The organism is Actinoplanes sp. NPDC051388, assembly GCF_055586225.1.
Window position 1 is genome coordinate 363866 of sequence record NZ_JBVJIP010000007.1, and the last position, 54889, is coordinate 418754.

Genomic DNA, 54889 nt, shown 5'->3' on the forward strand with positions numbered 1-54889 from the left:
TCGCGCTGACCGAGCACGCCAACCGCAAGCTGCGCGGTTTCTCCGGCGGCATGCGGCAGCGGGTCGGCATCGCCCAGGCGCTGCTCGCCGATCCGCAGTTGCTGATCGTGGACGAGCCGACCGCCGGTCTCGACCCGGAGGAGCGGATCCGCTTCCGCACGCTGCTGTCCCAGTTCGCCGGCCGCCGCACGGTGCTGCTGAGCACGCACATCGTCGACGACATCGCGCAGACCTGCCGCGAGGTGGCGGTGCTGGCCAAGGGCCGGCTGATCTTCCGCGGCACGGTCGACGAGCTGACCAGCCGGGCCGAGGGCCGGGTCTGGACGGTGGTCACCGACGGACCTCCGCCGACCGAGGGCACGGTCGTCTCCGCGCTGCCGCACGAGCAGGGCATGCGCTATCGGATCGTGGCCCCGTCGGCGCCGAGCACGCAGGCCAGCCCGGTGGAGCCCGGCCTGGAGGACGGCTATCTGGCGGTGACCGCGCGGTGAACCTCGGCGCGCAGGCGCTTGCGGTCGAGCTTGCCGACCGAGGTCAGCGGGATCTCCGGGAGGACGGTGATCGTGCGCGGATATTTGTGCGCCGCCAGCCGGCCCTTGCCGAACTCGATCAGCTCGGCCTCGGTGACCCGCGCGCCCTCGGTCAGCGCCACGAACGCGACGACCTCCTCGCCCAGCCGCTCGTCCGGCCGGCCCACGACGGCGGCCATCCGCACGTCCGGGTGTTCGAGCAGCGCGTCCTCGACGTCGCGCGGATAGACGTTGAAGCCGCCACGGATGACCAGGTCCTTCATCCGGTCGATGATGGTGAGGTAGCCCTCGCCGTCGAGCCGGCCCACGTCGCCGGTGTGGAACCAGCCGTCGGCCAGCGGCTCGCCACCCCAGTAGCCGGTCATCACGTTCGGCCCGCGCACCACGATCTCGCCGTCCGCGCCGACCGGCGCCTCGGCGCCGTCGAGGTCCAGGATGCGCAGCTCGACGCCCTCGACGACCCGGCCGATGGTGCCCGGCCGCGGCTCCGAAGGCGGCATCCCGCTGATGATCGCGGCGGTCTCGGTACAGCCGTAGCCCTCGAGCACCGTGGCCGACGGGACGCGCCGCTGGAACTCCTCGCGGACGGCCGGCGGCAGCGGCGCCGCACCGGAGAAGACGAACCGCAGCTCGCCGAGATCCATCTCCTCGAGCGGGAAGGCCAGCATCATGGCCAGCATCGAGGGCACCACGGCCCAGGTCTGGGTGCGGTGCTCGACGGCGAGCTCGAGGAACGACTTCGGCTCGAAGAACCGTTGCAGCACCGAGGATGACGCCTCCGGCACGTGCATCGAGCCGACCGTGACCAGCAGCCCGAACGAGTGCGACAGCGGCAGCGAGGACTGGCCGCGGGTCAGGCCCGGCACGTGGCTGCGGGCGCGCGAGGACTTCCCGGCGAAGGACAGGTTGCGGTGCGACAGCGCGACGCCCTTGCTGCGGCCGGTGGTGCCGCCGGTGTAGAGCAGCGCGGCCAGGTCGTCCGGTGACCGGTCGACGATCGGCAGCGGCTCGGTCTCCGCGGCGAGCTCGGCGAAGCTCGTGTCACCGAGCACCACGACCGGCAGCGTGCGCTCGCCCCGCGCCTGAAGCACCTTGGGCAGGAACTCCGGCGTGGTGAACACCGCCGAGGCGCCGGAGTCGTCCAGGACGTGCCGCACCTCCGGCGCCGTCAGCAGGAACACCACCGGCGTCACGACCGCGCCGGCCCGCCACGCCGCGTGGTAGATCTGGATCACCTCGGGGCAGTTGGCCATCATCACCACCACCCGGTCGCCCGGCCGCACCCCGAGCCGCACCAGGCCGGAGGCCAGCCGGCGGGAGCGTGCGAGCTGCTCCCCCGAGCTGACCCAGGCCCCGTCGAAGAAGAGCGACGGATGATCACCGAGCCGGTCGAGCGCGGCTTCGGCCAGTCGGGCGAGGTTCGTTTCCATCCGGCGCCTCCTCGTGCGGGTGTCCACACCGCTTATGCCCATGGCACCGCGGTGTCAATGCCCCCGGGGGTCCGGACCGTACTGGTTGGCGCCCGGGTTGCCCGGCAGGATCGTCATGACCAGGATCACGACGCCGAGCAGCGGGATGATGCCGATCAGCTGCCACCAGCCGCTCAGGCCGGCGTCGTGCAGCCGCCGGCAGGTGATCGCGAGGCTCGGCAGGAGCACGCCGACCAGATAGACGAAGATCAGCACGCCGGGGATCACCTCGTTGTCGGCGACGTTGCCGATCGTGAAGCCGACCGCGACCACCGCGGCATAGAGCAGCACGTTGAAGAGGGTGAACCACCAGTATTCGGCGCGCCGGGCCCGGCCGGAGAAGGTGGCGTACTTGCGGAAGCCGCCCACCCAGTAGCCCAGCGGTCCGACCCGGGGCCGGTAGTCAACGGACACAGTGTCCTCCTTGGACAGACATCGACAACGTCCGATCCTAGGGAGTGCCGGGCTCGATCGGCAGTGGCTGGCCGGTTAGGGACAGGCCGGCTCGCCCAGCGTCCGCACCGCGCCCATCAGCAGCCGCCAGAAGGCGTCCACGTCGAGGCCGGTGGCGACGTCGGCGTTCACCGCGTGACCGGTGCGGTGGTGCAGGTCGACGCTGGTCGCGCCGCGGGTGTGGGTGCCGGTCAGCTCGACCGCGACCGGCGCCGCGACGGTCCGCACGATCGCCGGATCGAGGACCCGGGCGACCGCCACCGGGTCGTGCACCGGCGGATGATCGAAACCGAAATTCCGGCGGTACGCGCCCGCGAAGAACGTCATCAGCTCCGCGCAGATCGTGCCCAGCCGGGTGCCCAGTCCCCGGAACTCGGCGATGATCTCGTCGGTCGCCGGCGCCTGATGCGTGACGTTGAGCCCGACCATGGTGAGCGGCAGCCCGGAGCGCAGCACCACGTCGGCCGCCTCCGGATCCGTGACGATGTTGAACTCGCCGTACGGCGTGGTGTTGCCCCGCTCGGTCGAGCCGCCCATGAAGACGATCCGCCGCAGTCCCGCGGCCGTCTCGGGATGGGTGCGCAGGAGCAGCGCGACGTTGGTCAGCGGCCCGGTCGCGATCAGCGTGACCGGCTCGGCGGACTCCGCGATCAGCCGCCGGATCAGCTCGACCGCGTGCACCCCGGCCAGGTCGGCGACCGGCACGTCGAGGTCCGGGCCGTCGAGCCCGGTCACGCCGTGGATGTCCGCGGCGACGGTGAGCTCGCCGACCAGCGGCCGGTCGCAGCCGGCCGCGACCGGCACCTCCGAGGCGCCCGCCAGGGCGAGGATCCGCTGCGCGTTGCGGGTGGTCTTGTCGAGCGTCTGATTGCCCGCGACGGTGGTGACGCCGAGCAGCCGCAGCCGCGCGTCCCCGGCGGCCAGCAGCAGGGCGAGGGCATCGTCGTGCCCGGGGTCGCAGTCGACGATCACCGGTTCGGCCATTCCCCGAATCTAGGTCACGTTTACCCGGACCGGGGTGGCGGGAATGGGTCGAGCGTCACGGGGAGGTGGGATGAGCGTCCCGACGCGGACCGATCGCACCTCGCCGCCCGCGCCCACCACCACGCTGATCGCGGCGCGCCGGGTCGTGCGCGCCGCGCCCAGCCCGAGCGGCGTCGCCGTCGCCGTCCTGTTCCTCTGCGTCTCGCAGACCCCGTCGTTGCTCCCGCGCGGCTGGCTGCTGCAGGGCGTGGTGGGTGGCGTCACGGCGGCTTTCGGGTACGGCCTGGGCGCGCTCGTCCCGCGCCGCGCCTGGTCCCGGCGGGGCACCCGGATCGCCTGGTGGACGATGGCCGTGCTGGTGCCACCGGCCGTGTTCGGGATGATCGTGCTCGGCCTGCAGTGGCAGGACCAGCTGCGCCGGCTGGTCGACATGCCGCCGATCGACACCACGTACCGGTTCCGGATGCTGGTGGTGACCGGCCTGACCTTCGCCGTGCTGGTGCTGATCGCCCGCGGCCTCCGGCTGGCCGCACGCAGCCTGGCCCGCTTCGCGTCGCGCTGGATGCCGCGCCCGGTGGCCTATACCGCGGGGTTCGTCGTGGTGGCGTTCCTGGCCGTCACGCTGACCAACAACGTCGTGCTGGGCGGCCTGTCCCGGGCGGTGGACGGCGTCGCCGCGCGGGACAACATCGGCACCGACGCGAACATCGCCCGCACCACCTCGGCCCTGCGGTCCGGCGGTCCGCGATCGCTGATCGGCTGGGACACCCTGGGCCGCCAGGGCCGCGACTTCATCGGCACCGGACCGGCGGTGGCCGAGCTCGAGCGGTTCGCCGGCGGCCCGGCGACCGAGCCGATCCGGGTGTACGCCGGGCTGCAGTCCGCCGGCACCGTGCGGGACCGTGCCGACCTGGTGGTGCGCGAGATGGACCGGACCGGCGCCTTCGACCGTGCCGTGCTGGCGGTGATCATCCCGACCGGCACCGGCTGGGTGGACGCCTCGCTGGCGGCGTCGCTGGAATATCTGTACGCCGGGGACACCGCCGAGGTCGCCATGCAGTACTCGTACCTGCCGAGCTGGGCGTCGTTCCTGACCGACCGGGAAACCGTGGTGGCGGCGGCCCGGGTGCTGATCGGCGCGGTCCGGCAGCGGTGGGCGGCGCTGCCCGCGAACGATCGGCCGAAGCTGCTGATCTTCGGGGAGAGCCTGGGCACGCTGGGCATCGAGCGCACCTTCGGCACGGTGCCCGGACTGGTCGCCGGCGCCGACGGGATCCTGCTGGCGGGCCCGACGTTCGCCAACCCGCTGCACCGCGAGCTCACCGCCGCCCGGCAGCCGGGCAGCCCGGTCTGGAACCCGGTCGCCGCCGACCCGGCCGTACGCTCCGCGGTGCGCCCGGCCGAGCTCCGCGCCCGCACCGGCGCACCGGCCCGGGTGGTCTATCTGCAGAACGCCACCGACCCGATCGTCTACTGGAACCCGAGCCTGCTCTGGCGGCAGCCGGAGTGGCTGCGCGGGCGGCGCGGCCCGGACGTGACGCCGGACATGCACTGGTACCCGCTGATCACGTTCTGGCAGACCTCGGTCGACCTGGCCTTCGCCAACGACGTGCCGCGCGGCCACGGGCATCAATACAAGTCGGGGGTGGTGGACGGCTGGGCGGCGCTGGCCCCGCCGCCGGGTTGGACCGACGCGGACACGCTCCGCCTGCGCGCTGAGCTCGACCACTGAGCGCGCGCCGACATTTCCAACGGGCACGCAGATTGTTACAAGACTTGGTTCAAGTATTGCGAATAGATGACGTTCACTGTCACGATGGCGCGCATGGTCGCTCGACGTACCGTCCTCAGCGCCGCGGCCCTCGGCCCGGCCGCCACCGTCCTCACCGGCCTCTCCCCCGCTCACGCCGCCTCCCCGCCCGGCGATGTCGTCGGCAAGATCAGCGTCGGCTACCAGGGCTGGTTCGCCTGCCCCGGTGACGGCGCGCCGATCGGCGGCTGGTGGCACTGGAGCCGCGATCGCTTCCAGCCGCCGTCGCCCGCCAACACCACGATCGTGTCCTGGCCGGACACCCGCGACTACGCGCACGTCTATCCGACGGCCTATCCGAATCTCGGCGACGGCCGGCCCGCGACGCTGTTCTCGTCCTATGACCAGCAGACCGTGGACACGCACTTCGGCTGGATGCAGACCCACGGCATCGACACCGCGGCGCTGCAGCGCTTCAACCCGGTCGGCGACGAGGGGCCGACCCGCGACGCCATGGCGGTCAAGGTGCGTGCGGCGGCCGAGGCCACCGGCCGCAAGTTCTATGTCATGTACGACGTGACGGGCTGGACGAACATGCGGTCCGAGCTGGTCACCGACTGGGTCACCAAGATGTCCGCGCACGCGGCCTCCCCGGCCTATGCCCGGCAGAACGGCAAGCCGGTCGTCTGCGTGTGGGGCTTCGGTTTCGCCGACGACGGCCGCCCGTTCGCCCCGGACGCCTGCCTCGACGTGATCGAGCGGCTCAAGGCGCAGGGCTGTTACGTGATCGGCGGCGTGCCGACCTATTGGCGCGAGGGGAAGAACGACAGCCGGCCCGGCTTCCTCGACGTCTATCACGCCTTCCACATGATCTCGCCGTGGATGGTCGGGCGCACCGGCACGCTCGACGGGCTGGACTGGTTCTACGCCAACGTGAACACCGCCGACCAGGCCGACTGCAATGCGCACGGCATCGACTACCAGCCCTGCGTGCTGCCCGGCGACCTCTCGTCCGGGCACCGCCGGCACGGCGACTTCTACTGGCGCAGCATCTACAACATGGTCCGGCTCGGCGCGCAGGGGCTCTATGTGTCCATGTTCGACGAGTTCAACGAGGGAAATCAGATCGCGAAGACGGCCGAGACGGGTGCTTCAGTGCCGGCCGGCAGCGGGATCCGGGCGCTGGACGAGGACGGCACGTTCTGCTCGGCCGACTACTACCTGCGGATCACCACGGACGGTGGGCGGATGCTCAAGGGGCAGATCCCGCTCACCCCCGTACGGCCGACCTCGCCGACGACAGGCACCCAGCCGCCGCCGATCACCGACCTGGCCCGCGGTCGGGCGACGTCGGCGAGCGGCCACACCCAGGGCTATGTCGCGGGCAACGCGGTGGACGGCAACGACGGCAGCTATTGGGAGAGCGTCAACCACGCGTTCCCGCAATGGATCCAGATCGACCTGGGCGCGGCGGCGACGGTCGGGCGCTTCGTGCTCAAGCTGCCGCCCTCGTGGGGCGCGCGCACCCAGACGCTGGCGATCTCCGGCAGCGCGGACGGATCGGCGTTCACCACCCTCGCCGGATCCGCGGGCCACACCTTCGATCCGGCATCGGGCAACGCGGTGACGGTGACCTGCACGCCGGCCCAGGCCCGGCACGTGCGGATCACCGTCACCGCGAACACCGGCTGGCCGGCGGGCCAGGCCTCCACAGTGGAGGTCTATGCCCGCTGAGTCATTCGGTGCTGAGGCGGTCGCTGTGCTTGTCGAAGCCGATGTAGAGCCGGGCCGCGCCGTTCGCGCCGAGGGCGCCCAGCGTCTCGAGCTCCCGCAGGCGCAGCAGGGCCGGGTGCTCCGCATAGGCCTCCGCGGCCGCGGCCAGCCGGCGCAGCGCGTCCACCTCGGCGTCGGCCCGGATGCGCTTGGCCTCCGCGTCGGCCTCCGCGGCCAGCCGGGTCGACTCGACCCGGGTCTGCGCGGCGATCCGCTCGGCGTCCGCCTTCGAGCCGGCCTCCAGCGCGTCCCGCTCGGCCCGGGTGCGGGCCTCGACCATCTGCGCCTCCGCCATCCGCTGCGCGGTGAGGACGCGGTTCATGATCTCCTGCAGGTTGCCCGGGAAGACCAGGTCCTTCACGTCGGCCCGGATGATCTGCACGCCGTAACCCGCGGAGACGCCCTCGACGTCGCGCAGGATGTCCTCGCTGAGCTGGTTGCGGTTGGTGAGGATGGCCTCGAGCGTCATCGACGCCAGCGAGCGCCGGGCCGCGAGCTGGACGTCGCTGTAGATGCGGTCGCTGTAGTCGGCGACCTGCTCGACGGCGGCCCGCGGGTCGACCACCCGGAAGTGCGTGACGATGTTGACCCGCACGGCGACCTTGTCGGCCGTGAGGATCTCCTGGCCCTTGATGTTCAGCTCGCGCTCGCGCACGTCGATCGGGACGATCGAGACGCGCGGCACCCGCTGACCCGGGAAGCGGCGCTTGGGCAGCTCGTGGCGGCCGGGCTCGAGCACCTGATCGAATCGGCCGTCGGAGTAGCGAAGACCACGGAATCCGCTGTGGACGATCACCTCGTGACGATCGGACATGTTTCACCTCTGACAAAAGAATGGGATGGCCCCGGAGCGGATCCGATGTGAAGGATCGGTCGCCAGGAGGACAACGGATCAGCGTGGTTGGATCGCCAATGCATCCGCTGCGTAAGCGCGTACTTCTGAAGCCGCCGGGGCCGTGATCAGGATGGCGCAGGGGCCGCGGCGGCCACAACGCAATATCGGCGGCCGGATGTTCTTCGGCCCTCTTTCGGTGCCGTTTGGTGTCCTGGGATCAACCTGCCGGGCGCGCCGCGTCCGGTGCACGATCCCCTTCTCGGCAAGGAAGTGATCACATGCGCCTCAAGACCACTGTCGGACTGGCCGTGGCGGGCGTCGCCGTCGCGGGTGCCGCCGCGATCGGCGGAACCGCCGCCTTTGCGTCCGGCGACACCGGCGGCACCGCGCCCGCGCTGGTCATCACCGACCAGGGCACCACGAGTTCGGGCACCACGGGTTCGGACGCCACTGGTTCGGACGCCACGGGTTCGGGCAAGACGGGTTCGGGCGCCACGGGTTGGGGCGCCACGGTTTCGGGCGCCACGGACCAGGGCGTCGCCGACCGGGACTGCCCGGAGAGGTCCGGCTCGCAGCCTTCGGAGCCCGGCACGCAGCCTTCGGAGCCCGGCACGCAGCCTTCGGAGCCCGGCGCGCCGGCCGACGGGACGACCCTCTGACCCAGCGGGAGGGGCTACGCACAACTTGTGCGTAGCCACACCCCCGCGTCAGCATTGCGGGATGACCGAGGCATGCGGGCAGCTGCCCGCCGAGCACGGCGACTTCGTCCGCGAGGTGCTGGACCGGATCGGCGACAAGTGGACCCTGCTGGTGGTCGCCAACCTGAGCGACGGCCCGCGCCGCTACTCCGAACCGCAGCGGATCGTCCCCGGCATCTCCCAGCGCATGCTCACCCTGACGCTGCGCCAGCTCGGCGAGGACGGGCTGGTCACCCGCACGGCCCATGCCGAGGTGCAACCCCGCGTCGAATACGCCCTGACCGCGCTCGGCAAGAGCCTGCTGGAGACGGCCGCCCCGCTGGTGCGCTGGGCCTCCGCTCATCACGGTGCGATCCGCGAGCACCGGGAGCTGCGCGCCGGCCATGGCTGACCTCGAATATGACGCCGAGTTGCGCCGGCACGACGAGGTTCTGCGCCGGGCCTGCGACATCCGGGCGGGTGACCAGGTGCTGGACATCGGCTGCGGTTCGGGGCACACCACCCGGCAGGCCGCGCGCGCCGCGTCGGCGGGCAGCGCGCTCGGCGTCGACGTCTCCGCCCCCGCCATCGAGCGGGCGCGCGAGCGGGCTGCCCGCGACGGGCTGCGCAACGTCACCTTCGCGTGCGCCGACGCGCAGACCCACCGCTTCCGGCCGGCGGGCTTCGACCTGGCGATCAGCCGGTTCGGCACGATGTTCTTCGCCGACCCGGCGGCCGCGTTCGCCAACATCGGGCGGGCGCTGCGGCCGGGCGGGCGGCTGACGATGATGGTCTGGCAGGCCGGCGAGCTCAACGAATGGGACGTCGCCATCCGCGGGGCGCTCGGCGCGGCGCCCGGCCCGGACGCGTTCTCGCTCGCCGATCCGGCGGCCGTGACCGAGCTCCTGGCCGCGGCCGGGTTCACCGATGCGGCGTTCACCGACGTCCGCGAGCCGGTCCACTACGGCCCGGACGTGGCCACGGCCCTGGATTTCGTCCGCCGCTTCGCCTGCACCAGACACGTGCTCGAGGGAACCGATCGGGCCGCCGCGGCGCGGGCGGAAGACCGCCTGCGCGAAGTGTTCGCCGCGCACCTGGGCGACGACGGCGTCCAGTTCGACTCGCGGTCCTGGGTCGTCACCGCGCACCGCTAGGGAGTCTGTCTCGTGGATCAACCAGGGCTGGCCCGCGCCTCGCACATGGCTGATCCACGAGACAGACCATCAGGGCCAGGCCGATGCCCTGGCTGATCCGCGAGACAGCCCTTATCGGGCCAGGGCGGTGACCAGCCGCTCGATCTCGTCGGGCGTGGTGCCCAGGCCGAAGCTGGCCCGCAGCAGCCCGGTGCTCGCACAGTCGTCGGCCGCGCTGCCGCCGGCCGCGCCGCCGCCGGTCAGCCGGCGCACCAGCGGGTGCGCGCAGAACTGACCGGCCCGCACGCCGATGCCGTGGTCGCGGCTCAGCCGGTCGGCCACCGCGGCCGGGTCGGGCACGGCGAACGAGACGATGCCGACCCGGGGCGCCCGGCCGCCGAAGAGCGTGACGCCGTTCAGGCCGGCGAGCAGGCTCTGCTCGTATTCGTGGAGAGCCACCCGGTCGGCCCGCAGCAGGGCGGAGCAGACCGCGCCGAGCGCCACCGCGCCCAGCAGGTTGGGAGTGCCACCCTCGTGCCGGGCCGGCCCGGTGGCCCACCCGACGTCGCCCGCGGCGTCGCCGACCGTCGCGCTCGCGCCGCCGCCGCGCAGGTACGGCTCGGCGGCGTCCAGCCAGTCCCGCCGCCCGGCCAGCACCCCGGCGCCGAACGGCGCGTACAGCTTGTGGCCGGACAGCGCGAGATAGTCGGCGCCCAGCTCGTCCAGGTCGATCGGGACGTGCGGGGCGAGCTGGGCGGCATCGACGATCACCCGGGCGCCGTGCCGGTGGGCCACGTCGGCCAGGCGGCGCACCGGCCAGATCTCCCCGGTCACGTTGCTCGCGCCGGTCACCGTGACCACGACCGGACCGCGGACCGTCTCCAGCGCGGCGGCCAGCGCCGCGACCGCCGCGTCCGGGTCGGCCGGGGCCGGCAGCCGCAGCGGCGACGGCCAGGGCAGCAGATTGGCGTGGTGCTCGCCGTCGAACACGATCGTGGTGGTGCCGGCCGGCAGCGCGCGGGCCAGCAGGTTGAGCGCGTCGGTGGTGTTGCGGGTGAAGATCACCTCGTCGCCGGGGCGGGCGCCGACGAACTCGGCCACCGAGTCGCGGGCGCGCTCGTATTCCAGCGTCGAGGTCTGCGACCGCAGGCCGGTGCCCCGATGCACGCTGCCGTAGAACGGCAGGAGGTCGCGGACGGCGTCGGCGGCGGCCCGCACGCACGGCGCCGAAGCGGCGTGATCCAGATGGGCGAACCGAACCATCCGGCCGCTGGACACCTCGACGGTGAGGTCGTTGCCGACGACATCGAGCTCGAGGGACTGCAGGGTGACGGACATGACGTGCTCCTCCGCGAGGGTCGGGACCCGCACGGGTCCGCGCTTGCCCACGTCGTGCTCGACGCGAGCCTGGTCCTCACCCGGGGCACCCCATCGCGAACGCAAGGGTTGCCGGCCAGCAAGCCGGGGCTGTGCGCTGGCACTCATGACCTGTCCCCGACGTTAGCAGAACCCGGTCCCGGGCCACCGCCCTGTACCTTGTGTTCGGCGAATCGACGGGCGTGGTGAGGGCAGGGTGTCGTGACGGATCGACCGGGGGCCGACGTCGCGGCGTTGCTGCCGCGGGATCCGTCCGGCATCGGGCCCTACCAGCTGGTCGGGCGGCTCGGCGAGGGCGGCATGGGCACCGTCTATCTGGCCACCGATCCGCGCGGGCGCCGGGTCGCGGTCAAGGTGGTGCGCCGTCATCTCGCCGCCGATCCCGAGTTCGCCCAGCGGTTCCGCCGCGAGATCGACGGCGCCCGGCAGGTGCCGCCGTTCTGCACCGCCGAGGTGCTGGACGCGGATCCGGACCACGAGACGCCCTACCTGGTGGTGGAGTACGTGGACGGTCCGAGCCTGGCCGAGGTGATCGAGCGGGACGGCCCGCTGTCCGCGTCGAACCTGCACGCCCTGGCGATCGGCGTGGCGACCGCCCTGACCGCCATCCACGGCGCCGGGGTGGTGCACCGCGATCTGAAGCCACGCAACGTCCTGCTGCCGCCGGGCAGCCCCAAGGTGATCGACTTCGGCATCGCCCACGCGCTGCGGTCGAGCCGGCTGACCGCCGAGAACCAGCTGGTCGGCACGGTCGGCTACATGGCGCCGGAGCGCTTCAACCCGCAGGCCGGGGCGCCGGTCGAGCCGTCCGCCGACGTCTTCTCGTGGGGCGCGGTCGTCACCCTGGCCGGCACCGGGCACGAGCCGTTCCACGCCGCCACGCCGATGGCCACGGCGACCCGCATCGTCACCGCGGAGCCGAACCTCGACGGCCTGCACGGTGCCCTGCGCGACCTGGTGGCGGAATCCCTCGCCAAGGATCCAGCCCGGCGCCCGTCGGCCCGTGAGCTGCTGGACCGCCTGCTCAGCCCGGGTGCGTCGGACGACACCACGGTGCTGATCGACCAGCCCGCTCTGCGCGCCGCGGTCGAAGGCGTGACGCTGCGGCAAACCGCCCCGCATGTGGTGCGCCGCCGGCGGCGCTGGATCGTGGCGGCGGTCGCGGCGGTCGTCCTGCTCGGTGGCGGGGCTGCCGCGGCCGTACCGAAGATCGCGGATCGTCTCTCGGCGGGCGAGATCGCCGCACCCGGGCCGAGCCCCTCCGGGCCGGCGTCCGCCACCGCGGCCGGGACCGAAGAGGCCGAGTGGGTCGGCGAGTTGCAGCAGAGCTTCGGCAGCGCCGAGCCGGTGCGTCTGCGGTTCGCCCTCGACGCCGAGCAGGGCACCATCCGCTACCCGCGGCTCGGCTGCTCCGGGACGATCACCGTGACCGAGCGGACCGACGAGAAGATCGAGCTGGTCGAGCGCATCGACAAGGGCAGGTGCAGCACGCGGGGCGACATCGTGCTGTGGCCGACCGGGCCGGACACGATGTTGCTCGACTACCGACCCGCGAACGGCCGATATACCGCACGCGCCTCAATGACCCGGAGCTGACTCCTCCAGGAACGGGGTCAGCAGGCCGGGCACCGCGGCGTCGGCCGCGTCCAGGCCGGCGCCCGTGCCCACGTCGCGGATCGCATAGGCGCCCGCGCCCGCGGCGGTGGCCGCCAGCACGGTGGCCAGCCCGGCCCGGCGCTGGAACACCGACTGGCGCACGGTCCAGCCGATGATCCCGCCGCGCCGCAACGCGACGGTCGAGCGGCGCACCGTGCCGCTGCGCGCCACCAGATAATCGCCGGCCAGGCCGTGGCCGAGGTTGCGGTAGGCGTCGAACGCGAGGGCCAGGGCGATGGGCGCGGCGATCAGCGCGGTGATCCAGGCCAGGTGCAGCAGCACGTCGGTGAGCAGCAGGCCGAGCACCAGCAGCGGCAGCTCACCGGCCAGTACGCCGGCGAGCGCCCAGCGCACGCGGCGGCCGCGGGCGGCGATCGGGTGCGGCGACAGGTGCACCGACTCGGTCGGCGAAACCGGCTCGCGCAGCACCTCGGCGGCGACCCGGGCCGCGACCGCCTTGGGCGCGGCCGGCAGCAGGGTGCCGTGGTGGGCCTTGTCCTCCTTGGCGCCGGTCGCCAGGCCGGTGGACACCGCGTCCACCCGGGCGGCTCCGGCCAGCCGGGTGCCCAGCGGCTCGACCAGGTCGACGCCGCGCAGCCGCTCCTCCTCGACCGAGATGGACCGCGTGGTGAGCAGCCCGCGGCGCACCCGCAGCGTGCCGCCCGGCTCCCGGTCGAGCCGGTAGTTCCACCACATCTCCACCCACAGCCCGAGCGCCCCGAGCACGCCGGTGCACAGCAGGACCGCGGACAGCACCGCGATCGCGCCGAGCAGGCCGAGCCCGGTCAGCAGATCGATCGCCCAGCCGACGGCGCCGTCGGCCATGCCGAACCAGTCGGCCACGTTGAGCACGCCGCCGATCGCGGACGCGCCCAGCACCGGGGCGATGAAGGACAGTGGCGCATAACGGATCCAGGCCGGGTCGAGCACGGCCAGCGAGCCGTCGGCGGACCCGTCACCCGCCCGGGTGAGCAGGGTGCGGCGCAACTCGTCGCCGGTCTCCTGGGCGACCGGGCGCAGCCGGAGCGTGCCCTCGTCGTTGTGCTCTCCGGTGCCGATCCGCACCGCGACCAGTCCGAACACACGCAGCAGCGGGTTCGCCGTGACGTCGACCGTGCGTATCCGGTCGCGCTGCAGGGATCGCCGGGTGCGGATCAGCGCGCCGGTGTGCAGCTCGACCCGGTCCGGCCCGACGCGGTATCGCGTGAACCGCAGCCGCAGCCACTCGGCGACCACCCCGGCGAGCACCACGAACGCCGCGCCGGGCAGCGTCCAGCCCAGCGCGACCGCCAGGGAGATGTCCGACAGCCCGATCGCCGACGGGACGCCGGCCAGCACCGCGACGCCGAGCATGAACATCGCCGAGACCGGCATGGCCCGCCGGTCGAGCCGCTGCCACTCGTCCGGCCGCGACTCGGCGCTCATGTGGCATCGCCCGGCACGGCCTGGGTAGCCACCGTGAGCTGCTCGGCGATGTCCTCGGCGACGGTCCGGTCGAGGCCGGGCATGGTCACCGCGCCCTTGGCCGACGCCGTCGTGACCACCACGGTGGCCAGGCCGAACCGCTGCTCCAGCGGGCCGCGACGGGTGTCGACGGTCTGGATGCGGGACAGCGGCGCCACCCGCCACTCCTGCCAGAAGGCGCCGGTGCGGGTGTAGACCGCGGTGTCGGTGACCTCCCACCGGTGCACCCGGAACCACCAGCGCGGCAGCACGGCCACCGCGATCAGGCCGGCCGACGCGATCAGCACGGCCGGGGTCAGCAGCCAGGCCCGCGCGGGCGAGATCAGCAGGCCGAGCAGGACCAGCAGCGCCACCGGCGCGGCGGTGGCGAGCAGCAGGTTGACCGTCCACCAGCCGACGGCACGGCGGTCAACCTGATGGTGCGGCGGCCGCAGCCGGGTGCCACTTGTCATGTCACTCCCCCGAGAGGGGGAATCTTCCCGCGTTTACGTGATGGTCACCAGCCCCCGGATCGGCGGGCGCGGTAGGACGGGCGGCGTCTCTTGAGGTCGCGCCAGATCAGGAAGAACCCGCCGGCCAGGACGAGGGCCAGGATGCCTGCGACGAGCGGGATGCTCACCGTCGACTGCTGGTTCTGCGCGACCGGGTTCAGGGCCGCGGGCGCGGTGGCGGCGTTCGGGTCGGGCGCGGCCGGCAACGTCTCGTAGTCGACCAGGCTGCTGCTCTCCAGCAGCGTCAGGTGCGTCATGACGAACTGGTTCGCCTGCTGGGCCAGCTTGCGGACGATGTCGTTGCGGGTGCTGGTGCGGACCGTGGCGATCGCCGGGAAGATCTTGCCGTGCGCGGCCCGCAACCGGTCGATGTAGATCTGGTCGAACTCCTGGCCGTCCGCGGCGTCGCGCATCTCGCCGAGCCACTTCTGCTGGTCCGCGTTGGGCTTGTCGGGCAGCTTGATCTTCAGCTTCTTGGCCGCCGCGCGGGCGAACTCGTCCAGCTTCTCGTGCTGCTGGGCGATGTCGCGGCCGATCTTCTGGATGCGCTCGTTCTTCGACTTCTCCACCGCCATGTCACCGGCCGGGATCTCCCACAGCCCGGCGAGCCGCACCTTGACGACGAGATCGCGGTCGGCCGCGGACAACTCGCCCACACCGCGGTCCTTCAGCAACTCGCCGGGCGGAACGGGGACGCCGGGCTCGGCCATCGCGGGCCGCGCCGGGCTGAACAGAGTCAGCACCACGGTCGCGAGCACCGGACCCCACAGACGACCGCCACGCATGCGAACCTCCACGACACTCAGGCTTGGGACACGCCTAACCGCCGGGTGATACGGCCCCCGACCAGGAAAGGATCAAACGTTCTCCCGCGCGGCCCGTTCGATCATCGCCACGGCCCGGCCCGGCTGGGAGACGAAGACCAGGTGGGAGGCGCCCTGGACGACCTGCACCGTGGCGCCGGCCCGCTTGGCCATGAACTCCTGGGCGGCCGGCGGGATGATCCGGTCGGCGCCGCTGATCAGGTTGTAGTTCGGGATGGCCCGCCAGGCCTGTGGCCCGCTCGCCGGCTCGCCGAGCGCGGCTCCGGTGGCCGGTCGCTGGGCGATCGCGAAGAGCGCCGCGTCCTTGGCCGGCACGTCGGCCGCGAAGTTGGCGCGGAACACCGCCGGGTTGATGTAAAGGTCGACCTGCCCGTCCGGCAGCGGCACCGGCTTCAGCGACTCGCCGACGGTGCTGCCCGGGAATTGGTTGGCCAGCTGCTCCACCGACTCCCCCGCCTCGGGCACGAACGCCGCCAGGTAGACCAGCGCCTTCACCTCGGCGTTGCCGGTGGCGGCCGCGGAGATCACCGCGCCGCCGTACGAGTGCCCGACCAGCACGATCGGCCCCTGAATGCTGGCCAGCAGCGCGCGCACCTGCGCCGCGTCGGAGGTCAGCCCCCGCAGCGGGTTGGGCGCCGCCACCACCGGATATCCGTCGGCGAGCAGCCGGTGGGCGACCGCGTTGAAGCCGCTGCTGTCCGCGAACGCGCCGTGCACCAGCACGACCGTCGGCTTCTTCTTCTGGTTCCCGCCCGGCTGGGTTCCACCCGGATGGGCGTCCGCCGCCGTCATGGCGAACATGCTCAGTCCCGCGGCCACGACGACCGCCACGCTGGTTCTTCCGATCCGCAACACCGCTCGTTCCCTCCATCGGTTGATCAGGGATTGCACGCTAGGAGCCGGCTGTGGACAGCGAGTGGAAGCGCGTCCACTCGCTGTCCAGTGCGCTGCGGCAGGGTGCTGGTGTGGGCGACGACGAGGTGCCGAGCGGTCCGGTCCTGGACGACGAGCAGTTCCGCCGGCTCGCCGCGTACGGCGACCCGGAGCACGTGCCGGCCGGCCACCACCTGTTCGTGTCCGGCGACCGTTCCTACGACTTCTTCCTGCTCGGCACCGCGACCGTGGAGATCGTCCTGGACGCGACCGCGATCCAGCCCGAGCGGCAGATCTACCGTGGCCATCCCGGCGACTTCCTCGGTGAGCTCGGCCTGCTGACCGGCCAGCACGTCTACCTGACCGCCCGGGTGGCCACCGCCGGGACGGTCGTCCGGGTCGGCGGCGCGATGCTGCGCCGGGTGCTCGCCGAGCAGGTGGACATCGCGGACGTGCTGCTCGAGGCCTTCCGGGTGCGGCGGGAGGTGATCCGTGCGGCGGCCGGGGACGCCCTGGAGATCGTCGGCCGGTCGGACGCCGCGGCGACGATGGGGCTGCGCACGTACGTCAACCAGCTCCTGCTCCCGCACTCCTGGCTGGACGCGGCGTCGGAGTCCGGGGACGCGCTGATGAGGTCGGCCGGGCTCGGCGAGGACGACCTGCCGGCCGCGGTGGTCAACGGCTCGTTGCTGCGCCGCGCGACGCCCGGGACGGTCGCGGAGAAGCTCGGGCTGTCCTATCGCCCGGACGGTCGCGCGGTCGATCTCGTCGTGGTGGGCGCCGGCCCGGCCGGTCTGGGCGCCGCCGTCTACGGCGCCTCCGAGGGCCTGGAGACCGTGCTGCTGGATCGCACCGGGCTGGGCGGGCAGGCCGCCAAGAGCGCGCGCATCGAGAACTATCTGGGCTTCCCGCAGGGCATCAGCGGCGAGGAACTGACCCGGCTGGCGATGGCGCAGGCGCTCAAGTTCGGGGTGCGGATCTTCGCGCCGTGCCAGGTCTCGGCCCTCGACCTCGCCGACGAGCGGCGGCCGGTCGTGCTGCTCAGCGACGGCACGCGGATCGAGTCCCGGGCGGTGATCGCCGCCACCGGCGCGCACTACCGGCGCCTCGAGATCCCCGGCTGGGCGGCCTTCGAACGGCAGGGCTGCATCCGGTACGCGGCCACCGAACTCGACGTCCGCGGCTATGCGGACCAGCCGGTCACCGTGGTCGGCGGCGCCAACTCGGCCGGACAGGCGGCGTTGTCGCTGGCCGCCCGCGGCGCAGAAGTGGATCTGATCCTGCGCGGCGCCGACCTGCGGGCCGGGATGTCGTCCTATCTGACCGACCGGATCCGGGCGCACCCGCGGATCCGGGCACACACCGGCGCCACGGTCCACGAGCTGGCCGGCGACGACCGGCTCACCTCGGTCGTGGTCGAGCGGGCCGCCGGGCGCCGCGACCGGCTGGAGTCCCGGGCGCTGTTCTGCTTCATCGGCGCCGACCCGGTGTCGGCGTGGCTGACCGGCGTGGCCAAGGACGGGCAGGGCTTCGTCCGCACCGGCGGCGCGCTGCCCTTCCAGACCAGCGCGCCGCGGGTGTTCGCGGTCGGTGACGTGCGCTCCGGCTCGACGAAGCGGGTGGCCACCGCCGTGGGCGAGGGCGCGAGCGCGGTCTCCTCCGCGCACGCGGCACTCGCCGGCTAGTGAACTGTGATGGTCAGGTCCTCGGTGGGCAGGGTCTGGCAGGCCAGGCGCCAGCCGTCGGCCAGTTCGGCGGCGGAGAACATGCCGCGGTCGTCGGTCTCGAAGGCGCCGGCCAGCACCCGCACCCGGCAGGTGCCGCACAGCCCTTCGCCGCACGACTGCGGCAGCCCGGCATCGGCGACGTTCGCGGCGTCGAGCACCGTCTGGCCGGGCCGGCACGGGAATGCCGGGCCGCCCGGCATCTCGACGGTGAACTCGCTGACGCCGGCCGCGGTGGCCGCGGCGGCGACCGCGTGCGCCCGCTCCCGCCGGGTCTGCTTGCTCCGCTCCGAGACGAAGGCCTCGGTGTGGATCGCCGCGCGCGGCACCCCGAGCTCGATGAGGTGCCCGATCACGTCCCGCATCATCGGCGCGGGCCCGCAGAGGTGGACCCGAGTGCCGTCCGCGACGTAGGGCCGGAGCGCCGCGGCGTCGATCCGGCCGCGGTGGCCCGGCCAGTCGAGGCCCGGCCGGCTGAGGAAGACGGCCACCTCGAGCCCGGGCTGCCGGCTCGCCAGCGCCTCCAGGTCCGGCCGGAACGGGATCTCGTCCGCGCTGCGGCAGCCGACCAGCAGCACGATTCGATCGGCCCGGCCCACCGCCGCGGCCAGGACGCTGAGCAGCGGCGTGATGCCGATGCCACCGGCGATCAGCAGCAGCGGGCCGGCGCCCGGCCGATAGGTGAAGTCGCCGTGCGGCCCGCTGACCCGCAACGCCTGCCCGGCCGCCAGCTCGTCGTGCAGGAACGCCGAGCCGAGACCCTGCGGCTCCCGCTTCACCGCGATCTCGACGAAGTCGCCGGCGCCCGGCCCGCTCGAGATCGAGTACGAGCGCTCGATCGGCTCGACCGCGACCGGCAGCTCGACCTTGAGATATTGGCCGGCCGCGAAGGTGAACGGCAGCGGCCCACCGGCGAGCGGCTCGAGCCGGATCCGCCGTACCGTCGGGGTCAGCGCCTCGACCCCGGCCACCCGCAGGAATCCCGCCCAGGTGGTGTCCCGGTCGCGCGGCGGCGCGCCGGCCCGGACCGTCCGCCACATCGCCGCGGTCCGCCGGCCGCTGAGCAGCGCGTTCGCCGCCATCAGCCCGCCGGCCAGCGCCCCGACCACACCGGAGCCCCAGGCGTCCTGCCCGGCCACGACCAGACCCTTGACCCGGGTACGCGCCCCCGCCAGCGGCGACCGCAGCCGGTCCCGGGTGGCCGCGAGCCCGTAGAACGAGCCGCGGACGCTGTGCTGGTAGGTCTCGAAGGACAGCGGCGTCGCGACCTCGCGGAAGGCGATCGACTCCCGGAACCCCGGCCAGCGCTCGTCCAGCCGGCCGATCAGGCGCTCCGCCGCCGCCTCCTTGAACCGCCGGTAGTCGTCCGGCCGATCCTCCTCGGTGGATCCGCGCCACCGCTCGACCACGGCCGGATCCACGAGCTCCAGCACCTCGACGGTGTGGAAGCGGGCGGCCGGGTTGTTGAGCGAGGCGAACGAGACGTAGAGCGTGCCCGCGCCGTCCGCCAGATCCGGCATGAACCAGTGGTTCTCGCCGTGCAGCCCGAAGACCGCCGGCGACCGGTCCAGCCCCAGGAACAGCATGATCGCGGACGGTTCCACCGGCAGGTGCGCCACCTCCGGCGCGCGGCCCAGCATCGCGTACGTGTTGCGTACCCCCGCCGCCGAGACCACCGCCGGAGCCCGCACCCGATATCGGCGCGCGGTGGCGCGGTCCTCGACGTCGACCCCGGTGACCCGGCCGCGCTCGACCAGGATCTCCCGGACCTGCTGGCGGGGCCGCAGCTCGACACCGTGCCGGCCGAGGATCTCGATGACGATCCGGTTGAGCTCCTTCGGACCGCCGACCGGGTGCGCCGTGCCGTTCATGAAGAACGTCAGCGGAACCGCGGCGTGGTAACCGAATGCGCTCGCCGAGGGCGGCGTTCCGTAGAGCCCCCACCGAGCCGCCAGGACGGCCCGCAGCCGCGGATCGCGGAAACTGCGGTCGACCTGCTCCCGCAACGATCGATAGGCCGCCGGGAAGAGCCGCTCGACCGTCGGGAAGCCGATCGCCCGCACCGGCGCCGGGAACGACGAGAAGACGTTGCGCGCGGCCAGCCCGGCCATCGCCCGCCGGGTGGCCCGGAAGAAGCGGTCGATGGCCTCGGTTTCGTCCGGGAACTCCTCGGTCAGGCGCGCCTGGAACCGTTCCCGGGTGGCCGGGATCGCGAAGTCGAATCCGGGGAAGTGAAGAAGGTCATAGTCGTCCGGCAGCGGATGGAGCTGCGCGCGCCCGTCCGTCATGAATTCGAGGAACGGCCCGGCGTCCCCGCTCATGTAGTGCAGGCCCGTCCCGAACAGGTATCGGCCCTGGCGGGAGAACTCGTGGGTCATCCCGCCGAGGGTGTAGTGCTGCTCGAGGACGAGCACCCGTTTGCCGCCGAATTGCGCGATCGTGCGCGCCGCCGCGAGCCCGCCCATGCCGGACCCGATGACGACGACATCGGCTTCTTCATGCGCGATCATTCACCCGAAGGTAGAGAGCGCGACTGGACGACGAGTGGATGAGGCGGCATGGCCCAGATCGTCGGGCGGGACGAGCAGGTCACCACGCTGGCGGCGCTGCTGGACGCCGCGATCGCCGGGCGCGGCGCGGCGCTGGTGCTGCGCGGCGAGGCCGGGATCGGCAAGTCGGTGCTGCTGGAAGACGCGACCGGGGCGGGACTCGGGCGCGGCATGCGCGTGCTCGGCGTCACCGGGGTGCAGGCGGAGGTGCAGATCGCGTACGCCGGACTCGACCATCTGCTTCGTCCACTGCGTCCCGCGCCGGCCGCCGCGGAATCGCCCTACCGCCGGGCGGTCGAGGTGCTCGAGCTGCTCGGCGAGCCGGACGAGCCGGTGCTGCTGGCGATCGAGGACGCGCACTGGCTCGACGCGGCGAGCTGGGAGACGCTGACCTTCCTCTGCCGGCGGGTCGAGTCGGACCGGATCGCCGTGCTGATGGCCGTGCGCGACGGCGAGGACATCGACCGGCGGCTGGCCGCGGCCGGGTTGCCCGAGCTGCGGCTGGAACCGCTGTCCGAAGTGGACGCCGGAACCTTGCTGGATCGCACCGCGCCCGCGCTGACCCCGGCGCTGCGGGCCCGGGTGCTGAGCGAGGCCGCCGGAAACCCGCTGGGCGTGGTCGAACTCGGGGCCGCGGCGGCCCGGTCCGGCGGCGGCGCGCTGCTGCCGTCCACCCTGCCGCTGAGCATCCGGGTCGAGCAGACCTTCGGCGGCCTGGTCGCCGACCTGCCGCCGCGGACCCGGCATCTGCTGCTGATCGCGGCCCTGAACGACGGCGGCAACCTGGACGAGATCCGGGCCGCCGCGGCGCTCCTGACCGGCGCCGACGTGCCCACCGAGGCGATCCAGCCCGCGGTGACGGCCCGGCTGGTGACCGTCGACGAGGGCTACGAGCTGCACTTCCGGCACCCGCTGCTCCGGTCCGCGCTGCGCCAGCAGGCGGCGGCCGGAGACCGCCGCCGGGTGCACGCGGCGCTCGCCGAGGCGCTGGCCGACAGCCCGGAACGCCGGCTCTGGCACCGGGCGTCGGCCGCGCCGGGACCGGACGAGGAACTGGCCCGGGAACTCACCGAGGCCGCCGTCGGCGCGGCGGACCGGCAGGCGGTGGCGGTCGCGCTCGCCGCGCTCCGGCGGGCCGTGCAGCTCAGCCAGGACCCGGCCGCGCGCGGCAACCGGCAGATCTGGGCCTGCGACCTGGCGCACGAGCAGGGCGACCGGCCGACCATGCACCGCATGCTCGGCGAGATAGACGAGACCACGCTGCGTCCGGCCGACCGGGCCCGGCTGGCCTGGCGGCGCGAGACCGAGCTGGAGAACGCGTGGTCGGGACCGGACCGGCTGCTGAGCTACGCCGACCTGATCGACGCGATGCGCCGCGACGGCGAGCCCGGCCTCGCCGCCAGGTCGCTGGTCGAACTCGCGCTGCGGGTCTACTACTCCAACGTGCCCGGGCACGTCGCCGAGCGGTTCGCCGAGGTCGCGGTCGCCCTCGGGCCGGTCGACGACGACGCCTTCCTGACCGCGGCGCTGCTGCGGATCGCGCCGGTCGAGCACGGCGCCGCGGGGCTGGCCCGGCTGCGCCGCCTGGTGCACCGGACGGATCTCTCGTCCAGCGAGCGCCGGGAGCTGGCCGAGGCGGCGTACGCGATCGGCGCGTTCGAGATCGCCCGGACACTGTCCCTGTCCAGCGCCGCCGACCTGCGCGCGCAGGGCCGGATCGGGATGCTCGCGCACGCGCTCTGCAACGCCGCCGCGGCCTCGGCGTCGCTGGGTGACGTGCGGTCCGCGCTGCCGCTGGCCGCCGAGAGCATGACACTGTCGGAGGAGACCGGTCAGCCGGCGTGGACGCTCGGCGCGGCATTGATCACCGCGCTGGCCGAGGCCCGGCAGGGCAGCGTCGACGCGGCCCGGCACCGGGTCGACGCCGCCGAGCAGGTGCTCTTCGCGGCCCGCCGGTTGCCGATGCTGGCCCTGGTGCAGCGCGCGCGGGGTGTCGCCGCGCTCGCCGAGGGCCAGGCCGACGACGCGTTCCGGCAGCTGATGCGCATCTTCGACCCGGCGGACAGCGCCTGGTTCCCGAACTACCACCTGCTCGTGCTCGGCGACCTGGTGGAGGCGGCGGTGCTCGGTGGCCTGGTGGACGAGTTGCGGCCGGTGGTCGTCAGCCTCGAGCCGGTGTACGAGCGGAGCCACTCGCCCGCGCTCCGGATCGGGCTGGGCTACGCCCACGCGGTGCTCACCGGCGACTACGACACCGCGCTGGGCGCCGACCTCACCGACTGGCCGTTCGACCGGGCCCGGCTGCAGCTCACGTATGGCGCGACGCTGCGCCGGTCGTACCGGATCGCGGAGAGCCGGCCGCTGCTCCGGGCCGCGGCCACCACCTTCGACTCGCTCGGCGCGACGCCCTGGGCCGACCGGGCCCGGGCCGAGCTGCGGGCGACCGGCGAGTCACGCCGCAAGCCGATGGACGCGCTGGCCGCACTCACCCCGCAGGAGCAGCAGATCGCCCGGCTGGCCGCCCAGGGCTTGAGCAACCGGGAGATCGCCGAGCGGCTGTTCCTGTCGCCGCGCACGGTCAGCACGCATCTCTATCGGATCTATCCGAAGGTCTTCGTCAGCTCGCGCACCGAACTGGCCCGCGTCATTACGTCATCCGACGTAACTTGATCCGGTTCCGGCTGCCTACCTTCGGCTCATGGACCTACGGATCCTCGGGCCACTGCGCATCCGGCGGGACGACGCCGAAGTGGACGCCGGGCCACCTCAGCAGCGCTGCCTGCTGGCGTTGCTGCTGGCCCGTGCGGGGCACCCGGTCAGCGTGGGCGAGCTGATCGACCTGCTGTGGGGCCCGGAACCGCCGCCGAGCGCGGTGAACACCATCCACAAGTACGTCGGAGTGCTGCGCCGTCTGCTCGAACCCGGCCTGCCGCCGCGGTCGCCCGGCCGGTATCTGACCCGGCACGGCAACGGCTATCGCTTCACGGCCGGCCCGGAGACGCTCGACCTGGTGCGGTTCCGCCGGCTCGTCGCCGAGGCCCGGGCCGGCGCCGACCTCGACCGGGCGCTCGACAGGTACGCGGCCGCGCTGCGACTCGGCCACGGCCCGGCCGGCGACGGTCTCGCGGACACCTCGGCCGCGTGCGCCACCTTCGCCGGGCTGGACGGCGAGTTCGTCGACGCGGCGGTCGAGGCCGCCGAACTCGCGGTCCGGCTGCGGCAGCCGTCGCAGGTGCTGGCGCCGCTGCGGCGCGCGGCCCGGATGGATCCGCTCAACGAGATCGTCCAGGCCGGCCTGGTGACCACGCTCGCGGCGGCCGGGCACCGGGCCGAGGCGCTGACCGCGTTCCGGTCGGTGCGGGCCCGGCTCGCCGACGAGCTGGGCATCGAGCCCGGCCAGGACCTGCGCGAGGCGCACCGGCGGCTGCTCGCCCCGGCCACCCGGCCGGCCCGGCGCCGCTATCCGGGACATCTCCGCTCCCGGGTCCTCAGACTGCCCCGGTGAGCGGGCGCGCCGAGCGGCGCAAGATGGTCAGGAGGGCGACGTCCGCGGGCTCGATCGTGCTGAAGCCGAACTCCGCGGGGGCGCCGGCGGCGAACAGGCGGTCGCCCTCGCCGGCCACGAACGGGAAGGTGATCAGGCGGTATTCGTCGACCAGGTCGGCGGCGGCCAGCGCGTGCACCAGGCTCAGGCTGCCGATCACCACGACGTCGCGGCGGGTGCGCTCCTCGGCGGCCCAGGCCAGCGGGTCACCGTCGATCGCGGCCGAGTTCGACCAGGCGGCCGGGTCGATGCCGGTGCGGGTGGCGACCCGCTTGGGCACGGTGTTCATCAGCTTGGCGTAATCGGTGTCCCGGGCCGGCCAGAGCCGGGCGAAGTGCTCCCAGGTGCGCCGGCCGTAGAGCTGGACGCCCTGCTCCATCCGCTGTCCGAGACGGAACCTGTCGTCGCTGACCGGGCCCGGCCCGTACCGGAAGGCCCAGCCGCCGTGGCCGGTCCCCCAGCGTCCGTCCGGGTCGGAGACCACGCCGTCGAGCGTGCTGAACTGGATGACGATGATGTCGCCCATCGTGACTTCCCTCCTGCCGTGCCGGCCCGTCCGCGGGCCGCGTCACCACCACTTACCGGCGCGGTGCGGCAAACTCATCGGCGTGGCCGACCCGACGATGCAGCTGGAGGCCTTTCGCGGCGACCTGCTGGCGCTCTGCTATCGGATGCTCGGCTCGCTCGACGAGGCCGAGGACCTGGTGCAGGAGACCTTGCTGCGGGCGTGGCGGGCCGCCGACCGGTACGACCCACGGCAGGCCTCGGTGCGCACCTGGCTGCACCGCATCGCCACCAACGTGTGCCTGACCGCGCTCGAGGGCCGGGCCCGGCGGCCGTTGCCGAGCGGGCTGGGCCCGGCCGGCGACGACCCGCAGACCGCCCTGACGCCGAGCCTGGACATCCCGTGGCTGCAGCCGTTCCCGGACGCCCGGCTGGGCAACCCCGCCGACGTCGCGCAGCAGCGTGCCGGTCTGCGGCTGGCCTTGATCGCCGCCCTGCAGCTGTTGCCGGCGCGGCAGCGTGCGGCGCTGGTGCTGCGCGAGGTGCTGCAGCTGCCGGCGGCCGAGGTGGCGACGGCCCTCGATTGCAGTGTGGCCTCGGTCAACAGCAGCCTGCAGCGGGCCCGGGCCACCCTGCGCACGGCCGGGCCGGTGCCCGAGGACCTGCGCGAGCCGGCCGATCCCGGGGAGCGCGCGGTGGTGGAGCGATACCTGGCCGCGTTCGAAGCGGCCGACGTCCCCGGACTGACCCGGCTGCTGGCCGACGATGTCGCGCTGGAGATGCCGCCGGTGGCGCTCTGGCTCGCCGGCCGCGCGCACTACCGCGAGTTCATGGACCGGGTCTTCGCCATGCGCGGCACCGACTGGCGTCTGCGGGTCGTGGAGGCGAACGGCGGCCCGGCCCTGGCGGCCTACGCGGCGGGGAGAGCCCATTCGCTGCAGGTGTTCACCGTCCGCGACGGGCTGATCCGAACCAATGTGACCTTCGTCGACCCGGCGATCTTCACCCGGTTCGGTCTCCCGCCAGCGGGATGATGGAGCCATGACTGCCTACTGGATCAACACCTTCACCGCGATCCACGACGAGACGAAGCTGGCACGCTACATCGAGCTGGCCGGCCCGGCCATACGCGCGGCGGGCGGTGAGTTCCTGGCGCGCGGCAACCCGGTGCACGTGCTGGAGGGGAACGCCGGGCTGCGCACGACGGTCATCCGCTTCGACAGCGCGGACGCCGCCGTCGCGGCCTACCACAGCCCCGGATATCAGGAGGCGCTCGCCGCGCTCGGCGACGGCGCCGAGCGCGACATCCGCATCCTGAACGGGGTGGCGGACTGACCTTGTCCGAGGCTCGCGGTGCCGCCCCGATTTCGGCGCGAAGACGCCCGCGAGGAGATCGGCCGGGACAGCTGTCAGCCGGCTCGGCCGGCCTGCCGCCTGGCCAGGGCGTCCAGGGCGTCCCGTCCGCTCACGTCGTTGCGGTCGAGGTAGGCCTGGTGGAGGCGGACCTGCTGGTTCCAGAAGTGCCGGACCTTGGCGAAAACCTGTGAACTGTTCATGCTTACCAGCCTGTCTCCGCCCGGCCGCGACGACGAGTGGCAGCGATGACACAGTCCATCAATATCCTGCCAACTATGCGGCCAGCTCTTCCAGGATGCGAGTGACGACCTCGTCCGGGGTTGCCGTGGTGGTGTCGCAGACCAGGTCGTAGTTGCTCAGGTCGGTCTTGTCGACGCCGTAGCGGGACAGGAAGCGCTGGCGTTCGCTCTCGCTGCGGTCGGCCAGCTGGCGGCAGGCCTCCTCCACGTCGCGGTAGTTCTCGACCGCGTCGCCGGGGCGGCCGAGCACGCGCCGGGCCGCCACCACTGGGTCCGCGACCAGGTGGACCTTGAGCGCATCGGTGAAGAAGTGCCAGGCCAGGCGGCTGTCCACCACCAGATGCTCGCCGGAGGCGGCGATGTCCTGCTGCAGCTGGTCGATGTAGTGGTCGACCTTGTCGTCCAGCTCCGAGTGCAGATTGAACTCGAGCGCGGTCATGCCACGCTCCGCGGCCATCTGCCGGTAGAGGTCGCCGATGCTGACCCGGCGCAACCCGAGCCGCTCCGCCACCATCACCGACACGGTCGTCTTGCCACTGCCGAGGTCACCGTTGAACACGACCGTCCGAGGCTGAATCATCCGCAAACCCTAGTCTGGGCTTGTGGACCATGACATCGAGGCGCGGCTGGCCGAGCTCACCGGGCTGATGCGCGAGGGTGAGCTGCTGCGACGCCGCCGGGCCGAGCTGGACGCCCGGCTCGCCGAGCAGACCGGCGCGCTGCAGGAGCTGCGGGAGCGGCACGCGGCCGAGCTCCGGGACGTCGAGCGGCTGGAGAACCTGTCACTCGCCCGGGTGCTCGTCGCGATGCGCGGGTCGCGTACCGAAGATCTGGAGAAGGAGCGCGCGGAGGTCGAGGCCGCCCGCTATCGGCTCGCCGAAGGCGAAAGCCGCCTCGGCGCGCTGCGGGACGAGCACCGGGCGGTGACCGCCCGGCTGCACGCGCTGGCCGACCTGCCGGCGCGGCATGCGGCCGTGCTGGACGAGAAGAATCACTATCTGCGCCGGGCCGGCGCCCCGGAGGCCGGGCGGTTGATGGTGCTGGCCGAACACCGCGGCCGGGCCGAGGCGGAGCTGCGGGAGCTGGCCGAGGCGGCGATCGCCGCCGACACCGCCCTGGGCGCCCTCGGAGAGGTACGCCGCCACCTGGAACGCGTCTCGGAGATGCAGTCGGCCGACAACTGGCTGGGCGGCGCCGTGAAGCTGAGCCGGCCGGACTGGCTGGACGCGGTCGGCTGGGCGGCCGCGCACGCCGACCGCTGCACCGCCGTGCTGCACACCGAACTGGCCGATGTCGGGCTCGCCCGGCCGCTCGGCAACGCGTGGGCGGTGGTGGCGCCGATCGGAGTCACCGGTGGGCTGTTCGAGCAGGCGTTCCTGTCCAACGTGATCGCCCGGGACCGGATCAACAACGCCCGGCGGGCGGTCGATCATGCGGCGCAGGTGGTCGCCGGGGTGCGCGGTGAGCTCGACGAGCGCGCCGCCCTGGTGCAGGCGCACCGGGTCGCCGTCCTGGACGAACGCCGGGCCATCCTGGACAGGGGCTAGAACGAGAACGTGGCTCGGGGCACCAGCCGTTCGAGCTGGGTGACGTGTCGCGGCTCGAGCTCGTCGACCGTGGCGACCTGCAGCAGCTGCATGGTGCGCACGATCTGGTCGGCCAGGATCGCGATCGCCCGGTCGACGCCGGCCCGGCCGCCCGCCATCAGACCGTAGAGATAGGCCCGGCCGACCAGCGTGAACTTCGCGCCGAGCGCGATCGAGGCGACGATGTCGGCGCCGTTCATGATGCCGGTGTCGACCACCACCTCGATGTCGTCGCCGACCTCGCGGACCACCTCGGGCAGCAGGTGGAACGGGATCGGGGCACGGTCGAGCTGGCGGCCGCCGTGGTTGGACAGCACGATGCCGTCGACGCCGAGGCCGGTGAGCTTCTTGGCGTCGGCGACCGTCTGCACGCCCTTGACGACCAGCTTTCCGGGCCACATGCCGCGGATCGTGTCGAGGTCGTCGAAGCTGATGGTCGGGTCCATGGCCGCGCCGAGCAGATCGGCGACCGTGCCGCCGGTGGAGGTCAGCGAGGCGAACTCGAGCTTCGGCGTGGTGAGGAAGTCCCACCACCACCAGGGGCGCGGGATCGCGTTGAGCACGGTGCCCGCGGTGATCACCGGCGGTATCGAGAACCCGTTGCGCTTGTCGCGGAGGCGGGCGCCGGCCACGGGAGTGTCCACAGTGAACATCAGCGTGTCGAAGCCGGCCGCGGCGGCCCGTTCGACCAGTTCGTAGGAGATCTCGCGCTTGCGCATCACGTACAGCTGGAACCAGTTGCGGCCGTGCGGATTGGCGGCCTTCACCCCCTCGACCGAGGTGGTGCCGAGCGTGGACAGCGTGAAGGGGATGCCGGCCGCCCCGGCCGCGCCCGCGCCGGCCGTCTCGCCCTCGGTCTGCATGAGCCGGGTGAACCCGGTCGGGGCGATCCCGAACGGCAGGGCGGAGGGCCCGCCCAGCACGGTGGTCGACGTGTCGACCTTCGAGACGTCGCGCAGGATCGACGGGTGGAACTCGACGTCCTCGAAGGCCTGGCGGGCCCGGCTCAGGCTGAGTTCGCCCTCGGCGGCGCCGTCGGTGTAGTCGAACGCCGCCCTGGGGGTGCGCCGCTTGGCGATCCGGCGGAGGTCATAGATGGTGAGCGCGTCGGCGAGGCGTCGCCGCTTGCCGTTGAAGTCGGGCTTCTTGACCTTGGCGAGCTCGAAGATCGTCCGGGCGTTCGGCAGCTGACGTTTGACCATCACTGACCTCCTGTGGTGCTCAGCGCGGTCGTCGAGGAAATCAACATCTTTCTACGCCGATCGTACGGCCGGGCGCGGATCAGGCAAGCAGGTGACGGTCAGCCGAGCAGCTTCCACGTCCCCTCGGAGATGACCTCGACCTTGCCGTCGACCACCTGGATGGCGGTTTCGTCGTCCATCGCGTACCCCGGACCCGGCAGGGCGGCGACCCACTGCTCCGCCGCCTCCATGGTGTTCTCCGGCATGCCCAGGTGCGGGAAGATCGAGAAGTCCACCACGCCCAGCCCTTCGTCGCCGCCGGCCGGCGGTGCCCACTGCACGAACTCCGACCCGATCCGCGGGGTCAGCACCATGCTCCCGGCGCTCAATCCGGCCCACACCGTCTCGCCCAGCGACGGCAGCAGATCCGCCAGCCCGGACTCCCGCATCCAGTGCGCCAGATAGAGCGCGTCGCCACCGTTCACCAGCAGGGCGTCCGCCTCGCGCACCCAGGGCACCCAGCGGTCCGCACCGATGCTGGGCAGCGCGGTGAGCTCCAGCACGCCCACCGACTTCCAGCCCAGCTCGGTCATCGGACACCGGGGTTCCCGTCCGCTGATGAAGTTCCAGGCCCGGACCGGCCCGGACATCGGATGCCCCCACGACGCGGTGGGGATGCAGAGGGCGGTGGACTCGGCGATCGGTTTGCCCAGCAGGCCGACCAGCGCCTCCCGGATGCTCGCGTTCTTGATGCCGGCGGAGGTGAGGAGAAGTTTCATGATGCCCTTTCGGTCAGGTGGTGGTCAGTGCCTTGCCCAGGCGGTCCAGCTCTCGTTCGAGGCCGCCTCGGCGTTGCCGCGGAATGTCCAGGCCGTCCAGATAGGCGCCCTGATCGGTCTGCACCAGCCGGGTGCCGCCGCCCTCTCCGAAGAGCTCGATGCTCTGCACCGAGACCGACAGCCGCCGGCCGGACTGGGTCATCTCATAGCTGAGGACGATGCGGCGGTCCGGCACGATGTCGTAGTAACGGGCGGTGTAGCGGAACGGCTCCTCGCCGACCGGCCCTTTGGCGCTGGTCTCCACGCCGCCCACCCGGAAGTCGAAGGTGCGCTCGCCCTGCACCCGCCAGTGGTCCGGGCCGCCGAGGAACCACTGCGCCTTCGCCTCGGCGCTGGAGAAGGCCCGGAAGACCCGCTCGGGCGTCGCGTCGTAGTGGCGCTCGAGCGTGATGGTCTCGTGCACGATCGTCATGGGGCATCCTCGTCAGCGGTGGAGTCCAGATAGGCGCCGAGGCGGTCCAGCCCGGCGGCCAGGCCGGCCCGGCGGTCGGCGATCCAGTCCTCGGCCGTGCGCAGCGCGGTGTGGTCGATCCGGCAGGTGCGGACCCGGCCGGCCTTGTCCGAGCGGACCAGCCCGCTGCTCTCCAGGACCCGCAGATGCTGCATGACCGCGGGCAGCGACATGGACAGCGGCGCCGCCAGCTCGGACACGGACGCCGGCCCGTGGCCGAGCCGCTCGACCATGCTGCGCCGGCTGGGATCGGCCAGCGCCGCGAACATCAGATCGAGCGGTTACTGATAGTTAAGCACGCCCTTAAGTATTGCGCTGCGGCGGTGACTGTCAAGCGTCGCTGTGCATGCCCGGCTCGAACACCGCTTGGCTGCCGGCGCATCGGGATTTGGCCCAGTACATGGCGATGTCCGCATCGCGCACCAGCGACGCCGCGTCCGCGATCGGCGTGCCGCGGGTCAGCGCGACGCCGATGCTCGCGGTCACCACCAGCTGATGCCCGGCCACCCGGTGCGGGCGGTTGAGGGAGGACTGCAGCCGCTGCGCCATCGTCAGCGGGGTGTGGCCGTCGTCGAGCCCGTCCAGCAGAACCAGGAACTCGTCTCCCCCGAACCGGCCCGCCGTGCCGCGGTCGCCCAGTTCGGCGCGCAGCCGCTCGGCGACCCCCACCAGGATCTGGTCGCCGACCGCGTGGCCGTACGTGTCGTTGATCAGCTTGAAGCCGTCCAGGTCCACGAAGAGCACCGCCGCGGCGGAGGTGGCGGCCAGCAGATCCAGGAAGTGCGCCCGGTTCGGCAGGCCGGTCAGGTGGTCGTGCAGCGCGCTCGCGCGCAGCTCCTCCTCCTGCTCGCGCAGCGTCTGCAGCACCGCTTGGTAGTCCAGTGCGACGGTCAGCAGCGCGGCCCACTGGTTGATCGGCTCGCGCCCGGTGGCGGCCTGCAGGTCCACGCGGTCCACCGTGGCGAGCAGCCCCCAGTCGCGGGAGCGCACCCGCACCGGCACGACGAAGGTCAGTGCGCCGGGCTCGGCACGGGCCGCGTCCAGGATCGAGCCCGGCGGGAACCCGGCGGCCGTCACCGGTGGTTGCGGACCGGGCTGCTCGCCGTCCCGATGGAAGTGGCCGACGATGTCCAGGCTGCGGTCCCCCTCGCCGGGCTGCTCGGACCACAGCCCGAGACAGCCGGCCAGCGCCGGCGTGCGACGCAGCCAGCCCAGCTGCCGCGGGTCCTCCTCGTGGCTGCGCAGCAGGTCGAGGCTGATGTCATATTGGCTGCTCAGCGAGCGCTGCAGCCGGGTGCGCTCGCGGTATTGCGAGCGGCCCTCGGCCCGCAACGTCTCGGGCGTGCGCACCGCGTCGGCCGCACTGCCCGGGAACTCGGGCGCCGGGCAGCCGCACGATTCGCGCACCACCAGGCGGGTCGCCACCTCGCGCCGCACCGGCGGTCCCCCGGCGCCGCGGATCGCCGACAGCAGCGTCTCCGCGGCGGTGGAACCGATCTGGAAGAGCGGCTGCCGCACGGTGGTCAGCCGGGGCTCGGTGAAGGACGCGTCCGAAAGGTCGTCGAAGCCGACGACGGCCTGGTCCGCCGGCAGCCGGCAGCCGGCCTCGGTGAGCACCCGCATCAGGCCGATCGCATTGAGGTCGGTGCCGGTGACCACCGCGGTCGACGGCAACCCCGCGGCGAGCATGGCGTGGGCCGCGCCTTCGCCGCCGGCCTCCTGGTTGTCGGCCGCCTCGAAGATCAGGTCCGGGTCCGGCGCGAGGCCGTTCGCGATCAGCGCCTGCCGGTACGACGCACAGCGCTCCCGCTGATCGACGGCGCCCATGAACCCGGCGAACGCGATCCGCCGGTGCCCGTGCCGCACCAGGTGCTCGACCACGGCCCGCACCCCGACCCGGTTGTCCGGGAACACCGTCGGGCAGTCGAGCTCGGGGAATTCGTGACTGACCACGACGACGGGCCGGCCGGTGGCCTGGATCTCGTGCAGGTACTTGGCGCTGGCCGCGTTCACGATCACCACGAAGCCGGCGGCATGATCCCAGGCCAGTGGGTGCGGCGGGTGCGGCGGCTCGGTCAGCTCCCGCTGATCGGTGCCCGCGTCCAGGGTCTGCACGGCGACCACGGCGGCACCGGCGCCGGCCGCGACGTGGGCGATGCCCTCGAGCACGCCGCCGAAATACCAGCCGCCGAGAAAGGGGGACAGAACGCCCAGAACGAGCCCGGCGCTCTCGTCGTGGATCTTGCGACCCCCGGCATGTCCACTCTCGGCCATCCGTGCCCCTTCCGCCGGCCTGGCGACATCATCGCACTGCCCGCCGCCGCTCAGGGAGCGCGATGAGGGCCGCGGTCAGAAGATCGGCGGTGCGGCGCTGCCATTCGTCGGGGGTCCAGCCGCAGACGTCGGTGAATTGCAGATAGGTCTCGGCGTTGCTGAGCACGAAGGCGATGTCGCGCGCCCGGTCGGTGTCCAATTCGGGCCGCAGGGCGCCGCGCTCGGCGAGCAGGGCGACGAAGAACCCGTTCGCCATGCGCGTCTGCTCCTGATTGGTGTCCCACTGTGCGGCCACCTCCGGGTCGGTGCCGGTGGCCCCGCGCACGACCCGCATCAGCGGCGCGATCCGGTCGATGATGGACCGGCCGGTGGCCAGCCACAGCTCGACGATCCGCACCGGATCGGTCTCCGCCTGGATCTCCTTGACCCACGGCCGCTCCATCAGCGGCACCGGCTCGTCGTCGCCGGCCGCGGCCACGTCGAGCGCCTCCTTGAGCAGCGTGCGCTTGTTTCCGAAGTGGAAATAGACCGTCTGCACGGCGACGCCGGCCTCCTCGGCCACCTGGTCCAGCAGCGTCGCGCCATAGCCGTGCGCGACGAATCGCGACGCCGCGGCCGCGATGATCCGCCGGCGGGTGGCACGTGCCTGCTCCGCCCGCGTCGGCTTTTTTCCCTTGACAGATCCCGCCACCCGCTAGAGCCTACTCTAGTCGGTTACTAGAGCCAACTCTAATGAATGGAAGAGAGATGCCTGACCTGTCCGGCTTCCACCACGTCAAGCTCCCGGTCGGCGACCTGCGGCGCAGCCGGGATTGGTACACGTCCGTGCTCGGTCTGCGGGTCGAGGTCGAGTTCGTCGAGGACGGCACCCTGATGGGCCTCGCCCTGACCGACGCGAGCGGCCGGATGCGCCTGGCGCTGCGTCTCGACCCGGCCCGCGCGGCGGCCCTGGCCGGCTTCGACCCGGTCGCTCTCGAGGTGCCGAAACGGGGGGACGTCGAGGCTTGGCGGGGCCGGCTGGACGACCTGGGCGAGCCGCACGGCGGCATCGTCACCGGACACCGGGGCGGCGCGGTCCTGATCGGGCTGCACGACCCGGACGGCATCGAGATCCGGCTCTACGCGGTCTGACACCGACACCACGATGGAAGGGAACGACCATGATCGAAAACGACATCACCCGCATCCGGCTCGACGGCATCGAGGTGGGTTTCACCGATTCCGGCGGCGACGGCGAAGCGCTGCTGCTGATGCACGGCGGCGGCCTCGCCGACTTCTGCACGCCGCTGGCCGGCACGCCCGAGCTGAAGGACTTCCGGGTGATCCGGCTGGTCCGCGCGGGCTATCCGGGCAGCACCGCGGAGGGCTTGAGCGTCGCGGATCACGCCCGCCACGCGGCCACCCTGCTGCGCCGGCTGAATGCCGCGCCCGCGCACGTCGTCGCCCACTCGTCCGGCGCGACCATCGCGCTCCAGCTCGCGGTCGACGACCCGGCCACCGTTCGCTCGCTCGCGTTGATCGAGCCGCCGCTGGTCGACCCCCTGGTCGACCCGGCCGACGTCGACGCGGTGCGCACGGCCTTCGGACCGGTCATCGGGACGGCGATGGGCGCGGTGGCCCGTGGCGACAACGCGACGGCGTTCGACGCCTTCATGACCCTCGTGTGTGGACCGGACTACCGCGCCGTCATGGACGACGTCCTCGGCGCCGGTCTGGTCGACGAAGCGGTGCGCAACAGCCGGCAGTTCTTCACCAGCGAGGTCCCGGCGCTCTCCGCCTGGACGTTCGACCCGGCAGTCGACCAGCCGGTGCTGCTGATCCAGGGCGGCGACAGCCCGGCGCCGACCCACCGGCTGATCGCGCACCTGGCCGGTCTGCTCCCGAATGCCTCGGTCACCACCGTCGACCACACCAACCACCTGCTGCCGCTGACCGCACCGGCCGAGCTCGGCGCACTCGTCGCCGATTTCTGCCGGACAAAGGCGACCTAGTCTGGAGGACATGACCGCTGACCTGGGCGCCGACCACCGGCGGCTGTCCCGCACCCTCTTCGACAGCCGTGCCGTGGGCTGGCGCTCGGTGGATCTGCAGCTGCTGTCGATCGCCGGGGTGGCCGACCAGGTCGAGCTGCCGGGCATCGCGGCGCAGCTGATCGACCTGCAGATCCAGGGCACCCGCACGGTGGCGAGCCGGGGCCGGCGCGGGTGGGCCGAGGGGCGGGTGCGCCCCGGGTCGCTGTCGACGACGGCGCCGCACCGAGCCAGTCACCTGCGGTGGACCTCGCCGGCCGGCGACGACCGGGTCACCCAGATCCGACTGCTCATCCCGGCGCTGACGATGGCCCGTGTCGCCGACGAAGTCTGGGGCGGCCGCGCCGGCGGAGCGCGGCCACCGGACGGACTGGCCTTCGACGACGACGTCCTGCGGTCCGTGCTGACCCGCCTGCACCGGGCCGCCCGCGCCGGGGTGACCGACCTCTATGCGGCAACGGCCGCCGAGTTCATCGCGGTGCACCTGCTGACCAACCACGGAACGGCGCCCGCACCCGCCGGGACGCTCCGCGACGACGCCCGCGTCACTCGCGTGATCGACCTGCTGCACGCCAGCCCGGGCACCCCGGTGACGCTCGCCGAGCTCGCCGCCGAGGCCGGCCTCAGCCGGTTCCACCTGTTGCGCCTGTTCAAGCAGCACACCGGCGAGACCCCGGCGCGGTTCCATCTGCGCCTGCGCATCGACCTGGCCCGGCGGCTCCTGCGCACCACCGGGGCGGGCGTGTCGGAGATCGGGCTGCGGTGCGGGTTCGCCGACTCGTCCCACTTCGCCAAGGCGTTCCGCCGCCAGGTCGGCGCGTCGCCGTCGGCCTATCGTCAGTCGTCGCTCACCACGGAGTAGGCGACCTCGCGCTGGGCGTCGTGCTCGGCCAACCGGGCCACGAGTGAGGCGCGGACGTCTTCGAAGGTGTCCGAGCCGAGCGGGAGGCGCAACGGCGTCCGGCCGAAGTCGACCAGATCGATCATCGCCGCGGCGATCTTGCCGGCGTCGTTCGGCAGCCGGAAATCCCCACCGGCGATGGCCCGCCGGACGTCCCCGGCCGGCGTGCCGTCGTATTCCGGCATGATCTCCGCGGTGTCCAGGGCCGAGCCGAACCCGGTCGGCGTCGCACCCGGCTCGACGATCGTCAGGCCGATGCCGAACGGGGCGATCTCCTGCGCCACCGTCTCGCAGAACCCTTCGATCCCCCACTTCGAGGCGTGGTAGTAGGAGAAGTTGGGATAGGTGGTCTGCCCGCCGGCGGTCGACACCTGCAGGATCCGGCCACTGCCCTGGGCCCGCAGATGCGGCAGCGCGGCCCGGATGACGTGCACCGATCCCAGCAGGTTGGTGTCGACGACCCGGCGGATCTGCTCGTCGGACGCCTCCTCGACCGAGGCGAACACGCCGTAGCCGGCGTTGTTGACGATCACGTCGATCGTGCCGAGCGCGGCGAACGCCTCGTCCACCACCCGGCGGACCTGACCGGGCTCGGTGACGTCCAGCCGCGCCGGCCACAGCCGGTCGTCGTATTTCGCGGCGAGCTCCGCCAAGGCCTCCGGGCGGCGCAGGGTCGCCGCGACCCGGTCGCCGCGATCGAGCAGCCGTTCGGTCAGCAGGCGGCCGAAACCGGAGGAGGTGCCGGTGATGAACCAGGTCAGAGGCTTCATGATCCGAACGTACTTTCCCCGGGGCCGCTCGTCCGGTGCAGGATTGCCGTCCCGGAGGGGTGATATTGCCGCCGGCCAGAGGCAACCGGATGGTGAGGTGCGGTGTGTCTTCAGGTGTGCAAGCAGACTTCGACACCTTCTACGGCGCCACGGTCCGGCGCGTCGTGCTCTATCTCTATGCCTCCTCCGGCGACCGGGCCGAGGCCCAGGACATCGCCCAGGAGGCGTACGCACGGGCCTGGCAGCACTGGCCGAAGGTCTCCGGGTACGACGACCCCGAGTCGTGGGTGCGCACCGTCGCCTGGCGGCTGATGGTCAACCGGTGGCGCGGCCTGAAGCGCCGGCTCGCCGCCCGGGCCCGGATGGGACCACCCGAGGTGGCGCACAGCCCGTCGCCGGACCGGGTGGCAGTGATCGACGCCCTGCAGCGACTGTCCCAGCCACAACGGCAGGTCATCGCATTGCACTACCTGCTGGACATGTCGATCCACGACATCGCCGCGACCATCGGCGCCCCGGAGGGCACGGTCAAGGCGCGGCTCTCGAGGGCCCGGACCGCTCTCGCCCGGCTGCTCGACGAACACGAGGAGGAGAACAACGATGTCACGTCCCATGCCTGATCGACTGCGCGAGTTGGAGAACGACGTCCGGGATCTCCCGGTCATGCCGGCCGCCGACGTCCGGGCCCGCGGACGCACCCGGGGTCGCCGGCAGCTGGCCGCCTGGACGACGGCCGCCGCGGTCGTCGTGACCACGGCGGGCGTCGCGTTCGCCTGGCCGCAGCAGCGCACCGCGCCGCCGGCCGTCCCGCCGGTGCCCGGGCCCGCGGTGAGCTGCGTTCTCGATCTGCCGGGAAGCCCGGACGAGGTGCGGCTGCGGGTGCTCGACGGCGGGGCGCCGGCCGATCTGCTGGACGCGACGGTCGGCCGGCTGCGCGCTCGCGAGTTCACCGTGCTGGACGGCACCGTCCGGGACCCGGCGGGTGCGACCGTCATCCGCTATGGCCCCGCGGCGATCGGTGCGGCGGCGCTCGTGCGGGCGGAGGTGCACGGCGAGAGCGCCATGCGGTTCGATCCCGGCCGCCGCGACGAGACCGTCGACCTGGTCCTCGGGCCGGACTTCGACCGGCTCGCCAGCACCACCGAGGTCAACCAGAACCTGGTGGCCGCCGGTGCGCCGACCGCTCCCCCGCAGTGCCCCTGACCCGGAGTCAGGGCCGGACGTCGCGGGTCAGGGTCGCGGCGAGCAGCAGCGCCGCGGCCAGACCGGCGATCGTCCATCCGGTGCTGCTGACGGCCCAGTCGCCGAACGCGTAGGGGAAGACCGGGAGATGCTCGCCGAGCGGGCGGACCAGGGCCCAGGCGGTGCTCACCGGCACGATGGTGACGGCCCAGCGCTGCCCGGGAGTGGCCTCGCCGCGCGCCCGGCGCCAGGTCACCCAGGCGGTGGCCACGGCGGCCGCCGCGAACCCCTGGGCGAGCACCGCCCAGGGGTGGCCGAAGAACGCGTCCCGCGCCCACCAGACCGCCGCGCACCAGACGCCCAGCAGGACGGCGATGCCGCAGGAGCGGGCCAGGGTGCGCCAGGCCAGTCCGCGCGGCGCCGGGTCGACCACCGCGGCGGCCGGCTCGTCGAGACACCAGCCGACCGCCCCGGCGAGCAGCCCGACCGCGGTGCCCTGCATCGGCCACAGCGTCCAGTTGTCGTAGCGGACCGCTGCGAGCAGGCCGACGACCAGTAGGGACGCCGCGGCGATCAGGACCCAGGGCACCGCGCGGGCCGCGTGCCGGAGCATCAGAGGGGCGGACCGGTGAGCGGGTTGTAGACGGCCTCGGGCAGTCCCAGCGTCATGGTGAGCACGACGGCCAGCACCGCGACGGCCACGGTCGCGCCGATCAGCAGGCGCAGTCTGGCACGGTCGGCCTCCGGGTCGTGGTAGATCGCCACCAGGACACCGAGCACGCAGACGGCCGCGAGGTAGGCGAGCCACACCTGCGGCGAGCCGGGGAGCGCCGCCCAGTGGTCGTCACCGGAGTTCCACCCGACCGGGCCGTACCAGTAGGTCCACGGCCAGATCACCCGCCAGTGCCAGGTGGATTCGAAGTTGCCCTGCATCACGATGGTGACCAGGACGACCAGCACGACCGCGAGCGGAGTGACGCCGCGGCGGGGCAGCCAGCGGGCGATCAGCAGGCCGAGGATCGGGCCGCTGACGGCCGGGATCACCCCGAGGGCGAACATCACGGTGAAGACGTCGCCGTCGCCGAGCTCCCCGAACGGCACGGTCGCCGGCGCCGGCGGATTGACCTGATAGGCGACCAGCGCGCCCGCGTACCAGAGGAGGGCGGTGGCGAAAGGCACGACGGTGGCCACCGCCAGGGCCGCGGTCCGTGTGCGTTCCGGCACCGCGACCGAGCCCGCGGCCTCGGCGGCCCGGTCGGACCGGCGGGTCAGGCCGGCCATCACGATCAGGCCGAGAACGCCGAGCAGCGCGGCCGGGGCGATCATGTCAAGCGCGGTCGACGGGCCGGTCGAGGACGGCGAGATGAAGTTCACCGCGGTGACGACGACGAGCAGGGCGGCGCCGAACCAGTACAGCTTGGCGCCGAGGTAGTGCCGGATCTCGCGCCGGGCGAGGACGCGGAATATCGAGGTGGTGTCCGGGGTGACGGAGGTGGTCATGCCGGTGCTCCTTCGGGTGTGGCGCTTCTGAGCAGGAGGTAGGCGTCCTCGACGGTCGGCTCGACCGCCGCGGAGTCGGCGGCGGGCCGCCCGCCGACCGATCGGATGAGTCCGGTGCCGGTCCGCCAGGTCTGAACGGCGCCGGGGATGGCGGACGGGCCCTGGTGCACGCGGCCCGCGGCGGTGGCGAGAAGCTCCGGCACGGTGCCGTCGAAGCGGACCCGGCCGGCGTCGAGGACGACGACCCGGTCGCACAGCGCCGAGACATCCTCGGTCTGGTGGGTGGAGATCAGCACCGTGCCGGGCCGGCCGGAGAGCAGCCCGCGCAGCGACGCCCGCTGTTCCGGGTCCAGGCCGGTGGTGGGCTCGTCGAGGATCAGCAGATCGGGGTCGCCGAGCAGGGCCTGGGCGATGGCCAGCCGGCGGCGCTGCCCGCCGGAGAGCGCCCGCACCTTGACGGTCGCGCGCTCGGCCAGTCCGACCTGGGCGAGCACCCGGCGCACCTCGGCGTGCCGGCGCTCGGTGTCGGTCCACTCCTTGAGCACGGCGATGTAGTCGAGGAACCCGATGGCGGTCATCCCCCGCGGGAACGTGACCTCCTGCGGCAGATAGCCGATCCGGCGGCGGGCCTCGGTGCGTTCGGCGTGCGAGCCGGTGACGTCGTGCCCGGCGACCGTGATGGTGCCGGCGCTCGGCGCCAGCGCGCTCGACAGCAGCCGCAGCATGGTCGTCTTGCCGGCGCCGTTCGGGCCGAGCAGGCCGATCACGCCCGGCTCCAGCCGGAGTGTGGTCGGGTGCAACGCCACGGTGCGGTCATACTTCTTGGCGACGTTGTGCAGGACGGCGGTCATCGAGTGACTCCCCGGGCGTGGTGGGTGGTGGCGACGCGGACGAGAAGGGCCACGAGGGCGGCCAGGGCGAGCGCGAACCCGGCCTGTCCGGCTCCGGTGGCGACGGCTTCGATGGTGTGGGCGCCCGCGGCGGTCGAGGCGGCGGCGAGCCAGCCGACCCCCACCACCGCACTGGCGGCCCACGCGGTGAGCCAGGTCAGCAGGATCAGCGTGGCCACGGTCAGGGCGAGTCCCGGCAGCAGCCAGGCGGCGAAATAGCCGCGCAAGGCCGGCACCACCACGGCCACGGCCAGGGTCAGTGGGATCGCCGCGGTGAGCGCGGCCGCCGCCCGCAGCAGGGCGAGCCGGAGCTTGGAGAAGGGCGCGGTCTCGGTGACCTCACGGAAGGGGTCGGTGGCGTCGTACGTCGCCACCACGGCCAGCACCGGGATCAGCGGGGCGAGGATGAGGAACATCGCGGACGGGCCACCGGGCAGCCGCAGCGGGACCAGGCCGGTGAGCACGGCGCACACCACCGCGGCGCCGACCGCCAGCGACCAGGAGAGCAGCAGGTCGCGTCCGCCGCTCACCACGACCAGGTCGGCCTCCGGCACGCCGAGCCGGGCCAGCAGCCGCAGCGGCCAGGGCAGCCGGGGCCGGGTGATCTCGGCGTGCACCTGCTGCCAGATCGGCTCGACGTCCGGAACTACGGTCCTCGCTCCGGCGCGGCAGTCCGGGCACGACGTCACGTGCTCCTCCACGGCCGCCTCGGTCACCGGGTCCAGCCGGCCGCCGGCGTACGCCCGCCAGGTCCGCTCGTCCACGTGCCAGATCATGCGATCCCCTCCAGCAGTCGGCGCCGCATCTGGGCCTTGGCCAGCCGCACCCGGCTCTTCACCGTGCCCTGCGGCACGCCGAGCAGCAGCGCCGCCTCCTTGGTGCTGAGGCCGTCGAGAACGGTCACCTGCAACGCCTGGCGCAGCTCCGGGGACAGCCCGCGCAGCGCCGAGCCGAGATCGCCGTGCTCCACCGCGATCAGCAGTTCGTCCTCGGCGCTGCGCACGCTGGGCGCGAGCGCGGAGAGCACCTGCTGGCCGACCGGCTGCGGGCCTTGCCGGACCCGCAGCCGGGACACCAGTTGCCGGATCGCGATGCCCCACAGCCAGCCGCCGACGTCGCCGTCACCGCGGTAGCTGCGGGCGCTGCGCCAGACCGCGACGAAGGTGTCCTGCAGTGCCGACTGGGCGAGCTCCTCGTCGGGCGTGCGCCGCCGCAGCCGCAGCAGCAGCCAGGCCGCGTGCCGCTCGACCAGTGCCCGCAGGGCGCGCTCATCACCGGCCGCGACCTGCATCAACAGGTCGTTGTCGCTCGGTGCGGGCGTCTCCATGCCTACACTGTCGCGGCCACCGGCCCGATCGGATCACAGCGGCGGCGAGTATTTGCGGCCGTCACCCGTTCGACAGCCGGGCGCGCAGGTCGGACTTCAGGATCTTGCCGACCTTGGACCGCGGCAGGTCGTCCCAGATCTCGATCTGCTTCGGCGTCTTCACGCTGCCGATCCGCGCCTTCACGAACGCGGCGATCTCGTCCCGGTCGGCGGTCGCGCCGGGCCGCAGCTGCAGGATCGCGGTCACCCGCTCGCCCCACTTGTCGTCGGGCAGGCCGATCACCGCGCAGTCCTGGATCGCCGGATGCTGCATGAGGGCCTGCTCGACCTCGGTCGAGTAGACGTTGAAGCCGCCGGTGATCACCATGTCCTTGGCGCGGTCGACGATGAACAGGTAGTTCTCGTCGTCGAGGTAGCCGATGTCGCCGGTGTGGTGCCAGCCGTGCGCGGACGCGGCCGCGGTGGCCTCCGGATCGCGGTGGTAGCCGCGCATCACCAGTGAGCCGCGGGCCACGATCTCGCCGGTCTCGCCGCGCGGCAGCAGCTCCCCCTCCGGGCCCATGATGGCCACGGTGACCAGCGGCGACGGGCGGCCGGCCGAGGACAGCCGGGATCGGGCGATGCCGCCGTCCGGCAGGTAGTGGTCGGCCGGCGCCATGGTGGAGATCATCATCGGCGCTTCGGTCTGGCCGAACAGTTGCGCCATCGGGCCGATCCGGCGCAACGCCTCCTCGAGGCGGGACGCGGACATCGGCGCCGCGCCGTACCAGAAGCATTGCAGTGAAGAGAGGTCGGCGTCGGCCAGTGCCGAGTGCGTGAGGACCATGTAGATGAGGGTCGGCGGGAGGAAGGTGTGCGTCACGCCGTGCCGTCCGATGTTGCCGATGAAGGCGGCCACGTCGGGCTTGCGCATGATGACGATCTCGCCGCCCCGGGCCAGCACCGGGAAGCACAGCACGCCGGCGGCGTGGGTCAGCGGCGCGAGGGCGAGATAGACCGGCCGGTCGCTCCACGGGTAGCTCATCAGCGTGATCGCGGTCATCGCCTCGAGGTTGGCGCCGGTCAGCTCGACACCCTTGGGCCGCCCGGTGGTGCCGCCGGTGCCGACGATCATCGCGAGGTCGTCCACGGCCGGCCGATCGACGGCGTCCGCATCGGCCAGGAACTCGTCGAATTCGGTCTCCAGGCACACCAGCGTCCGCAACCGAGGCAGGCCGCCGCGGATCTTCTCGACCAGCGGCGCGAACGACGCCTGATAGATCAGCGCTGTGCAGCCGAACAGGTCCAGCAGCTCCCGGTTCTCGTACGCCTCGTTGCGCGGGTTGATCGGGCACCAGACCGCGCCGGCCCGGCTGATGCCGAACACGCAGGTGAACGCGGTCGGATCGTTCCCGGAGAGGACCGCCACCCGTTCCCCGGGAACGATCCCCCGCGCGGCGAGAGCCGCCGCGATGCGGACGCTGAGCCGCTGCACCTGCCCATACGTCCGGGTCTCGTGATCGGTGGTCAGACAGGGCGCGTCCGGGTCCAGGGACGCGCCCTTGTCGAGATAGTCGACGAGCCGCATGACTCAGCTCTCGACCGTGACCGTCGGCTCGCGGACCAGGCCGAAACTGGTCAGCACGCCGAGCAGCTCGCGGTGGCCGAAGGCCTGGGAGCCGGAGGCGAAACCGACCCGCCGCGGCGGGCGCTGCAGCAGGTGGTACGCCGCGTACGCCTGCATCAGGCCGGTCTGCTTGTAGTTCGAGTTGCCGTAGATGACGCAGTGCGCGCGGCCGAGCGGCCCGGAGGCGTGCACCGAGTCGACCGACTTGTTCAGGCGTGGGTTCTCGCGCGGCGGCATCCGGTTCATCACCTGGGCCGCGGTCGCGGTCAGCGCGGCGTACCGGTCGTCGGTGTTCATGTCCTTGGTCGCCTCGACGGCGCCGGCGACGATCTGCGGTACGCCGTTCATCAGCGCGTTGTTGAAGACGCCGCCGAGCACCTTCACGTTGGCCACCCGGGGGTCGTTGCGGTACCAGACCGGGTGCGACGTGCCGCCCCACGGCAGCGCCAGGGCGAGCTCGTGCTGGCCGGGCAGCACCAGCTGATAGAGACCCGCGTTCGGATCCCAGGCCTCGTAACGGTTCTGCTCGAGCCGGAAGGCGCCCGAGGTGGCCGCGTTCACCAGGATCGTCAGCGTCGACGCGATGGTGGGGCTGCCACCCCAGAACACCGCGATGTCGAGCGTGTCCAGCCCCGGCTTCTCCAGGCACAGCTCGGCCGCGATCTCGCCGGTGGTGTACATCTGGGCGATGCCGGGCGCGAGCAGCAGCCCGGCGGCGGCGAAGTCGGCGCCGTACTTCTCGTCGCAGGTGATCATCCAGTCCTGCTCGCCGGTGGTGTCCAGATAGTGCGCCCCGGCGGCCAGGCAGGCCTCGACCACCTCGGGCCCGTGCTGGCTGAACGGCCCGACCGTGTTGCACACCACCGACGATCCGGCGAACAGGTCGGTCAGCGACTTGGTGTCGTGCCCGACCTCGACGATCTCGTAGTCGGCGGTCTCGATGCCGGCCACGTTCTCCCGCATCGACGCCTCGAGCTTGCCGGTGTCCCGCCCGGCGGCGACGAACGGCACGTTGTACTCGCGCAGGTATTCGCAGATGAGCCGGCCGGTGTAGCCGGAGGCGCCGTAGACGACGACGGGCTTGGCACTCATGTCACATCCCCATTCCGCCGTCGACCGGCAGGCCGACGCCGTTGATGAAGCGGGCCGCGTCGGAGGCCAGGAACACCACCGCGTCGGCCATGTCGCCGACCTCGCCCAGCCGGCCAGACGGGGTGAGCTCGATGACCGCGCCGACGGCCTCCTCCGGCGAGCCGAACAGCCCGATCCGGGCCACGTCGTTGGCCAGCCCGGCGCCCATCGCGGTGGGAACCAGACCGGGATAGATGCAATTCACGCGTACGCCGTAGCCGAGCTTGCCGGACTCCATGGCGGCCACCCGGGTGAGCCGGTCGACGCCGGACTTGGTGGCCGAGTAGACCGAGATCCCGGGGAACGCGATGGTCGCCGCGACCGAGGCGACGTTGATGACCACCCCGCCGCCGCCGGCCGCGCCACCCGGCCGCATCGTGCGGAAGGCGTGCTTGATGCCGAGGGCGGTGCCGAGCAGGTTGACCTCGAGCTGCTTGCGGACCGCGGCCGGATCGAGGTCGACGATCAGGCTGGTGATCTCGATGCCGGCGTTGTTCACCACGATGTCGAGCCCGCCGAGGATGCCGACCGCCTGCTCGACCGCCGCCGCCCAGCCGTCGTCGTCGGTCACGTCGAGGTGCACGAAGCCGTGGCCGTCGCCGAGCGACTCGGCGATCTTGGGGCCGAGCTCGTCCTGCAGGTCGGCGACGACGACGGAGGCGCCGGCCGCGGCGAGCGCGCGGGCCATGCCCTCGCCCAGTCCCTGTGCGCCGCCGGTGACCAGAGCTCGACGGCCGGTGAGATCGATCTGTGCCATGAAAGCTCCCTGGTTGGTGGGTGCGGGCGAGAGACCTACATCACATGCCCGACCTTGACACTTGTCAAGAGAAATTTGGACACTTGTCAAGGCCCGTACGATGAGCTGGTGACCACGACCCGCCCGGTCGAGAAATTCGACCGCCGCCGCGACGAACTGGCCGAGTCCGCGCTGACCACGCTCGGCGAGATGGGCTATGCCCGGGCCAGCCTGCGCGAGATCGCCGGCAACTCGCCGTTCAGCCACGGCGTCGTGCACTACTACTTCCAGGACAAGCTCGAGCTGGTGATCTACAGCGTCCGCTACTACAAGGCGCGCTGCGTGACCCGCTACGACGCCGTCGTGCGCGACTCGGCGTCCCCGGACGAGCTGGTGGAGGCGTTCGCGGCGAAGCTGGCGGAGACCATCCGTGAGGAGGCGCCGATGCACCGCCTCTGGTACGACCTGCGCACCCAGAGCATGTTCGAGGGCGCGTTGCGCACCGCCATCACGGAGATCGACGCGGCCCTCGAGGCGATGATCTGGCGGGTCGTCGACCGGTACGCGACCCTGTCCGGCGGCCGGTCCACAGTGAACCCGGCCGCGGCGTACGGAATGCTCGACGGCCTCTTCCAGCAGGCGCTGCTGGCGTACACCGCGCAGGGTGAGCCGGTCCTGGACGGGCTCGCCGCCCAGGTCCGCACGGTCCTGCCGCTGATGGTCCGCTGACCGGCCTCAGGCCACCGCGGTCACGACGGCTGACGGGGGGCTGAAACCGCCGACGTTGCGCGCATATACCCGGAATCCGATCCGGTCACCATCGGCGAAGACGAAGCTCCTCGAGGTGGTGCCCGGATCGATCGGGGCGGATCGGGTCGCCTGGGCCTCGGTCTGCCCGCGGGTGATGTTCCAGTAGTCGATGAAGTAGTAGACCCGGTTGGACGGATAGGTCGTCTCGTTCCACTCCACCGTGATCACGCCGTTGCCGGTGCGGGTCGCGGTGACGCCGGTGACCTGGCTCGGCGGCTGCACGCTCACCACGCGCTGCACCACGTTCGACGCCGGCGCCTCGTGGCCCGCGGCGAACGGGACGATCCGCCAGGCGAACGTGTGGCCCTGCTTCTCCGGCACCGAGATCGGCATGTCGACCATCGCCGTGTCCACCTGCCACAGCTCGGGACGGGTCCAGCCGGTCCCCGCGGTCACGTCGCGGGACTCCACCCAGTACCACACGTCCCGCCCGTAGTTGCTCCAGCTCAGCGCGACCGTGCCGTCCGGGTTGACGGTCCCGGCGAGCGTCGTGGGCTGGTTCAGCGGCGGGCAGCCGCCGTTGGTGGACTGCGGCGCCGCCCACGAGTCGTACCAGGTGTTGTCGGTGGCGAGCGGCGCCGCCGCGGGCACCTGGTCGGACGGCGGCGAGGTCGACGCGGCGGTGTTGTCGAACTTGCCGAGCGGCACGTTCAGGAACCGCGGGCGATAGATCGACCCGTCGTGCTCGGCGAGGCTGCGGCAGCCCACGCTCACCGCGGAGGTGTTGACGTTGTACGAGACGATCACCCGTCCCGCCGCGCCCAGACCCGGGTGGATGCGCGCCTCGTAGTAGAACTTGTACTGGTTGCCCGCGCCCCGGGTGCCCTCCGGCGGGGTGTAGAGCGTGACCCGGTTGTCGGTGAACTCGTACGGCTGCGCGGCCGGGTGCGCCACGATGCGCCCGCCGTTCAGGCTCGGCTCGTGCTGCACCAGCCAATAGCGGCCGTTGAGATAGGCGACGCTGAAACCGTTCTCGACGTCCATGGTGGAGATCGGCGCGGCGGCGTTCTGGTCACCCGCACCGGACCACTGCCCGCCACCGCGGTAGAACTGCCAGCTCGACGGGTTGGTCAGGTTGCCGGGGGTGGCCTTGGCCAGGTAGGGCCTCCGGTCGTTGTCCGCGTTGACCACGCCGGCGCCGTAGATGTACACCAGCTCACCCACCCGCACGAGGGCGAGACCCCAGTTGATCGGGTGGCTGCCGTAGGTGTACTTCGGCGGGATCAGGGTCGGGTTGCGGAAGACCGGGTTGCCGCTCTCGAGCTCGCTGATCGGGACGGTGACGAACGCGCTGTGCGTGTCGGTCCACCACGGCGGGTTCTGCGGCTCGTTGCGGTAGAGGAATTTCACCACGTTCGACCCGACGACCATCGAGTCGCCCGGCCAGAAGAACCCGGTCGACAGCGACGAGGCCGGCTCGGCGAACGGGGTGCGGGCGTAGCGGTCCCAGAACGGGATGTCCAGGTTTCGCTCCTGGCAGGTGTTGCCGCCGGTGATCGTCCGCAGGCTGCTGCCGCTCTGGATGACGATCGAGTTCCGCAGGCTGCTGCGGAAGAAGCCGGTCCGCTCGGACGGCTTGTTGAGGAAGGTGTCGGCGAAGAACCAGGCGCGCTTGCCGCTCGGCAGCGCCACCGACTGGGTCGCGTCCGCACCGCTCCAGTCGGCGCAGCCCGCGTTGTCGCCGTAGTTGTTGAACATGGTGTTGAGCGACGCCTGCGGCTCGGTCCGCTGCGGCGCGACGAACAGCAGCCGGTTCGGTGAGCCGTTCGGGTCGACAACGGTGTTCTTGGTGCTCGCGTTGACGAGGGCGGCGTGCACCTGAGCCACCGTGGCAGCCGGATTCGACTGCAGATAGAGCGCGGCCGCGCCGGCCACGTGCGGCGCCGCCATCGAGGTTCCGGTGAAGTCGATCCGCTCGGTGTCGCTGTCGTGGCGCGCCGAGGTGATGTTCACGCCGGGTGCGAAGAGGTCCACGCACGGGCCCCAGTTCGACGACGGGAAACGCAGGTCGGCGTTGGAGACCGAACCCACGGTGAGCACGGCCGGCATCCGGCCGGGTGAGAAGTTGCAGGAGTTCGCGTTCGCGTTGCCGGCCGAGGCGACCACGACGACGTTGCGCTGGGCGATGAGGTTGCCGACGGCGGCCTCCAGGCCGAGGCTGATCGGGTTGTCGATGCCGCCGATGCTGCGGTTCACGACGCCGGGGGTGCCCGCCGGGTGGTGCGCCGCGATCCAGTCGACAGCGGCGATGCCGTCGTCGGACGACCCCGTGCCGCCGCAGCCGAGCACCCGCAGCGCGACGATCGTCGCCTCCTTGGCGACGCCGACGAAGTGCCCGGCCACGGTGCCCGCGACGTGCGTGCCGTGCCCGTTGCAGTCCTGCGGTTCGGCGTCGTCGTCGACCCAGTCGGGACCGGCGATGACCGGGGCACGGAACTCGTTGTGCGTGCGGCGGACCCCCGAGTCGATGACATAGACCCGGACGCCGTAGCCGGTCGCGGAATAGCGGTAGTGGTGGTCGAGCGGCAACTGCGGCTCGTCGATCCGGTCCAGGCCCCACGACGTCGGGTTGGACTGGTCGCCGTCGCCCCGGATGACGACCACCGGCTCCACGTGCGCGACGTTCGGGTCCCGGCGCACGTCGGCGAGCGCCTCCGCCGACAGGGTGGCGGAGAACCCGTTGATCGCCGCGGTGTACTGCCGCCGGACCACGGCGCCCCGAGCCCGGGCCCGGTCGACCAGGCCGGTCCGCGCGGTGCCGGGCGCGATCTTCTTCAGCATCACGACGTACCGGTCCTTGACCACCTCGGCGCCGGCCGGCGCGGTGCTCAGCGGTGCCAAGTCGTCGCCGGGCGCGGCCTGCGCCCCGGTGCCGGCCAGCAGCACCACCACCAGTGCCGCCGCCACCGCGGCGAACCCCCGTTGCGCGTAACCCATCGCCGCCTCCGTCGTCGTCACGATCGCCGGGAACATAGGGCGGCCCCGCATATTCACCGCACATTCCGGTGCGGGCGGGTGCCGGAAACCGGACAGCCCGCCGCTTCATCGACCGATACCGTTGGCGCGGTGATCGTCGGGGTGCTCGGTCCGGTGCAGGTGTTCGACGGCGGCGAGCCGGTGCCGATCGCCTCGCGCAAGCACCGCCTGCTGCTCGCGGTGCTGGCCGGCCGCGCCGGGCGGCCGGTGTCCACGCCGGAGCTGATCGACGCGGTGTGGCACGGGCGGCCGCCCCCGTCGGCCGGCGCCAACCTCCGGTCATACATCCATGCGCTGCGGCGCCTGCTCGGCGCCGACGCGATCGCCGGGCACGGCCGTCCCGGATACGCGCTGACCCTGCCGGCCGAGGACATCGACGCGGAGCGGTTCGTGCGGCTCGCCGCCGAGGGGGCCGGGGCGCTGGCGGACGGCCGGGTGGACGCCGGGCGGCGCTTGCTGCACGAGGCGCTCGGGCTGTGGCGCGGTGCGGCTTTCGAGGACGTCGGCGACGTGCCGATGCTCCAGGCATATGCGGCCGAGCTGGAGGAGAAGCGCCTGGTCACGCTCGACCGCCGGATCGACGCCGACCTGCGCGCGGGCGCCGGCGACGGCCTGGTGGCGGAGGTGCGGCGGCTGGTCGCCCAGCACCCCTACCGCGAGTCCTTTCACGAGCATCTGATGGTGGCGCTGCAGATCGGCGGTCGCCAGGCGGACGCGCTCGCGGCGTACCGGGCGGCCCGCGGCCTCCTGAGCCGCGACCTCGGCCTCGAACCGGGCGAACGGCTGCGCCGGCTCGAGGCCGCGATCCTGCGCGGTGAGCGGATCGGCCCGGCGGCGCCGCCCGTCGTCCCGGACGAGCTGCCGCTGCAGGGCCGGTTCGCGGGCCGCCGGGAGGCGCTCGCCCGGCTGGACGAGCTGGCCGGCGCGACACCGGTGGTGGCCGTCGTGGGTCCGGGCGGTGTCGGGAAGACCGCTCTGGCGGTGCACTGGGCGCACCGGGCGGCCGCCTCGTTCACCGGCGGCCGGCTCTTCGTCGATCTGCGCGGATTCCATCCGGCCGGACCGCTGGCGCCGGGCGAGGCGCTGGCCCGCATCCTGCGTGCGCTCGGCGTCGCGCCGGACCGGGTGCCGGCGGAGGTGGACGAGGCGGCGGCGCTCTATCGCTCGGTGCTGTCCGGCCGGCGGGTGCTGGTGGTGCTCGACAACGCGTCGTCGGCCGACCAGGTGCGCCCGCTGCTTCCGGCCGGCGCCGGCTGCCTGGCGCTGGTGACGAGCCGGAACAGCCTGCGCGGGCTGGTCGCGCGCGAGGGCGCCGAGGTGCTGGAGCTGCGCGCGCTGCCGGTGGCGGAGGGGGTCGCGCTGGTCGCCGCCGTCTGCGCGCCGGACCGGGTGGGCACCGAGCCGGAGGCGACCGAGGAGCTGGTGCGGGCGTGCGGCGGGCTGCCGCTGGCGTTGCGGATCGCCGCGGCCAACCTGGCCGGACAGGCGTCGAGCTCGATCGCGTCCTTCGTGGCCGAGTTGCGCGCCGGCCGCCGGCTGGACCGGCTGGCCAACGCGGGAGACGAGGACCGCTCGGTGCGCGCCGCGTTCGACCTCTCCTACCGGGCCCTCGACCCCGAGATCCGACGGTTGTTCGCGCTGATCGGCCTGCTGCCGGGCGCCGACCTCGACGCGTACGCCGCGGCGGCGCTCGCCGGCCGGCCGGTGCCGGACGTGGCCCGGCGCCTGGACCGGCTGGCGGCCGCCCACCTGCTGGAACGTCCGGCGACCGGGCGCTGGGCGCAGCACGACCTGGCCCGCGAATATGCCCGCGAGCAGGCCGCCGCGTTCGACGGCCGCGCCGCCGTGGGCCGGCTGCTGCGGCACTACCGGCAGCGCGCCCACGCGGCGGCCCGGGTGCTCCACCCACAGCTGGTGCGGCTGGAGAACGACGAGCCCGCGGAGCCGCTGCCCGATCGGGCGGCGACGCTGGCCTGGCTCGGCGACGAGTTCGACAACCTCCTCGCCGCGGCCACCGGGCCGGACGACGAGCCCTGGCGGCTCGCCGACGCGCTCCGCGGCTACTGCTTCTACCAGGTCAAGATCACCGAGTGGCAGACGCTCACCGAGGCCGGCTCGGCGGCCGCGCTCCGGGCCGGCGACGAGCGCGCGCAGGCCGCGATGGCCACCGGCCGGGGGCACTGCCGGTTCGTCGCGGGCGACTACCGGGCGGCGCTGACCCTCTTCGGCGAGGCGCTCACGCTGAGCCGCCGGTGCGGCTGGGCCGAGTCGGAGGCGGCGATCCTCGGCAACCTCGCCGCGTCCCACGGCATGCTCGGCGACCTCGACTCCGCCGCCGAGCACCAGCGGGACGCGCTCGCCATCAACCGCCGGATCGGCTGGCGGCCCGGCGAGCGGGTGTCGCTCGGCAATCTGGGCATCACCTGCTCCTGGCGCGGCGACCTGGCCGGCGCGGAGGCGCACTACCTGGCGGCGCTCCGGCTGTGCCGGCAGGACGGCGACATCGCGGCGCAGGGTGCGCTGCTGGCCCAGCTCGTCGAGGTGCTCACCCTCACCGGCCGGTACGCCGAGGCCCGGTCCCGGGCCCGGGAAGGTCTGCGGCTCGCCCGGGAGTCCGGCCGGTTGAACGCCGAGGTGCACCTGCTGCTGCGGCGGGCGATCCTCGGCGCGCGCGCCGGCCGGCCGGAGGCGGCGCTGACCGACGCCGCCCGGGCGCTGGAACTGGTCGAGCCGACCGGCGACCGGCTGCTGGCTGGGGCGGTGCACACCGCGTACGGATCGGCCTGTGCCCGCGTGGGCCGCACCGCCGAGGCCACCACCCACCATCTCGCGGCGATCCGGCTGGTCAGCGAGGTCGGCGGCCGGGGGTTCGCCGCCGAGGCGCTGGTCGCCTATGCGGAGGACACCGACCCCGTCCATCCGCCGGCCGCCCGCAAGGCGGCCCGACAGGCGCTGATGCTGGCCCGGCGCGGCGGCTACCTGGTCGTGCAGGGCCGTGCCCACGCCGTGCTGGCCGGCCTCGGCGTGGCCGACCGGGTCGCGCACGCCCGTGCGGCCCACCACATCGCCGCCCGGACCGGCTGGCGACTCAGGCCAGCAACTCCACATAGCCGTCGGTTCCGTGCACGCGGATCCGCTGTCCATCGGGGATCGACCGGGTGGCGTCCGGCACGCCGACGACCGCCGGCAATCCGTATTCCCGGGCGATCACCGCACCGTGCGTCATCAGTCCCCCGACCTCCGTGACCAGGCCGGCGACGGCCACGAAGAGCGGCGTCCAGCTGGGGTCCGTGTGGGTGGTGACGAGGATGTCGCCCGGTTCGAGATCGGCCCGGGCCAGGTCCAGGATGACGCGGGCCCGGCCCTCGACGGTCCCGGCGGAGACCGGCAGGCCGATCAGGGCGCCGGTCGGCAGATCGTCGCGCCGGTAGGACCCGGTGAGCGCCTCGCCGTCCGACGTGAGCACCCGGGGCGGGGTGAGCGCCTGATTCGCCCGGAACTCGTCCCGGCGCCGGTCGATCAGCCGGTCGTCCACCCGGTTCGTGCGCACGACGTCGTGGAGCTCGTCGAAGGTGAGGAAGAAGATGTCCTCCGCCGCCCGCAGCACACCGGACCGCACCAGGCGCCCGGCCTCCGCCAGCAGGGCCTTCTTGTAGACGAAGTAGCGGCTGATCATGCCGTACTTCGGATACTCCCGATAGCCGATGAAGGTGCGGACCAGGTCGATCTTCCGCTTGGTTTCCTCGGCCTCCGCCGCGCCGTCCGGCCGCGCCCGCAAGCGCTCCAGCAGCTCCCGCTCCTTCGCCAGGGCCTCCTGCCGGCCCTGCTCGAAGCGCCGCGCGCCGGCGCCCGGCGCGAAGTTCCGGACGTTGCCGAGGATCATCGGTACGAGGGTGGCGGGCCGTTCGCTCCACCGGGGCCGGGTGATGTCGATCTCGCCCGCGCAGCGCATGCCGTAACGGTCGAGCCAGGCCTCGACGGCATCCCGCGCCTCCCGCCCACCGTCCAGTTTCGGCAGCTCGTCCAGGAAACCGTCGTCGTCCCCGACGTGCTCCAGGAAGGCGACCACGTCCGGGTGCGGGCGGATCGCGTCGGCGACGTCGAGCAACGCCAGCCCCATCTCCGAGGTGATGTTGTGCGGCACGGACTGGGTGAGCGTGTCCGCCGCGTTCCGCTCCCCCAGCCACGCCTCCAGGTGCTCGTTGAGCCACCAGGTGGCATCCATCGCCGACATGAACACCTGATGGCTGCGCCGATCGAACAGGATCCGCCGCAGCTCCCCCAGGTCCGCCCGGATGAAGTCGAGCAGCTCCACTCCCGACTTCGTCCGGATGTCGCGTGCGGCGGCGGCGATGGAGGCCTCGCTGAGCGCGATCAGCTCGGTGACGATGGCCGGATCGGGCTCGATCGGGTCCGGCGCCCCACCGGCCGGCGGCCCGGGTGGATCGTCGTCGGGCAGCGGCCGGACGAAACCGTCGCGCTCCAGGACGGTGCGCAGCGCGTCCCCGGTCAGCGGATCGCCCTTCCCGATGAGCTCCACCAGAGCGGCCCGGCTCGCCGGCGCGGCCACCCGCTCGGTGACGTCGACGAACAGCCGGCCGCCGGCCTCGGCCATCGGCGCGGGCGTGGTCATCTGCCAGAAGGAGAGCCCGAGGGGCTTCATGGCGTCGGTCATCATCTGCTGGTGGCCGACCGAGAGATAGACGTGGTTCTCCCGGTCGCCGGTCCGCGGGATGGGGAACAGCGTGGTGATCGGCCGGCTCTGCACGATCCGGAAGTCGTCGCCGGCCAGGCACCATTCGATGTCCTGCGGGCGCCCGAAATGCGCCTCGATCCGCCGCCCGAGCTCCGACAGACGCACGACCTGCGCATCCGTCAGCGCCGGCTGCGCCTGCCGCTCCGGATCGATCACCTGCTCCCGTGTTCCGCCGGCCGGTGCGGCGTGGATGGCGAGCCGCTTGACGCCGATCGTGCGGGCGACCACCTCGCCGTCGCGCACCTGGAAGACGTCCGGGTTCACCAGCCCGGAGACCAGCGCCTCGCCGAGACCGAAGCCGGCCTCCACGGAGCAGACCCGGCGGTTGCCGGTGACCGGGTCGGCGGTGAAGAGGATGCCGGCCGCCTGCGGAAAGACCATCCGCTGCACCACGACGGCCATGCCGACCGTACGGTGGTCGATGCCGTTGCGCCCGCGATAGATCACGGCCCGCTCGGTGAACAGCGAAGCCCAGCAGCGGCTCACGTGCCGGAGGATCGCGGCCGGCCCCACCACGTTCAGATAGGTGTCCTGCTGGCCGGCGAACGAGGCGGTCGGCAGGTCCTCCGCGGTCGCGCTGGACCGCACGGCATAGGCGCCCTGCTCGCCGAGCCGGGCGACGGCTGCGGTGATCAGCGCCGCGATGTCGCCCGGGAGGGAGATCTCCTCGACGGCCCGCCGGATCTCCGCGCTGAGCGTCCGGATCGCCTCCCGATCGTCCGGGTCCACGCGGGACAGCCGATCGAGCAGATCGCCGTTCGAGGGCGTCTCCGCCATGATCCGCCGGAACGCGCCGGTGGTCACACAGAAGCCGTCCGGCACCCGTATCCCGTCGATCCGCGACAGCTCACCCAGGTGCGCACCCTTGCCCCCGACGTCCGCGATCCGCGTCCCGTCGACCTCGCGCAAACCCAGCACATACCGCTCGCTCATCGCGACACCTCCGGTGACGGGACCCAGTCGCTGCGGAGCATCACGCACACCGCGTGGGGGGCGTCGTCGTGCTCGCCGGTGAGTCCCTCGATCAGGCCGCGGCTGCGGACCTCGCCGGCGTAGCGCAGGCCCAGTCGCCGCATGACGGCGCGTGAGCGCACATTGTGCCGGACCGTGCCCGAGACCACCGCCCGCACACCGAGGACGTCGAAGGCGTACGTCAGCCCGGCCTGCCCGATCTCGGTCGCGTATCCCCGGCCCTGGAACTCGCCCCGCACCGCCCAGCCGAGCTCGACCCAGTGCGCGTGTGCGACGAACGGGTGGCGACTCGGGTGCGCCGTGCGTACCCAGGGTTGCGCCGGCAGGAAGCGGTAGACCCGTCCCCAGTCCTCGTCGACCGGCGTGCGGGAGAGTCCACCGCGGCCGACCACCGCGCCGCTCGCCCGGTCATAGGCGATCCACTTGTGCACGTCGTGGTGCTCCCACGACGTACCCATGAAGTCTGCCTTCGCCGTGATCTGCTCGACGGTCGGTTTCTCGTCCTGGTACCACGGCCAGACGGCGTCGTCGCCGTGCACCAGCCAGAGGTCGCGCGCGTTGGCCGGGCCGACCGGCTCGAGCCGCAGGCGCGCCGTGAAGCGTTCCATGCCGCCCAGCCTCGCGCGAACCCGGAGGCCGATCCAAACCGGGGAGGGGGGGGGGGGAAAAACGACCAGGCCCCCCGTGGTGTTTCCAGGCCAGTCCTTTGGGCGGGGGGAACAAAAAGCCCCCCCCCCCACAACCCCCTTTTCCGCCCTAGGAGCAA

Annotated in this window: 49 protein-coding genes, 2 pseudogenes and 1 riboswitch (1 of these 52 only partly in view); of the genes and pseudogenes, 20 read left to right on the forward strand and 31 right to left on the reverse strand. The window is 72.8% G+C overall.

The window, feature by feature from the left end; all coding sequences use genetic code 11:
• Positions 1-491, forward strand: partial view of an ABC transporter ATP-binding protein gene (locus tag ACZ6TI_RS20305; protein ID WP_465346640.1) — the 3' portion only. The gene continues 370 nt to the left of window position 1, outside the view; 491 of the gene's 861 nt are visible here — the last part of the coding sequence; the start codon falls outside the window, past its left edge; the stop codon is at positions 489-491.
• Here ACZ6TI_RS20305 and ACZ6TI_RS20310 read toward each other — a convergent pair.
• From ACZ6TI_RS20310 to ACZ6TI_RS20320, 3 genes are all read right to left on the reverse strand, one after another.
• The gene (locus tag ACZ6TI_RS20310; protein WP_465346641.1) at positions 467-1960 is read right to left on the reverse strand and encodes an AMP-binding protein; all 1494 of its coding nucleotides are present in this window, start codon (positions 1958-1960) and stop codon (positions 467-469) included. The genes ACZ6TI_RS20305 and ACZ6TI_RS20310 overlap by 25 nt on opposite strands.
• Before the next feature lie 54 nt (positions 1961-2014).
• Complete coding sequence (locus ACZ6TI_RS20315; protein ID WP_465346642.1) at positions 2015-2413, reverse strand: DUF805 domain-containing protein; 399 nt, start codon at positions 2411-2413, stop codon at positions 2015-2017.
• Between the two features lie 75 nt (positions 2414-2488).
• On the reverse strand, positions 2489-3436 hold the full coding sequence (locus tag ACZ6TI_RS20320) for a nucleoside hydrolase (protein WP_465346643.1): 948 nt from the start codon (positions 3434-3436) through the stop codon (positions 2489-2491).
• A 70-nt stretch (positions 3437-3506) separates the two neighbouring features.
• Here ACZ6TI_RS20320 and ACZ6TI_RS20325 point away from each other — a divergent pair, with 70 nt between their 5' ends.
• Positions 3507-5168 carry an alpha/beta hydrolase gene (locus tag ACZ6TI_RS20325; protein WP_465346644.1) on the forward strand — a complete coding sequence of 554 codons (1662 nt, stop codon included), beginning with the start codon at positions 3507-3509 and terminating at the stop codon, positions 5166-5168.
• A gap of 66 nt (positions 5169-5234) precedes the next feature.
• Positions 5235-6920: a glycoside hydrolase family 99 protein gene (locus ACZ6TI_RS20330; protein WP_465346645.1), complete on the forward strand. Its 1686-nt coding sequence runs from the start codon at positions 5235-5237 to the stop codon at positions 6918-6920.
• Between the two features lies 1 nt (position 6921).
• On the opposite strand, the gene ACZ6TI_RS20335 is transcribed toward ACZ6TI_RS20330, so the two are convergent.
• Entirely contained in the window at positions 6922-7773 is an 852-nt protein-coding gene (locus ACZ6TI_RS20335) for a slipin family protein (protein ID WP_465346646.1), read from the reverse strand.
• A 299-nt stretch (positions 7774-8072) separates the two neighbouring features.
• Here ACZ6TI_RS20335 and ACZ6TI_RS20340 point away from each other — a divergent pair, with 299 nt between their 5' ends.
• The 3 genes from ACZ6TI_RS20340 to ACZ6TI_RS20350 all read left to right on the forward strand — a co-directional run bounded on the left by ACZ6TI_RS20340 (position 8073) and on the right by ACZ6TI_RS20350 (position 9625).
• Positions 8073-8453 carry a hypothetical protein gene (locus ACZ6TI_RS20340; RefSeq protein ID WP_465346647.1) on the forward strand — a complete coding sequence of 127 codons (381 nt, stop codon included), beginning with the start codon at positions 8073-8075 and terminating at the stop codon, positions 8451-8453.
• Positions 8454-8514: 61 nt separating this feature from the next.
• Positions 8515-8883 carry a winged helix-turn-helix transcriptional regulator gene (locus ACZ6TI_RS20345; protein ID WP_465346648.1) on the forward strand — a complete coding sequence of 123 codons (369 nt, stop codon included), beginning with the start codon at positions 8515-8517 and terminating at the stop codon, positions 8881-8883.
• Positions 8876-9625, forward strand: coding sequence for a class I SAM-dependent methyltransferase (locus tag ACZ6TI_RS20350; RefSeq protein ID WP_465346649.1), 750 nt, complete (start codon positions 8876-8878; stop codon positions 9623-9625). Before ACZ6TI_RS20345 ends, ACZ6TI_RS20350 begins: the two co-directional genes overlap by 8 nt.
• Before the next feature lie 111 nt (positions 9626-9736).
• Here ACZ6TI_RS20350 and ACZ6TI_RS20355 read toward each other — a convergent pair whose 3' ends face one another.
• Positions 9737-10867, reverse strand: coding sequence for an aminotransferase class V-fold PLP-dependent enzyme (locus tag ACZ6TI_RS20355; RefSeq protein ID WP_465346729.1), 1131 nt, complete (start codon positions 10865-10867; stop codon positions 9737-9739).
• A gap of 109 nt (positions 10868-10976) precedes the next feature.
• Positions 10977-11093: riboswitch (SAM riboswitch) on the reverse strand.
• A gap of 89 nt (positions 11094-11182) precedes the next feature.
• Between ACZ6TI_RS20355 and ACZ6TI_RS20360 the strand changes: the two genes are divergently transcribed.
• The gene (locus ACZ6TI_RS20360) at positions 11183-12577 is read left to right on the forward strand and encodes a serine/threonine-protein kinase (protein ID WP_465346650.1); all 1395 of its coding nucleotides are present in this window, start codon (positions 11183-11185) and stop codon (positions 12575-12577) included.
• Here the strand turns inward: ACZ6TI_RS20360 and ACZ6TI_RS20365 are convergent.
• From ACZ6TI_RS20365 to ACZ6TI_RS20380, 4 genes are all read right to left on the reverse strand, one after another.
• Positions 12560-14062: a PH domain-containing protein gene (locus ACZ6TI_RS20365; RefSeq protein WP_465346651.1), complete on the reverse strand. Its 1503-nt coding sequence runs from the start codon at positions 14060-14062 to the stop codon at positions 12560-12562. The genes ACZ6TI_RS20360 and ACZ6TI_RS20365 overlap by 18 nt on opposite strands.
• Positions 14059-14553 carry a PH domain-containing protein gene (locus tag ACZ6TI_RS20370; protein ID WP_465346652.1) on the reverse strand — a complete coding sequence of 165 codons (495 nt, stop codon included), beginning with the start codon at positions 14551-14553 and terminating at the stop codon, positions 14059-14061. Before ACZ6TI_RS20370 ends, ACZ6TI_RS20365 begins: the two co-directional genes overlap by 4 nt.
• 44 nt (positions 14554-14597) lie before the next feature.
• The gene (locus tag ACZ6TI_RS20375; protein ID WP_465346653.1) at positions 14598-15377 is read right to left on the reverse strand and encodes a DUF4142 domain-containing protein; all 780 of its coding nucleotides are present in this window, start codon (positions 15375-15377) and stop codon (positions 14598-14600) included.
• Between the two features lie 72 nt (positions 15378-15449).
• On the reverse strand, positions 15450-16268 hold the full coding sequence (locus tag ACZ6TI_RS20380) for an alpha/beta fold hydrolase (protein ID WP_465346654.1): 819 nt from the start codon (positions 16266-16268) through the stop codon (positions 15450-15452).
• 53 nt (positions 16269-16321) lie between these two features.
• Here ACZ6TI_RS20380 and ACZ6TI_RS20385 point away from each other — a divergent pair, with 53 nt between their 5' ends.
• Entirely contained in the window at positions 16322-17974 is a 1653-nt protein-coding gene (locus ACZ6TI_RS20385) for an FAD-dependent oxidoreductase (RefSeq protein WP_465346655.1), read from the forward strand.
• Here ACZ6TI_RS20385 and ACZ6TI_RS20390 read toward each other — a convergent pair.
• Positions 17971-20523: an FAD-dependent oxidoreductase gene (locus ACZ6TI_RS20390; RefSeq protein WP_465346656.1), complete on the reverse strand. Its 2553-nt coding sequence runs from the start codon at positions 20521-20523 to the stop codon at positions 17971-17973. The two genes, ACZ6TI_RS20385 and ACZ6TI_RS20390, sit on opposite strands and share 4 nt — an antisense overlap.
• Before the next feature lie 48 nt (positions 20524-20571).
• Here ACZ6TI_RS20390 and ACZ6TI_RS20395 point away from each other — a divergent pair, with 48 nt between their 5' ends.
• Complete coding sequence (locus tag ACZ6TI_RS20395; protein WP_465346657.1) at positions 20572-23232, forward strand: helix-turn-helix transcriptional regulator; 2661 nt, start codon at positions 20572-20574, stop codon at positions 23230-23232.
• A 28-nt stretch (positions 23233-23260) separates the two neighbouring features.
• On the forward strand, positions 23261-24067 hold the full coding sequence (locus ACZ6TI_RS20400; protein WP_465346658.1) for an AfsR/SARP family transcriptional regulator: 807 nt from the start codon (positions 23261-23263) through the stop codon (positions 24065-24067).
• On the opposite strand, the gene ACZ6TI_RS20405 is transcribed toward ACZ6TI_RS20400, so the two are convergent.
• A complete protein-coding gene (locus ACZ6TI_RS20405) occupies positions 24051-24632 on the reverse strand; it encodes a dihydrofolate reductase family protein (protein WP_465346659.1) in 582 nt (193 codons plus the stop codon). The genes ACZ6TI_RS20400 and ACZ6TI_RS20405 overlap by 17 nt on opposite strands.
• Before the next feature lie 82 nt (positions 24633-24714).
• Between ACZ6TI_RS20405 and ACZ6TI_RS20410 the strand changes: the two genes are divergently transcribed.
• Complete coding sequence (locus ACZ6TI_RS20410) at positions 24715-25644, forward strand: RNA polymerase subunit sigma-70 (protein WP_465346660.1); 930 nt, start codon at positions 24715-24717, stop codon at positions 25642-25644.
• A 7-nt stretch (positions 25645-25651) separates the two neighbouring features.
• Entirely contained in the window at positions 25652-25945 is a 294-nt protein-coding gene (locus ACZ6TI_RS20415; protein WP_465346661.1) for a DUF1330 domain-containing protein, read from the forward strand.
• Positions 25946-26019: 74 nt separating this feature from the next.
• Here the strand turns inward: ACZ6TI_RS20415 and ACZ6TI_RS20420 are convergent, their stop codons facing one another.
• Together ACZ6TI_RS20420 and cmk are read right to left on the reverse strand one after the other, a co-directional pair.
• Complete coding sequence (locus ACZ6TI_RS20420; RefSeq protein ID WP_465346662.1) at positions 26020-26166, reverse strand: hypothetical protein; 147 nt, start codon at positions 26164-26166, stop codon at positions 26020-26022.
• 91 nt (positions 26167-26257) lie between these two features.
• Positions 26258-26785 (reverse strand): annotated as a pseudogene (cmk, locus tag ACZ6TI_RS20425) ((d)CMP kinase); the annotation flags it as partial.
• Between the two features lie 22 nt (positions 26786-26807).
• On the opposite strand from cmk, the gene ACZ6TI_RS20430 reads away from it, so the two are divergent.
• Complete coding sequence (locus ACZ6TI_RS20430) at positions 26808-27752, forward strand: hypothetical protein (RefSeq protein WP_465346663.1); 945 nt, start codon at positions 26808-26810, stop codon at positions 27750-27752.
• Here ACZ6TI_RS20430 and ACZ6TI_RS20435 read toward each other — a convergent pair.
• The 6 genes from ACZ6TI_RS20435 to ACZ6TI_RS20460 form a co-directional block, all read right to left on the reverse strand.
• Positions 27749-28993, reverse strand: coding sequence for an alpha-hydroxy acid oxidase (locus ACZ6TI_RS20435; RefSeq protein ID WP_465346664.1), 1245 nt, complete (start codon positions 28991-28993; stop codon positions 27749-27751). The genes ACZ6TI_RS20430 and ACZ6TI_RS20435 overlap by 4 nt on opposite strands.
• 98 nt (positions 28994-29091) lie before the next feature.
• Positions 29092-29751, reverse strand: a complete 660-nt coding sequence (locus ACZ6TI_RS20440; protein ID WP_465346665.1) for a Type 1 glutamine amidotransferase-like domain-containing protein — start codon at positions 29749-29751, stop codon at positions 29092-29094.
• Between the two features lie 13 nt (positions 29752-29764).
• A complete protein-coding gene (locus tag ACZ6TI_RS20445; protein WP_465346666.1) occupies positions 29765-30223 on the reverse strand; it encodes an SRPBCC family protein in 459 nt (152 codons plus the stop codon).
• Positions 30220-30531, reverse strand: coding sequence for an ArsR/SmtB family transcription factor (locus ACZ6TI_RS20450; protein WP_465346667.1), 312 nt, complete (start codon positions 30529-30531; stop codon positions 30220-30222). Before ACZ6TI_RS20450 ends, ACZ6TI_RS20445 begins: the two co-directional genes overlap by 4 nt.
• Positions 30532-30592: 61 nt before the next feature.
• Positions 30593-32536 carry a diguanylate cyclase domain-containing protein gene (locus ACZ6TI_RS20455; protein WP_465346668.1) on the reverse strand — a complete coding sequence of 648 codons (1944 nt, stop codon included), beginning with the start codon at positions 32534-32536 and terminating at the stop codon, positions 30593-30595.
• Between the two features lie 28 nt (positions 32537-32564).
• Entirely contained in the window at positions 32565-33227 is a 663-nt protein-coding gene (locus ACZ6TI_RS20460) for a TetR/AcrR family transcriptional regulator (RefSeq protein ID WP_465346669.1), read from the reverse strand.
• Between the two features lie 56 nt (positions 33228-33283).
• Between ACZ6TI_RS20460 and ACZ6TI_RS20465 the strand changes: the two genes are divergently transcribed.
• From ACZ6TI_RS20465 to ACZ6TI_RS20475, 3 genes are read left to right on the forward strand one after another with little or no spacing between them, the layout of a single operon-like run.
• Complete coding sequence (locus tag ACZ6TI_RS20465; RefSeq protein ID WP_465346670.1) at positions 33284-33667, forward strand: VOC family protein; 384 nt, start codon at positions 33284-33286, stop codon at positions 33665-33667.
• A gap of 29 nt (positions 33668-33696) precedes the next feature.
• The gene (locus ACZ6TI_RS20470) at positions 33697-34527 is read left to right on the forward strand and encodes an alpha/beta fold hydrolase (RefSeq protein WP_465346671.1); all 831 of its coding nucleotides are present in this window, start codon (positions 33697-33699) and stop codon (positions 34525-34527) included.
• 10 nt (positions 34528-34537) lie between these two features.
• Positions 34538-35428: a helix-turn-helix domain-containing protein gene (locus ACZ6TI_RS20475; protein ID WP_465346672.1), complete on the forward strand. Its 891-nt coding sequence runs from the start codon at positions 34538-34540 to the stop codon at positions 35426-35428.
• On the opposite strand, the gene ACZ6TI_RS20480 is transcribed toward ACZ6TI_RS20475, so the two are convergent.
• Entirely contained in the window at positions 35404-36237 is an 834-nt protein-coding gene (locus tag ACZ6TI_RS20480; protein ID WP_465346673.1) for an SDR family oxidoreductase, read from the reverse strand. The two genes, ACZ6TI_RS20475 and ACZ6TI_RS20480, sit on opposite strands and share 25 nt — an antisense overlap.
• Positions 36238-36341: 104 nt before the next feature.
• Between ACZ6TI_RS20480 and ACZ6TI_RS20485 the strand changes: the two genes are divergently transcribed.
• On the forward strand, positions 36342-36857 hold the full coding sequence (locus ACZ6TI_RS20485) for an RNA polymerase sigma factor (protein WP_465346674.1): 516 nt from the start codon (positions 36342-36344) through the stop codon (positions 36855-36857).
• Positions 36850-37440, forward strand: coding sequence for a LytR C-terminal domain-containing protein (locus tag ACZ6TI_RS20490; RefSeq protein WP_465346675.1), 591 nt, complete (start codon positions 36850-36852; stop codon positions 37438-37440). The genes ACZ6TI_RS20485 and ACZ6TI_RS20490 overlap by 8 nt, the downstream gene beginning before the upstream one ends.
• A 7-nt stretch (positions 37441-37447) precedes the next feature.
• On the opposite strand, the gene ACZ6TI_RS20495 is transcribed toward ACZ6TI_RS20490, so the two are convergent.
• The 8 genes from ACZ6TI_RS20495 to ACZ6TI_RS20530 all read right to left on the reverse strand — a co-directional run bounded on the left by ACZ6TI_RS20495 (position 37448) and on the right by ACZ6TI_RS20530 (position 44630).
• The gene (locus tag ACZ6TI_RS20495; protein WP_465346676.1) at positions 37448-38032 is read right to left on the reverse strand and encodes a hypothetical protein; all 585 of its coding nucleotides are present in this window, start codon (positions 38030-38032) and stop codon (positions 37448-37450) included.
• A complete protein-coding gene (locus ACZ6TI_RS20500; protein WP_465346677.1) occupies positions 38032-38919 on the reverse strand; it encodes a hypothetical protein in 888 nt (295 codons plus the stop codon). The genes ACZ6TI_RS20495 and ACZ6TI_RS20500 overlap by 1 nt, the downstream gene beginning before the upstream one ends.
• Positions 38916-39770, reverse strand: coding sequence for an ATP-binding cassette domain-containing protein (locus ACZ6TI_RS20505; RefSeq protein ID WP_465346678.1), 855 nt, complete (start codon positions 39768-39770; stop codon positions 38916-38918). The genes ACZ6TI_RS20500 and ACZ6TI_RS20505 overlap by 4 nt, the downstream gene beginning before the upstream one ends.
• The gene (locus ACZ6TI_RS20510; RefSeq protein WP_465346679.1) at positions 39767-40585 is read right to left on the reverse strand and encodes a zf-HC2 domain-containing protein; all 819 of its coding nucleotides are present in this window, start codon (positions 40583-40585) and stop codon (positions 39767-39769) included. The genes ACZ6TI_RS20505 and ACZ6TI_RS20510 overlap by 4 nt, the downstream gene beginning before the upstream one ends.
• On the reverse strand, positions 40582-41136 hold the full coding sequence (locus ACZ6TI_RS20515) for an RNA polymerase sigma factor (RefSeq protein WP_465346680.1): 555 nt from the start codon (positions 41134-41136) through the stop codon (positions 40582-40584). Before ACZ6TI_RS20515 ends, ACZ6TI_RS20510 begins: the two co-directional genes overlap by 4 nt.
• Before the next feature lie 61 nt (positions 41137-41197).
• Positions 41198-42703, reverse strand: coding sequence for an acyl-CoA synthetase (locus ACZ6TI_RS20520; protein ID WP_465346681.1), 1506 nt, complete (start codon positions 42701-42703; stop codon positions 41198-41200).
• 3 nt (positions 42704-42706) lie between these two features.
• Positions 42707-43834, reverse strand: a complete 1128-nt coding sequence (locus tag ACZ6TI_RS20525) for a DUF5938 domain-containing protein (RefSeq protein ID WP_465346682.1) — start codon at positions 43832-43834, stop codon at positions 42707-42709.
• Between the two features lies 1 nt (position 43835).
• Positions 43836-44630: an SDR family NAD(P)-dependent oxidoreductase gene (locus ACZ6TI_RS20530; RefSeq protein ID WP_465346683.1), complete on the reverse strand. Its 795-nt coding sequence runs from the start codon at positions 44628-44630 to the stop codon at positions 43836-43838.
• 108 nt (positions 44631-44738) lie between these two features.
• Here ACZ6TI_RS20530 and ACZ6TI_RS20535 point away from each other — a divergent pair, with 108 nt between their 5' ends.
• On the forward strand, positions 44739-45338 hold the full coding sequence (locus tag ACZ6TI_RS20535; protein WP_465346684.1) for a TetR/AcrR family transcriptional regulator: 600 nt from the start codon (positions 44739-44741) through the stop codon (positions 45336-45338).
• A gap of 6 nt (positions 45339-45344) precedes the next feature.
• Here the strand turns inward: ACZ6TI_RS20535 and ACZ6TI_RS20540 are convergent, their stop codons facing one another.
• Positions 45345-48377, reverse strand: coding sequence for a S8 family serine peptidase (locus ACZ6TI_RS20540; RefSeq protein ID WP_465346685.1), 3033 nt, complete (start codon positions 48375-48377; stop codon positions 45345-45347).
• 159 nt (positions 48378-48536) lie between these two features.
• On the opposite strand from ACZ6TI_RS20540, the pseudogene ACZ6TI_RS20545 reads away from it, so the two are divergent.
• Positions 48537-50759, forward strand: a pseudogene (locus ACZ6TI_RS20545) (AfsR/SARP family transcriptional regulator); the annotation flags it as partial.
• A gap of 724 nt (positions 50760-51483) precedes the next feature.
• On the opposite strand, the gene rph reads toward ACZ6TI_RS20545, so the two are convergent.
• Together rph and ACZ6TI_RS20555 are read right to left on the reverse strand one after the other, a co-directional pair.
• Positions 51484-54084 (reverse strand): rifamycin-inactivating phosphotransferase, encoded by a 2601-nt coding sequence (gene rph, locus ACZ6TI_RS20550; RefSeq protein WP_465346686.1) that lies wholly within the window; start codon positions 54082-54084, stop codon positions 51484-51486.
• The gene (locus ACZ6TI_RS20555) at positions 54081-54731 is read right to left on the reverse strand and encodes a GNAT family N-acetyltransferase (protein ID WP_465346687.1); all 651 of its coding nucleotides are present in this window, start codon (positions 54729-54731) and stop codon (positions 54081-54083) included. The genes rph and ACZ6TI_RS20555 overlap by 4 nt, the downstream gene beginning before the upstream one ends.
• Positions 54732-54889: the final 158 nt, after the last annotated feature.

Coding starts and splice junctions, on each gene's coding strand:
- ACZ6TI_RS20310 (WP_465346641.1), bottom strand. CDS start 1,960: ATGGAAACGAACCTCGCCCGACTGGCCGAAGCCGCGCTCGACCGGCTC.
- ACZ6TI_RS20320 (WP_465346643.1), bottom strand. CDS start 3,436: ATGGCCGAACCGGTGATCGTCGACTGCGACCCCGGGCACGACGATGCC.
- ACZ6TI_RS20325 (WP_465346644.1), top strand. CDS start 3,507: ATGAGCGTCCCGACGCGGACCGATCGCACCTCGCCGCCCGCGCCCACC.
- ACZ6TI_RS20330 (WP_465346645.1), top strand. CDS start 5,235: ATGACGTTCACTGTCACGATGGCGCGCATGGTCGCTCGACGTACCGTC.
- ACZ6TI_RS20335 (WP_465346646.1), bottom strand. CDS start 7,773: ATGTCCGATCGTCACGAGGTGATCGTCCACAGCGGATTCCGTGGTCTT.
- ACZ6TI_RS20340 (WP_465346647.1), top strand. CDS start 8,073: ATGCGCCTCAAGACCACTGTCGGACTGGCCGTGGCGGGCGTCGCCGTC.
- ACZ6TI_RS20345 (WP_465346648.1), top strand. CDS start 8,515: ATGACCGAGGCATGCGGGCAGCTGCCCGCCGAGCACGGCGACTTCGTC.
- ACZ6TI_RS20350 (WP_465346649.1), top strand. CDS start 8,876: ATGGCTGACCTCGAATATGACGCCGAGTTGCGCCGGCACGACGAGGTT.
- ACZ6TI_RS20355 (WP_465346729.1), bottom strand. CDS start 10,867: ATGGTTCGGTTCGCCCATCTGGATCACGCCGCTTCGGCGCCGTGCGTG.
- ACZ6TI_RS20365 (WP_465346651.1), bottom strand. CDS start 14,062: ATGAGCGCCGAGTCGCGGCCGGACGAGTGGCAGCGGCTCGACCGGCGG.
- ACZ6TI_RS20370 (WP_465346652.1), bottom strand. CDS start 14,553: ATGACAAGTGGCACCCGGCTGCGGCCGCCGCACCATCAGGTTGACCGC.
- ACZ6TI_RS20375 (WP_465346653.1), bottom strand. CDS start 15,377: ATGCGTGGCGGTCGTCTGTGGGGTCCGGTGCTCGCGACCGTGGTGCTG.
- ACZ6TI_RS20390 (WP_465346656.1), bottom strand. CDS start 20,523: ATGATCGCGCATGAAGAAGCCGATGTCGTCGTCATCGGGTCCGGCATG.
- ACZ6TI_RS20395 (WP_465346657.1), top strand. CDS start 20,572: ATGGCCCAGATCGTCGGGCGGGACGAGCAGGTCACCACGCTGGCGGCG.
- ACZ6TI_RS20400 (WP_465346658.1), top strand. CDS start 23,261: ATGGACCTACGGATCCTCGGGCCACTGCGCATCCGGCGGGACGACGCC.
- ACZ6TI_RS20405 (WP_465346659.1), bottom strand. CDS start 24,632: ATGGGCGACATCATCGTCATCCAGTTCAGCACGCTCGACGGCGTGGTC.
- ACZ6TI_RS20415 (WP_465346661.1), top strand. CDS start 25,652: ATGACTGCCTACTGGATCAACACCTTCACCGCGATCCACGACGAGACG.
- ACZ6TI_RS20420 (WP_465346662.1), bottom strand. CDS start 26,166: ATGAACAGTTCACAGGTTTTCGCCAAGGTCCGGCACTTCTGGAACCAG.
- ACZ6TI_RS20435 (WP_465346664.1), bottom strand. CDS start 28,993: ATGGTCAAACGTCAGCTGCCGAACGCCCGGACGATCTTCGAGCTCGCC.
- ACZ6TI_RS20440 (WP_465346665.1), bottom strand. CDS start 29,751: ATGAAACTTCTCCTCACCTCCGCCGGCATCAAGAACGCGAGCATCCGG.
- ACZ6TI_RS20445 (WP_465346666.1), bottom strand. CDS start 30,223: ATGACGATCGTGCACGAGACCATCACGCTCGAGCGCCACTACGACGCG.
- ACZ6TI_RS20450 (WP_465346667.1), bottom strand. CDS start 30,531: ATGTTCGCGGCGCTGGCCGATCCCAGCCGGCGCAGCATGGTCGAGCGG.
- ACZ6TI_RS20455 (WP_465346668.1), bottom strand. CDS start 32,536: ATGGCCGAGAGTGGACATGCCGGGGGTCGCAAGATCCACGACGAGAGC.
- ACZ6TI_RS20465 (WP_465346670.1), top strand. CDS start 33,284: ATGCCTGACCTGTCCGGCTTCCACCACGTCAAGCTCCCGGTCGGCGAC.
- ACZ6TI_RS20470 (WP_465346671.1), top strand. CDS start 33,697: ATGATCGAAAACGACATCACCCGCATCCGGCTCGACGGCATCGAGGTG.
- ACZ6TI_RS20475 (WP_465346672.1), top strand. CDS start 34,538: ATGACCGCTGACCTGGGCGCCGACCACCGGCGGCTGTCCCGCACCCTC.
- ACZ6TI_RS20480 (WP_465346673.1), bottom strand. CDS start 36,237: ATGAAGCCTCTGACCTGGTTCATCACCGGCACCTCCTCCGGTTTCGGC.
- ACZ6TI_RS20490 (WP_465346675.1), top strand. CDS start 36,850: ATGCCTGATCGACTGCGCGAGTTGGAGAACGACGTCCGGGATCTCCCG.
- ACZ6TI_RS20495 (WP_465346676.1), bottom strand. CDS start 38,032: ATGCTCCGGCACGCGGCCCGCGCGGTGCCCTGGGTCCTGATCGCCGCG.
- ACZ6TI_RS20500 (WP_465346677.1), bottom strand. CDS start 38,919: ATGACCACCTCCGTCACCCCGGACACCACCTCGATATTCCGCGTCCTC.
- ACZ6TI_RS20505 (WP_465346678.1), bottom strand. CDS start 39,770: ATGACCGCCGTCCTGCACAACGTCGCCAAGAAGTATGACCGCACCGTG.
- ACZ6TI_RS20510 (WP_465346679.1), bottom strand. CDS start 40,585: ATGATCTGGCACGTGGACGAGCGGACCTGGCGGGCGTACGCCGGCGGC.
- ACZ6TI_RS20515 (WP_465346680.1), bottom strand. CDS start 41,136: ATGGAGACGCCCGCACCGAGCGACAACGACCTGTTGATGCAGGTCGCG.
- ACZ6TI_RS20520 (WP_465346681.1), bottom strand. CDS start 42,703: ATGCGGCTCGTCGACTATCTCGACAAGGGCGCGTCCCTGGACCCGGAC.
- ACZ6TI_RS20525 (WP_465346682.1), bottom strand. CDS start 43,834: ATGAGTGCCAAGCCCGTCGTCGTCTACGGCGCCTCCGGCTACACCGGC.
- ACZ6TI_RS20530 (WP_465346683.1), bottom strand. CDS start 44,630: ATGGCACAGATCGATCTCACCGGCCGTCGAGCTCTGGTCACCGGCGGC.
- rph (WP_465346686.1), bottom strand. CDS start 54,084: ATGAGCGAGCGGTATGTGCTGGGTTTGCGCGAGGTCGACGGGACGCGG.
- ACZ6TI_RS20555 (WP_465346687.1), bottom strand. CDS start 54,731: ATGGAACGCTTCACGGCGCGCCTGCGGCTCGAGCCGGTCGGCCCGGCC.